General features: G+C 67.9%; 39 protein-coding genes (1 of these 39 running past the window's edge). 16 read left to right on the top strand and 23 right to left on the bottom strand.

The genetic code is table 11. From position 1 onward, the window contains the following. Both pal and GXY15_09415 read right to left on the bottom strand, forming a co-directional pair. Window positions 1–233, bottom strand: partial view of a peptidoglycan-associated lipoprotein Pal gene (gene pal, locus GXY15_09420; GenBank protein ID NLV41428.1) — the 5' end (the start) only. 250 nt of this gene lie to the left of the window's left edge; only the first 233 of its 483 coding nucleotides appear in the window; its start codon is at window positions 231–233; its stop codon lies off the left edge, out of view. 337 nt (window positions 234–570) lie between these two features. Beyond that, window positions 571–1,617, bottom strand: coding sequence for a GHMP kinase (locus tag GXY15_09415; protein NLV41427.1), 1,047 nt, complete (start codon window positions 1,615–1,617; stop codon window positions 571–573). A 139-nt stretch (window positions 1,618–1,756) separates the two neighbouring features. Between GXY15_09415 and GXY15_09410 the strand changes: the two genes are divergently transcribed. Then, window positions 1,757–4,423, top strand: a complete 2,667-nt coding sequence (locus tag GXY15_09410; protein NLV41426.1) for a hypothetical protein — start codon at window positions 1,757–1,759, stop codon at window positions 4,421–4,423. Window positions 4,424–4,433: 10 nt separating this feature from the next. On the opposite strand, the gene GXY15_09405 is transcribed toward GXY15_09410, so the two are convergent. From GXY15_09405 to GXY15_09380, 6 genes are all read right to left on the bottom strand, one after another. Beyond that, a complete protein-coding gene (locus GXY15_09405; protein ID NLV41425.1) occupies window positions 4,434–4,910 on the bottom strand; it encodes a 2-C-methyl-D-erythritol 2,4-cyclodiphosphate synthase in 477 nt (158 codons plus the stop codon). Next, the gene (gene ispD / locus GXY15_09400) at window positions 4,910–5,596 is read right to left on the bottom strand and encodes a 2-C-methyl-D-erythritol 4-phosphate cytidylyltransferase (protein NLV41424.1); all 687 of its coding nucleotides are present in this window, start codon (window positions 5,594–5,596) and stop codon (window positions 4,910–4,912) included. The genes GXY15_09405 and ispD overlap by 1 nt, the downstream gene beginning before the upstream one ends. Further along, window positions 5,593–6,642, bottom strand: a complete 1,050-nt coding sequence (locus GXY15_09395) for a hypothetical protein (protein ID NLV41423.1) — start codon at window positions 6,640–6,642, stop codon at window positions 5,593–5,595. Before GXY15_09395 ends, ispD begins: the two co-directional genes overlap by 4 nt. Before the next feature lie 93 nt (window positions 6,643–6,735). Next, complete coding sequence (locus GXY15_09390) at window positions 6,736–7,554, bottom strand: purine-nucleoside phosphorylase (GenBank protein NLV41422.1); 819 nt, start codon at window positions 7,552–7,554, stop codon at window positions 6,736–6,738. A gap of 83 nt (window positions 7,555–7,637) precedes the next feature. Further along, window positions 7,638–7,952 carry a DUF167 domain-containing protein gene (locus GXY15_09385; protein NLV41421.1) on the bottom strand — a complete coding sequence of 105 codons (315 nt, stop codon included), beginning with the start codon at window positions 7,950–7,952 and terminating at the stop codon, window positions 7,638–7,640. Window positions 7,953–7,955: 3 nt separating this feature from the next. Continuing rightward, the gene (locus GXY15_09380; protein NLV41420.1) at window positions 7,956–9,986 is read right to left on the bottom strand and encodes a hypothetical protein; all 2,031 of its coding nucleotides are present in this window, start codon (window positions 9,984–9,986) and stop codon (window positions 7,956–7,958) included. 403 nt (window positions 9,987–10,389) lie between these two features. Here GXY15_09380 and GXY15_09375 point away from each other — a divergent pair, with 403 nt between their 5' ends. Together GXY15_09375 and GXY15_09370 are read left to right on the top strand one after the other, a co-directional pair. Further along, window positions 10,390–11,403 carry a TetR family transcriptional regulator gene (locus GXY15_09375; GenBank protein ID NLV41419.1) on the top strand — a complete coding sequence of 338 codons (1,014 nt, stop codon included), beginning with the start codon at window positions 10,390–10,392 and terminating at the stop codon, window positions 11,401–11,403. 29 nt (window positions 11,404–11,432) lie between these two features. Beyond that, window positions 11,433–13,199 carry a radical SAM protein gene (locus tag GXY15_09370; GenBank protein ID NLV41418.1) on the top strand — a complete coding sequence of 589 codons (1,767 nt, stop codon included), beginning with the start codon at window positions 11,433–11,435 and terminating at the stop codon, window positions 13,197–13,199. 572 nt (window positions 13,200–13,771) lie between these two features. On the opposite strand, the gene GXY15_09365 is transcribed toward GXY15_09370, so the two are convergent. Continuing rightward, entirely contained in the window at window positions 13,772–14,968 is a 1,197-nt protein-coding gene (locus tag GXY15_09365) for an FprA family A-type flavoprotein (GenBank protein ID NLV41417.1), read from the bottom strand. A 29-nt stretch (window positions 14,969–14,997) separates the two neighbouring features. Next, window positions 14,998–15,876 carry a sugar phosphate isomerase/epimerase gene (locus GXY15_09360; protein NLV41416.1) on the bottom strand — a complete coding sequence of 293 codons (879 nt, stop codon included), beginning with the start codon at window positions 15,874–15,876 and terminating at the stop codon, window positions 14,998–15,000. A 215-nt stretch (window positions 15,877–16,091) separates the two neighbouring features. Between GXY15_09360 and GXY15_09355 the strand changes: the two genes are divergently transcribed. After that, window positions 16,092–17,450: a hypothetical protein gene (locus GXY15_09355; protein NLV41415.1), complete on the top strand. Its 1,359-nt coding sequence runs from the start codon at window positions 16,092–16,094 to the stop codon at window positions 17,448–17,450. Window positions 17,451–17,475: 25 nt separating this feature from the next. Here the strand turns inward: GXY15_09355 and GXY15_09350 are convergent, their stop codons facing one another. The 3 genes from GXY15_09350 to GXY15_09340 form a co-directional block, all read right to left on the bottom strand. Then, the gene (locus tag GXY15_09350) at window positions 17,476–18,003 is read right to left on the bottom strand and encodes a hypothetical protein (GenBank protein ID NLV41414.1); all 528 of its coding nucleotides are present in this window, start codon (window positions 18,001–18,003) and stop codon (window positions 17,476–17,478) included. Between the two features lie 77 nt (window positions 18,004–18,080). Next, complete coding sequence (locus GXY15_09345) at window positions 18,081–19,103, bottom strand: uroporphyrinogen decarboxylase (protein NLV41413.1); 1,023 nt, start codon at window positions 19,101–19,103, stop codon at window positions 18,081–18,083. A gap of 18 nt (window positions 19,104–19,121) precedes the next feature. Then, window positions 19,122–19,349 (bottom strand): DUF4405 domain-containing protein, encoded by a 228-nt coding sequence (locus GXY15_09340; protein ID NLV41412.1) that lies wholly within the window; start codon window positions 19,347–19,349, stop codon window positions 19,122–19,124. 43 nt (window positions 19,350–19,392) lie between these two features. On the opposite strand from GXY15_09340, the gene GXY15_09335 reads away from it, so the two are divergent. The 5 genes from GXY15_09335 to GXY15_09315 all read left to right on the top strand — a co-directional run bounded on the left by GXY15_09335 (window position 19,393) and on the right by GXY15_09315 (window position 29,368). Beyond that, window positions 19,393–20,022: a nicotinamide-nucleotide amidohydrolase family protein gene (locus GXY15_09335; protein ID NLV41411.1), complete on the top strand. Its 630-nt coding sequence runs from the start codon at window positions 19,393–19,395 to the stop codon at window positions 20,020–20,022. Next, window positions 20,022–23,540, top strand: a complete 3,519-nt coding sequence (gene dnaE, locus GXY15_09330) for a DNA polymerase III subunit alpha (protein ID NLV41410.1) — start codon at window positions 20,022–20,024, stop codon at window positions 23,538–23,540. Before GXY15_09335 ends, dnaE begins: the two co-directional genes overlap by 1 nt. 48 nt (window positions 23,541–23,588) lie before the next feature. Beyond that, complete coding sequence (locus GXY15_09325) at window positions 23,589–24,398, top strand: M48 family metallopeptidase (GenBank protein NLV41409.1); 810 nt, start codon at window positions 23,589–23,591, stop codon at window positions 24,396–24,398. 14 nt (window positions 24,399–24,412) lie between these two features. Next, on the top strand, window positions 24,413–26,371 hold the full coding sequence (locus GXY15_09320; GenBank protein ID NLV41408.1) for a hypothetical protein: 1,959 nt from the start codon (window positions 24,413–24,415) through the stop codon (window positions 26,369–26,371). 183 nt (window positions 26,372–26,554) lie between these two features. Next, a complete protein-coding gene (locus GXY15_09315; GenBank protein ID NLV41407.1) occupies window positions 26,555–29,368 on the top strand; it encodes a class I SAM-dependent DNA methyltransferase in 2,814 nt (937 codons plus the stop codon). A 347-nt stretch (window positions 29,369–29,715) separates the two neighbouring features. Here the strand turns inward: GXY15_09315 and GXY15_09310 are convergent, their stop codons facing one another. Next, the gene (locus tag GXY15_09310; GenBank protein ID NLV41406.1) at window positions 29,716–30,258 is read right to left on the bottom strand and encodes a metal-dependent transcriptional regulator; all 543 of its coding nucleotides are present in this window, start codon (window positions 30,256–30,258) and stop codon (window positions 29,716–29,718) included. A gap of 300 nt (window positions 30,259–30,558) precedes the next feature. Here GXY15_09310 and GXY15_09305 point away from each other — a divergent pair, with 300 nt between their 5' ends. After that, window positions 30,559–32,040 (top strand): hypothetical protein, encoded by a 1,482-nt coding sequence (locus tag GXY15_09305; GenBank protein ID NLV41405.1) that lies wholly within the window; start codon window positions 30,559–30,561, stop codon window positions 32,038–32,040. Window positions 32,041–32,102: 62 nt separating this feature from the next. Here GXY15_09305 and GXY15_09300 read toward each other — a convergent pair whose 3' ends face one another. Continuing rightward, the gene (locus GXY15_09300) at window positions 32,103–33,641 is read right to left on the bottom strand and encodes a long-chain fatty acid--CoA ligase (protein NLV41404.1); all 1,539 of its coding nucleotides are present in this window, start codon (window positions 33,639–33,641) and stop codon (window positions 32,103–32,105) included. Between the two features lie 116 nt (window positions 33,642–33,757). After that, window positions 33,758–34,525 (bottom strand): hypothetical protein, encoded by a 768-nt coding sequence (locus tag GXY15_09295; protein ID NLV41403.1) that lies wholly within the window; start codon window positions 34,523–34,525, stop codon window positions 33,758–33,760. Between the two features lie 155 nt (window positions 34,526–34,680). Between GXY15_09295 and GXY15_09290 the strand changes: the two genes are divergently transcribed. From GXY15_09290 to GXY15_09275, 4 genes are all read left to right on the top strand, one after another. Then, on the top strand, window positions 34,681–35,997 hold the full coding sequence (locus GXY15_09290; GenBank protein NLV41402.1) for a serine protease: 1,317 nt from the start codon (window positions 34,681–34,683) through the stop codon (window positions 35,995–35,997). Continuing rightward, entirely contained in the window at window positions 35,994–37,592 is a 1,599-nt protein-coding gene (locus GXY15_09285; protein ID NLV41401.1) for a protein kinase, read from the top strand. The genes GXY15_09290 and GXY15_09285 overlap by 4 nt, the downstream gene beginning before the upstream one ends. A gap of 93 nt (window positions 37,593–37,685) precedes the next feature. Beyond that, window positions 37,686–39,611: a tetratricopeptide repeat protein gene (locus GXY15_09280; GenBank protein NLV41400.1), complete on the top strand. Its 1,926-nt coding sequence runs from the start codon at window positions 37,686–37,688 to the stop codon at window positions 39,609–39,611. 64 nt (window positions 39,612–39,675) lie between these two features. Continuing rightward, window positions 39,676–40,395 (top strand): hypothetical protein, encoded by a 720-nt coding sequence (locus tag GXY15_09275; protein ID NLV41399.1) that lies wholly within the window; start codon window positions 39,676–39,678, stop codon window positions 40,393–40,395. A 15-nt stretch (window positions 40,396–40,410) separates the two neighbouring features. Here GXY15_09275 and GXY15_09270 read toward each other — a convergent pair whose 3' ends face one another. Continuing rightward, window positions 40,411–43,743, bottom strand: coding sequence for a hypothetical protein (locus tag GXY15_09270; protein NLV41398.1), 3,333 nt, complete (start codon window positions 43,741–43,743; stop codon window positions 40,411–40,413). Between the two features lie 478 nt (window positions 43,744–44,221). Here GXY15_09270 and GXY15_09265 point away from each other — a divergent pair, with 478 nt between their 5' ends. Both GXY15_09265 and GXY15_09260 read left to right on the top strand, forming a co-directional pair. Further along, the gene (locus GXY15_09265; protein ID NLV41397.1) at window positions 44,222–47,026 is read left to right on the top strand and encodes a hypothetical protein; all 2,805 of its coding nucleotides are present in this window, start codon (window positions 44,222–44,224) and stop codon (window positions 47,024–47,026) included. A gap of 44 nt (window positions 47,027–47,070) precedes the next feature. Beyond that, entirely contained in the window at window positions 47,071–50,343 is a 3,273-nt protein-coding gene (locus GXY15_09260; GenBank protein ID NLV41396.1) for a hypothetical protein, read from the top strand. Between the two features lie 270 nt (window positions 50,344–50,613). On the opposite strand, the gene GXY15_09255 is transcribed toward GXY15_09260, so the two are convergent. From GXY15_09255 to iolD, 6 genes are all read right to left on the bottom strand, one after another. Further along, on the bottom strand, window positions 50,614–51,228 hold the full coding sequence (locus GXY15_09255; protein NLV41395.1) for a hypothetical protein: 615 nt from the start codon (window positions 51,226–51,228) through the stop codon (window positions 50,614–50,616). A 46-nt stretch (window positions 51,229–51,274) separates the two neighbouring features. Then, entirely contained in the window at window positions 51,275–52,297 is a 1,023-nt protein-coding gene (iolG, locus tag GXY15_09250; GenBank protein NLV41394.1) for an inositol 2-dehydrogenase, read from the bottom strand. Between the two features lie 320 nt (window positions 52,298–52,617). Continuing rightward, window positions 52,618–52,836: an addiction module protein gene (locus tag GXY15_09245; GenBank protein NLV41393.1), complete on the bottom strand. Its 219-nt coding sequence runs from the start codon at window positions 52,834–52,836 to the stop codon at window positions 52,618–52,620. A gap of 67 nt (window positions 52,837–52,903) precedes the next feature. Then, window positions 52,904–53,833 (bottom strand): TIM barrel protein, encoded by a 930-nt coding sequence (locus tag GXY15_09240; protein ID NLV41392.1) that lies wholly within the window; start codon window positions 53,831–53,833, stop codon window positions 52,904–52,906. A gap of 64 nt (window positions 53,834–53,897) precedes the next feature. After that, the gene (locus tag GXY15_09235) at window positions 53,898–55,370 is read right to left on the bottom strand and encodes a CoA-acylating methylmalonate-semialdehyde dehydrogenase (protein ID NLV41391.1); all 1,473 of its coding nucleotides are present in this window, start codon (window positions 55,368–55,370) and stop codon (window positions 53,898–53,900) included. Window positions 55,371–55,394: 24 nt separating this feature from the next. Continuing rightward, window positions 55,395–57,263, bottom strand: coding sequence for a 3D-(3,5/4)-trihydroxycyclohexane-1,2-dione acylhydrolase (decyclizing) (iolD, locus tag GXY15_09230; protein NLV41390.1), 1,869 nt, complete (start codon window positions 57,261–57,263; stop codon window positions 55,395–55,397). Between the last annotated feature and the right edge of the window lie 408 nt (window positions 57,264–57,671).

Genomic DNA, 57,671 nt, shown 5'->3' with positions numbered 1-57,671 from the left:
TCGGCGTTCCCGCGCAGGGTGTCCATGGAGTCAGCGCGCAGCGAAGAGCTGTTGTAGTCGAACTGCACCGTCTGCAGGCCGTACTTGCTGCCCGGCTCGAACAGCAGGTCTTCCTGGTTCACGCCGGGCAGGCCGTCGCCGCTCGTCGTCTCATTCGTGGTGCTCGGGGTCACGTCCGTCGTCAGCGGCGGCTTGTTCTTCTTGCAGCCGGCCACGCCCAGCACCATCACCATGCACAGCACCACGGTCAGAATTGTCCACACACGCTTCTTGTCCATCGTCAAACCTCCGCTTGTCCAGCTTTGCTCATTGGGTCCACAAGCACCCCGCGGCGCGCCCCACACAGGCGGACACGGGCTGCGATCATCACCGGCTCCTGACAAAGCCCCCGAAACGCACCGCAGGCGGGCCTGTCAAACGACTCTATCCTGTTACGCTCAAAAAGGTTCCACCCGGGAAATACACGTCTCGCGCCGGGACTTCTCATTTGTCTCCACCGTTCCCCTAACACCCGCCAAAAGTATACTCTTCCCGGAGGGAGAAAACAACTGTGATGTCCCCTGAAACCGTTCAGGCACTCTCCCATTGGCGCAGACCAAAACGGGACAGATAGATGGGGATGTAGGCGAAATCCGGGTTCAGTGCGGGGAGCGCCTTTCGGAAAGCCCGCTTCTTTTCGCTCTCGGGGCCGAAGAGCAGGGTGACGGAACCGCCCTCCCCACCCGCGCCGTTCACCTTCCACCCGATGGCGCCGTGCTCGCGGGCAAGGGCGAAAACGGCCTCCGCCTCCGCCGAAACCAGCGCGGGGTGCAGCGCGCGCTGCGCCTCGGTGTTCAGGAGCATGGCTTTTCCGAAAGCGGCGAAATCCCCCTCGTACAGGGCGTTCTTGGCGTCGTGGGCCGCCTGCCGCAGGGGCGCCAGCGCCGAGGTGTCGGCGTTTTCCCGCTCAAACCCGGCGATGACCCGCCCGTGCACCTCGCTGGACGCGTGGGACCGGCCCAGAAACACCAGCGCCAGCCGCCGTTCCAGCTCCCACCAGGCGCTGTTGGACACCTGCACCTGCGACACGCTCGCGTGGGGGTAGGCGTGCATCTCGATGAAGCAGGCCCCCCCGTAGGCCGAGCACAACTGGTCCTGGATGCCGCACTGGAGCCCGAGTTTTTCCGTCTCCACCCGGTGCGCCATGGCCGCCACCTCGTGGGGGGTCATGCGCCCCGGCGTCAGCAGGTCCAGCGCCCCCAGCAGCGCGACGCTCACCGCCGCCGAGGTGCCCGTGGAGCATCCGGCGGGCGCGTTGGAGTACAGGTTCACCTCGAAGGACAGGTCGGGGGGAAGGTCCATGATGTCGAGGCAAGCCTCAAGCAGGGGGTGCTTGTCGTACTCCGGCGGCGCGCTCCGCACCTCGTAGCGGTCCCCAAAGTTTTCCGCGTGAATGACCACCCGCGGCGCGGACGCGCCGGCCGCGCGCGACACGTAGAGCTGCACCTCCGCGTAGGGGTACACGCCCAGATTAAAGACCGCCCCGTGCCCCGCGAACCATGTGTCCGTCCATCCGCCCAGGTCGCAGATGCGCACCGGGGCCGTCGCGTTGATCACCCGCCTGCGGGAGCCGTCCATCCGTTGTCCTCCGCCAAAGTTCTGCCTGCCGTCCGGGGGGGCGTCCGTTTTGGAACGGCAGCCCGCGCGGGGTATGATAGCAGGAAAAGGGGGCCCACCGGGTCCCCTTTTTCTCTTTCCCCGCCACGAAAGGAAACAGATGAAGGCGTATTACTGCGTGGGCACCCACTGGGACCGGGAATGGTACGAACCCTTCCAGGAGTTCAGGCGCTGGCTGGTGGAGCTGGTGGACGAGCTGATGGACCTGATGGAGAAGGACCCGGAGTACCGGTGCTTCCATCTGGACGGGCAGGCTGTCGTGCTGGAGGACTATCTGGAAATCCGGCCGGAGCGGCGGGAGGAGCTGCTGCGCCTCCTCCGCGAACGGCGCCTCCTCGCCGGGCCGTGGTACAACCTGCCCGATGAGTGGCTCGTCTCGGGCGAGTCCTTCATCCGCAACCTGGCGCGCGGCCTGCGCGTCTGCCGCGAACTGGGCGTGGAGCCCCTCGACTTCGCCTACACCCCGGACCAGTTCGGCCATGTCGCCGCCCTGCCCATGATCATGCGCGGGTTCGGGCTCAGCGCGGGCATCTGCTGGCGCGGCACGCAGGACGAGACCTTCCCGGCCCACTTCGCCTGGGTCGGCCCCGACGGCGGCAAGATGGCCTACCACAAGCTCTGCGACAAGGGCAGCTACAGCCCCTTCGAGTTCGCCGTGCGCCGCCCCGTGAAGGAGGCGGGGAACCGCGACGAGGACGTGGACACCCACTTCGTCCCCTACTTCGGGGAGGAGGCGGCCCGCTCGGCGGTCCCGCTGGTGCTCATGCTCGACGCCATAGACCACCAGCGGCCCGACCCCAACATGCCCTGGCTGCTGGCGCGGCTCCGGGAGAAGCACCCGGAGATCACCTTCGAATGGGGAACGCTGGAGGACTACGGACGCGCCCTGGCCGCGCACCTCGACGAGCTGCCGGAACGGCGCGGGGAGCTGCGCGAACCGGCGCGCGACAGCAAACGGGTGGGGCAGTACCTCATCGTCCACACCCTCAGCTCGCGCTACGACCTCAAGCGGAAGAACGACCTGGGCCAGGCCCTGCTGGAAAAGTGGGCCGAGCCCCTGCTGCTGATGGAGACCCTGGACGGCGGAAGGCCCGTGCCGGGGTTCCTCGACAAGGCCTGGCAGTACCTCCTGCGCAACCACCCGCACGACTCCATCTGCGGGTGCAGCATTGACCAGGTCCACCGCGACATGCACTACCGCTTCGACCAGGCCGCCCTGCTGGCCGGCGGCATCCTCCGGCGCGCCTGCGCCCGTCTCGGCGGGGCCTCCGCCGCGCCGGAGGATTGGACCCGGCTGGCCGCGCACAACCCCCTGCCCTTCGCGCGCCGGGGCGTCTTCGACCTGGCCCTGTATTTCCCGGCGGACTACGCGGAGAAGACGGGCAACGCCTACCACGACGGCCTGGCCTGGGGCGAGCGCTACAACAAGTTTGACCTCGTGGCCCCGGACGGGACCCGCATCCCCTACCAGCATGTGCGCGTGGAGCGGAACATCGAGTGCCGGAGGCTGGACTCCCTCGGACGCGAGCAGACCGTCATGGGGGACCTCTACCACATCGCCGCGGAGCTGGACCTGCCGCCCTGCGGCCACGCCGCGTTCCGCATCGAAACCACCCCGGAGGCCACGCGGACCTTCGGGTCGCTCCTCACCGGACCCCTGCGCGCCGAAAACGCGCACCTCGCCTTTGAGCTGTTCCCCGACGGCACCGGCGCGCTCACGCGAAAGGCCGACGGCGAGATATTCCCCAACCTCTTCCTCTACGAGGACTGCGGCGAGCGCGGCGACGGCTGGACGCGCGGACCGCTCATCAATGACATCGTGTACCGCGGGCCGGGCGCCCGGGTGATGACCGCCGTGGACGAGGACGGCCCCCTCCGGACGGTCTTCCGGGTGGAGCGCACCCTCCTGCTGCCGGACGAGATGGACCAGCACACCGGCGCGCGCGCCGACCGGAGAACCCCGCTCCCCGTCACCGACTTCATCTCCGTGGAGAAGGACTGCCCGGTCCTCAAGGTGCGGACGGTCGTGGACAACACAATCCGCGACCACCGGCTGCGGGTGCTTTTCCCGACCCTCATGGAGACGGACACCTCCTTCGCCGACACCCCCTTCGCCGTGGTGGAGCGGGACATTGCCGTTCCCCCGGAGACGGCCCGCTGGCAGGAGCGGGTGAACCCGGAGACGGCCTTCACCTCGTTCTTCGGCGTGAAGAACGCCGACGGCGGCCTGGCCGTCGTGTCGGGGGGCGGACTCCATGAGTATGCGGCGCTGGAAACCCCGGAGGCCTGCCTCGCCCTGACCCTTTTCCGAAGCTTCCGCAAGACGGTCGGGCGCCCGGCGGAGCCCGACGGGCAGTTGCAGGGCCGCCTGGAGTTCTCCTACGCCCTCTACCCCTTCGAGGGCGCCTTCGACCCGCGCGCGGCCCTGCGGCAGGCGGACCTGCTCGCCACAGGCGTCTTCACCCACGCGGCGGCCCCGGCAGCCCCCGAACGGCGGTCGCTCCTGGAGCAGACCGGCGGCACCGCCGTGATCACCGCGCTGAAGCCCGCCGACAACGGCGGCGGCGGCGTGGTCCGCTTCTGGAACCCGACCAATGAGAATGTGGTGGACGGGTTCCGGACCGCCGCCCCGCTGGCGGCGGCGTTCCTGTGCACTCTGAACGAGGAGCCCGGCGCGGAGCTGCCGGTGCGGGAGGGGGCCGTTTCGGTCGCCGTGCCCGCGGGCGGGCTGGCCACCGTGCGCTTCACCTGGAAGACGGCCGGCTGAAAAGGCGGGGCTACTGCTGCTGGACCAGCACAACCGCCTGGGCGCTGACGGCCTCGCCGCGGCCCTCGGGGCCGACGCCCTCGTTGGTCTTGGGTTTGACGGAGACACGGTGCCGCTCGATCTTCAGGCATTCCGCCATCCGCTGGCGCATGGCGTCCAGATGGGGCGCCAGTTTCGGCTGCTCCAGCACGACCACCATGTCGGCGTTGACCACCGTGAAGCCGGAGCTGCCCAGCAGGCGCACGGTGCGCTCCAGCAGCGCCATGCTGTCTATCCCCCTCAGGGTGGGGTCCGTGTCGGGAAAGCGCTGGCCGATGTTGCCCAGCCCGGCCGCCCCGAGCAGCGCGTCAATAAGGGCGTGCACAACGACATCGCCGTCGGAATGGGCCACCGCCCCCTTGGTGAAGGGCACACGCACCCCGCCCAAAACCAGATGGGGAGCCCCCTCTTCCAGCCGGTGCAGGTCATAGCCGATGCCCACGCGGATCATGCCTTTTCCTCCCGCCGAAGCCGCAGCGCCAGCCGCAGGTCAAACGGCGTTGTCACTTTGAGGTTTTCCTGGGCGCCCCGCACCAGTTTGACAGGGTGCCCCGCCCGCCGGGCAAGGGTCGCGTCGTCGGTCGTCCGCCAGCCCTCGCGGCGGGCGCGCCGGTGCGCCTCCAGGATGAGGTCCAGCCGGAACGCCTGCGGGGTCTGGCAGGCCCACAGCAGGGATCGGTCCGGCGTGTCCGCCAGAAAGGCCTCCGCGTCCGCCTGCAGGATGGTGTCGGTGACGGGCAGCGCCGCCGTGGCGGCGCCGTGCTCGCGCGCGGCGTCCATGACCGCCTGCACCATCTCCGGAGAAACCAGCGGCCGGGCCGCGTCGTGGATCACCACGAGGTCCGTGAAGTCGGGCAGGGCCTCCAGCCCGGCCAGCACGGAGTCCTGCCGCTCCGCCCCGCCCTCCACGAAGGCGCAGGGAAAGGGGGAAAGGGCCGACACCGCCCGGTCGAAACCGGCGGCCTGGCCGGGGGGCACCGTCACCACGGCGGGCGGCGTGAGGTCCGCCGCCGCGAAACGAGAAAGGGTCACCGCCAGCATGGGCGCGCCCCCCAGGTCCACCAGGGCCTTCGGCCCGTCCCATCCCAGCCGCAGGCCCAGGCCCGCGGCCGGAACCAGGAGCGCCGACTTCATTGGATGACGCCGGTGTAGCGCGCGAAGATCATGCGGCCCGCGGCGGTCTGGAGCACGCTGGTCACCACCGCCGCCACATTCCTGCCCATGTAGTGCCGGCCGCCGTCCACGACGATCATGGTGCCGTCGTCAAGGTAGCCCACGCCCTGGTTCGGCTCCTTGCCCTCCTTGATCAGCTTCACCTCGATCTGCTCGTCGGGAAGCACGGCGGGCTTGAGCGCGTTGGCCAGATCGTTGATGTTGAGCACCGACACGCCCTCGATCTGGGCCACCTTGTTCAGGTTGAAGTCGTTGGTCAGCACCCTGGCGCCGAGCTGCTTGGCCAGCTTCACCAGCTTGCCGTCCACCTCGCGCACGTCCACCGGATCCTCCTCAATGATCACCACGGCCACCATGGACTTGGGGTCCTGGAGGTCCTTGAGGATGTCGAGGCCCCGGCGGCCCTTGGCCCGGCGCAGCACCTCGGCGGAGTCGGCGATGTTCTGGAGCTCCTTGAGCACGAAACGCGGCACCAGCAGCGTCCCCTCGATGAACCCGCTGCCGCAGATGTCGGAAATGCGGCCGTCAATGAGCACGCTCGTGTCCACCAGTTTCAGGGCTCCGGCCCCGCCGACGGGGAGCGTCCGCTTCTGCACGGCCTTGACCAGCGAGCTCCAGTTCGACGCGCGGCTCAGGGCAAGATAAATGCCGACATAGCCGAACATGAGCACAACGGACACGGCCACGAACACTTTGAGCGTTGTGTCCGCCTTGGGAAACCAGTAGAGCATGTACTGCGAGACCGTGAATCCAAGCAGGATGGCGATGACGACGGCCACCACGGCGGGGGCGAGGCGCTCATAAATCTCCTGGGTGATGAAGCGGACGGCAAGCAGGACGGCGACGGCCACCGCGGCGCCGATGCCGATGCCCACCCCTTTCCAGAGGAGGACGTTGACAGCCTCGTTCCCCTTGAGGATCGCGGCCTCCACAAAATAGTCCGCCCACAGGTATCCCATGATCCCGCTCGCGACAACGAAAACCAAACGCAGCGCGTACACTACCATTCCAAATCCTCCAAAAAGACATGCACCCCTGAAAATGACGCGGGAACACCCCGCCTCTCCTCCGCAAAACACACTCTTCCACCGGACGGACGGCTACATCCGCTCCAGACACTTCACGACCAGCGCGGAGAGCTTCGGCTCCACCGCGTTCGCCACGGCGATAATCTTCTCAATGTCCGCGGGCTTGAGCGCGTCGGGCAGGCACTCGTCCGTGATGGCCGAGAAACCCAGCACCCGCAGCCCCGACTGGACCGCCACGATCACCTCGGGCACCGTGCTCATGCCCACGGCGTCCCCGCCGATCATGCGCATGAACCGGTATTCGGCGCGGGTCTCCAGGCACGGGCCCGTCACCGCAAGATACACGCCGCGGCGCAGTTTGATTCCATTCTCCAGCGCCACCGTCTCCGCCAGGGCGATCAAATCGTTCGCGTAGGGCTCGCACATGTCCGGAAACCGGGGCCCCAGCGCCTCGTCGTTGGCGCCGATCAGGGGGTTGTCCCCCATCAGGTTGATGTGGTCCGTGATGACCATGAGGTCCCCCGCCTGGAACTGCGGGTTCATGCCCCCGGCCGCGTTGGACACCACCAGCGTCCCCACGCCCAGCGCCCGCGCCACGCGCACGGGGAAGGCCACCTGCTGGAGGGAATACCCCTCGTACCGGTGGAAACGCCCGGACAGGGCAACCACGGCCTTGCCCGCCAAATGCCCCAGGATCAGCTCCCCGGCATGCCCGTCCACCGTCGGCTCGGGAAAATGGGGGAGGTCCGCGTAACTGATGGATGTCTCAACGGTGATCTTTTCCGCCAGGGAGCCCAGGCCCGTGCCCAAAATGATGCCCACCTGCGGGACCAGCCCGGAACGGCTGCGGATGGCCGCAACCGCCTCTTCCACATTATTCTTTAAACCCATGCTTTGAAAACCTTCCCGTACTTCCGGCCATTATACCCGTCCGGCCCGGCACCGGGCCACTTGGCACTCCCCTTCGCTGACTGTCAGTCCTTTGGCCGTTCCATCCCCAGCAGCCGCCCGGCCTCGGCCGGGGAAAGCCCCGCAAGCCGCAGCACCTTCTCCCGGCACTGGGCGCCGCTTTCCAGCGTGACCCGGCGCCGGGGGATGCCCAGCAGCCCGGCCACATACTTCACCAGGGCCTCGTTCGCCGCCCCCTCCACCGGCGGCGCGGTCAGCGCCACGCGCACCCGCCCCTCGTCCCCGGTCAGCAGGGCGTTGCGGGAGGCCTTCGGCTGCACCCGCACCCGGAACAACGTGTCCGCACCGGACAAGGTAAACACTGCGGCGTCTTCGCTCATGGGCTACCGCTGCTTCTTCGCGCGCTCCGTCCAGTCGGCGGGACCGTACAACCCCGCCTTGGACGGGTCCAGGGGCGTGAACCCCAGGGCGTGGACCGGGGAATCCGCCGCCAGTGTGAAATCGCGGTTCGCGGCGTCGGCAAACTTCGGGTCCGCCGCCACCGACCCCGCGTCGTGTCCCGCCGCCTGCCACTCTTCAAGACTCATCCCGGCGAAGTCGGGTTGCTTCCCCGAGGCGTCCCAGTAGCAGTTGTTGGACATGCGGAAGTTGCCGTTCTTCCAGGTGCTGCCCAGAAGCTGCCCGTTGTCGTAGTAGACAATGTTGTTCTCGAAGAAGAAGGAGATGTGCTCCTCCTCGCGGGACCGGATGAGCTGCTCGCGGTGCGAGAAGGCGAAGATGTTGTTCCGGACCCGGTTCTCCTTGCCGTAGTGCTGGTGGAACCCGCCGGTCTCGGTGTTCACCACCACGTTGTTCTCCAGCACGATGTCCGTGCTGCCCTCGTCGGTGTAGAGGCCCCAGCCCCCCGAAATCTTCGGGTTCGACAGCACGTCGTGGATGTAATTGCCCCGGATGGCGGTGCCGGGCGACAGGCCCAGGGTGTACACCCCGCCCGTGTCGCTGAGCTGGCCCTTGGCGATGTGGTGGATGTGGTTGTTCTCGATGAGGTTGTGGTTCGCGGAACTCGGCGCGTAGCCCCAGCTCCAGCCCACGGACACCCCCGTGTAGCGCACGTCGCAGATTTCGTTGTGCGTGATCCGGTTGTGCGAACTGCGGCCAATCCACACGCCCACCGCCCCCCGGTACACCCGCCCCAGATCATGAACGAAGCAGTTGTCCACCGTGTTGCCGTCCGCCGCCTGCTCCGGGGTTTCGGGACTGGCCCCCTCGCCGATGCGCACCCCGCCCGCGCCCATGTCGGTGATCTCGCTCTGCTCCAGCAGGTTCCCGGCGGACCCCTTCCCAAACCACACGCCGTAGGTGCCGCCGTGGGCCAGCGCGCACTGCTGAATCTTCCAGTTGTGCGCCCCGCGCAGGTCAATCATCGCCGGAACGCTGAACGCCGCCTGGGAATCGCTGTGGCCCTCCGGGCCCACGCCCCAGCCCGTGTGCTCGAACCGGAGGCCGCGCAGGGTGACATCCGCCACGGGCCCCGCACCGTCCGCCAGCACCAGCAATTGCTTCGCCACAGGCACCCAGGCGTCCACCGTGTCCAGAGCCTCCCCCGGACGCGGCAGGTAGTGGATTTTGCCGGCCTTGGACGAAATCACGCACTCGCCGGGCTGGTCGAGCCCCTCCATCAGGTTCTCCACGAAGTACCACTGCTGCGGCAGCCAGCGGGTGAAGGGCCAGGCCGCCGCCTTCTTGAAATGCACCTCCCGTTTCTCCGTGTCCAGCCGCTCCACCCGGTGCTGGGAGGTCTCCCAGGAGTGGAACACGACGAACACCGCCTCGTCCAGCCCCGGCCACGCCTGCAAGTCCCCCTCGCCGTACTGGAAGGCCGTGGCGCTCTTGTCCTCCTTGCCGTCCGCTGTCTTCGCCATCACCGGACCCGCCGTGTAGAAGAAGTCCGTGTCTGCGGGAAAGTCGCCCGCCTCGTTCGCCGCGTTCGGCGTCCGCGCCGGCGTGGCCCGGCGGCCGTTCACCCACAGCGCCGACAGGTCGGCCCCCGCGGGAAGCCCCGCCGGAAAGTCCGCCACCCAGTGCCCCCCCTCCTCCCGCCAGCCCGTCACCCGCACGCCGCCGTGGATCACCGGCGTCCCGCCGGGCTTCGCGATGATCTCCACCGGCACCCCCCCCTTCCCCAACGCCTCCGCCTTCAACGGTGCCGTCAGCAGATAGTCCCCGCCGGACAGCACCACGGAAACCAAGTCGGTCCCCGCCGTCTGACGGAGCTGCCCCGCCTGCGCCAAGGCCTCCTGAAGCGCCGGGCCCTCCGGCGACACGGCGATGACGGCCACTTCTCCGGCGAAAGCCGGAAAAACCGCGGCAACCGCAAGCCCAAACACAACACCGAAGCAGGAAAAGGCGCGCATGACATGATCCCTTCTTGGTTGTCCCAAGTCCCAGTGTACAAGAACCGCCCACGCCGCACAACCCGCGCCCCCACACAATCGCCCGCAAGGACAGCTCGGGAACCGGAGCCGTGCCGGGAACGAGATTGCGTCCGTCACTCCGTTCCTTCGCAATGACGTTGCCCTTTCCCGTCACTGCGAGGAGGACGCCCCGGCCGGCACCGCCGTCACTGCGAGGAGGCCGCCCCGGCCGACGTGGCAGTCTCTTGTCAGAATGCCTCCGAACCGCCTCGTCTGCCGTCAAAAAAGGCCCGCTCCTGGCCCCCAGCAAAAAAAACACTTGCATCTTTCGGGCCCTATCTCTATAATGACTGACCAGTCAGTCATTATAGGCGAGGGAAGGCACCCAAGGAATCCGAAGCGCATGGACCGCTCGAAAGACATCGTCTACATCAAGTCCGGCGGACGCAGCATTGCCCTCTATGCCGAGTTGGGCGGCTACTTTTCCCCCGATGGACAGCTCAATGACGGGCGTTTCCGCGTTTTCCTCCGCCAGTCCCTGCGGGACCGCATGCAGGCCCCCGATGCGGGGGACGCCGCCGGCAAGTGGCTTTCGGAGTATCTGGCGGACATTCTGTCCTACCTGCGCGACAAGGGGCTGGACGCGGCGGCCCTGCAGCTCTTTGAGGCCGCCCTGGACGAGTCGGCTGCCCTGGGAATCACGCGGGTGCCGCTGGATCCGGCCCTGCTCCGCGGGCTGATGGCCGCTGCCACCGCGCCGGAGGTCCGCGAGGCGGCCACGCGCCGGGACGACGCGGACGACAAGAAAGCCCGTATTCTGGAGTGCGCCCTGGAGGTCTTCACGTCGCGCGGCTTCCACAACGCGACCATTGACGAGGTGGCCGCCGCCGCCGGCGTGGCCAAGGGCACGGTCTACCGCCATTTCAAGAGCAAGGAGGACCTGCTGGACCAGCTTCTGCTCATGACGAGCCAGAAGGTCGTGGAGCGGTTCTCGGACGCCTTTTCCGGGTCCGACAACGTGCGCGGGGCGGTGGAGCACTTCATCCGGGAGTGGGTGGGCTTCATTGAGGAGAACCACGCCTTGTACCGGCTTATTCAGGCCGAGGGCATCATCGCCCACTCCGGGCGGCGCACCCTCTTCTACGAGTACCTCATCACCAACTTCCCCATGGCCAAGGAGCGCATCGCGTCCATGAACGCCGCCGGGGAACTCAAAGTCCTGAGCTTCTACACCGCGATGTACGGCGTGCTGGGCTTCATTGACGGCGTGGTCCACAAGTGGTTCCGCTCGAACATGGAGTACCCCCTGCGCGACGAGATTCCCGTGATTCTGGAAACCCTGCTGAACGGCCTGCTCCGCGATGAGCACCGGCACGACGGCGCCTACTGCGCCCCGGACGGCGGACCGGCGGCATAACGCGCGCCCCGCGCGAAAGGACCTGTCCCATGCAAGCCCCCAAACTGCTTCTGTGCTCCGTGTTCGGACCCTACGGCGTCAAGGATGAGTACGCCGAGGGCGTCGGCTGCCAGATGGAGCTGCTGAACAACCAGATCACCCGCGAGCAGGGCGTCCATTCGCCCCGCCAGTCCTATTGGAGTTTCGGCCTGTACCTCATGGCCGAAAACCTCGGCGTGGACACCACCATCCTCGATTTCCCCTCCTGGCGGCGGTTCAAGGAGGAGCTGAAAAAGGGCTACACGCACATCGGCATCAGCTTCATCATGCCGAACGTGTTCAAGGCCCGCCGGATGGCCCGCTACATCCGTGAGCGCCACCCGGAGATGAAGATCATTCTTGGCGGGTACGGCACGGTCCTGCCCAATCTCCAGGAGATGGTCCCCCACGACGCCGTCTGCCGCGGCGAGGGCGTCCGCTGGCTGCGCGAGTATTTCGGCGAGAACCCCGAGGCCCCCGTGCGGCACCCCGCGCTCATCGGCCCCGCCTATGACTACATCTACGGCTACTCGCGGAAACCCACCGGCGGCATCCTCATGACCGGCCTGGGCTGCGAGAACGCCTGCCCCTTCTGCATCACCTCGCACCAGTTCGGAAAGCGGTATGTGCACCTGCTGAAAACCGGCCGGGAGGTCTTCGAGGCCTGCGAGCGCACGGAGCGGGAGGCCCGGGCCTGCGGCTTCTCCATCATGGACGAGAACTTCCTCAAGCAGCCGCAGCGCGCGCAGGAGCTGCTCGCGGAGATGGAGGCCCGCAACCGGCCCTACGTCTTCGACATCTTCTCCTCCGCCGAGACCATCCAGAAGGTCGGCGTGGACTTCCTGGTCCGCCTGGGCATCCGCATGGTCTGGATCGGCGTGGAGTCCAAATTCAACACGCACCCCAAGACGAAGGACATAGACCTGCGCGCCCTGATCGCCGAACTGCGGTCAAAGGGCATCGTGGTGCAGGCCTCCATGATCCTCTTCCAGGACCACCACGACGAGCGCACCATCCGCGAGGACATTGACTGGGTCGTCGGCCTCGACTCCGACCTGGTCCAGTTCATGAACTACATCGCCATCCCCTCCACCACCCTCCACGACACGCTGACCGCCCAGGGGCGGATCAAGGACCTGTCCCCGCGCTTCCAGCACGGGGCCGGCGAGCTGAACTTCGACCACCCCCATTTCAAGAACCCGGCGGACCACATCCGCATCCTCCGCGACGCCTTCCGCGCCAAGTACCGCGCGGGCGGGCCCGGGGTGGTCAACATGTCCCTGACCGCCGTCCGGGGCTACCTGCGGCTGAGCGCGGAGCACAAGGCCCGCCAGCAGCGCGGCGAGGTGTGGAACCCCGAAACCCTCCGCTACGCCCCCGCCGCGGACGGCCAGGCCGCGCCGGACACCTTCATGCGCGCCCGCCTGCGCATGATGAAACAGATGGTCCGGATCTACCGTCCCTCCCTGCTCGCGGGATGGGTCTACGCCCCCAACCGCGCCGCGCGGAAAAAGGCCCGCGAGGCCATGGCCCTCTACACCCAGGCCTTCGGGAAGCCCCGGATGGCCGACCGCATCGCGGCCCTCGTCCTCGTCGTGACCGGCGGCGTCGAACTCGCCCGCATCGCCCTGTCCAAACTCCTCGGACGCGAGGGCATCGTCCGCCAGCCCCCCTGCCGCCGCACGGAATACCACAACAGCCTGATCGCCGCCGACCCCGCCCAGGCGGAGGCGCGCCCCTTCAAGAAACCAAAGATCGCCGGCACGACGGAAGGGTGAAAGGTGCGCGTTCACCCATAAAGACGGGTGGGACCTGAGGCGTTCCGACAAGAGATTGCCGTATTGGCCGGGGTGGTGCCGGGAACGAGATGGCGTCGCTTCGCTGCTAATGAAGTAAGTCGGCGAGAACGCCCGCAAAGTAGACGCGCCATCTTGGCGCGTTCTTGGGGTTTTCGTTGGCCCAAAGAACGCGCCAAGATGGCGCGTCTACTTTCCGGCCCTCCCGCAGCCCTCACTTCATAGGCAGAATTCCCGCCCGCGGCGGTCTGGGGCTCGCCATGACGCGCCTTTCCGCGTCGTGGCAATGACGCGCGTTTTCACGCTGTGGCAATGACGGGCGTTTCCACGTCATTGCGAAGGAGCGGAGCGACTGCGGCAATCTCGTTCTCGGCACGGCTCCGGTTCCCACAGTGTCTTACCCGGCGACTAGGGAACCATCGAATCAGAACGCCACGCGGGATGAACCCCGGGATGGAAGGATCATTTTCCGGAAAGGTTAACATCGATAAACAGGATGCACAGGATTTCTTTTCTCATCCTGCAAATCCTGTCCATCCATGTTCATTCCGGCCTTACTTGCCCGCGTTGGCCCTTTCGGCGGCTTTTTGGGCCAGCAGGGCGCCCGTTTCACGGCAGCGGCGGAGGTCGTCTTCCGTGGGGCGGTATTGGGCGCGCAGGGGTTCGGCGATGATCTCCCAGCGCATGGCCTCGAGGACGGTCTGGACGCCCTCGGCGCCGCCTTTGGCCCATCCGTAGGCGCCGAAGGCGACGGCGGCTTTGGGGGCCGGTTTCAGCCCCTGGAGGTGCGTGAGCACCGCGCCCATCTGCGGCATGATGCCGCCGTTCACGGTGGGGGAGCCGACGGCCACGGCGGCGGCGTCCATGACCTCCCGGGCGATCCGGGTCAGCGAGGCTTTGCGGACGGGCAGCAGGACGGTCTCCGCCCCGGCGTCCGCCGCGCCCGCGCCCAGTTCCTCCGCCATGCGCTCGGTGGCGCCCCACATGGTGTCGCACAGGACGACCACCTTGTTGCGGACGGTGCCGGAGGTCCACGCCTTGTACCCCGCGAGGATAATGTCCAGATGCCCGCGCCAGATGACGCCGTGGGACGGTGCGATCATGCGGACGGGCAGCTTCTCCGCCGCCGCCATGGCCTTCGCCGTGGGCGTGCCGAAGGGCAGCAGGATGTTCGCGTAGTAGGCGGCGGCCTCGTCCATCACGGCGTCCAGGTCCGAAGCGTCGTCAAAGCGCTCGGGCGTGCCGTAGTGCTGGCCGAAGGCGTCCATGGAGAACAGGACGCCGTCCGACGGCAGGAACGTGAACATGGATTCCGGCCAGTGCGCGAGCGGGGTCTGGACGAACTCTAGCGTGCGGTCGCCGAGGGCCAGCGTGTCGCCCGGCCCGATGATCCGGACCTTCCACGCGGCCATGTCGAAAAAGAGGGCCAGCGTCTGGCGGCATTTCTCGGTGCAGACCAGGGTGGCGTTGGGCAGGGCGGCCATCACCTCCGGCAGCGACCCGGCGTGGTCCGGCTCGGCGTGGTTGCACACCACCCAGTCCACTTTGTCCAGCGGGACGATTTCGGCGACATTGGCCAGCAGCGTGCCCGCAAAACCCTTTTTCACCGTGTCAATCAGGGCCGTCCCGCGGTCCCGCACGAGGTACGCGTTGTAGGTCGTCCCCCGGTCCGTCTCATACCCGTGGAAATCGCGCAACCCCGCGTCCACCACCCCCACCCAGAGCACGCCGTCACACAGCGAAACAGGCATCACCGATCACTCCTTTGATTCCAAACCGTTCACTCAAACCGGACGCCGATATCGGCGCCGACGCCAAAAATGTGCTTCGCCCCCGCCAGGTATTCCTCGTGGTTGGCCAGATGCTCCAGCATGAGGGGCGGCTGCTGGGGCAGGGTTGCCAGCCGCCGGAGCAGGGTGGCGTAGTCCAGCGTGCCGGTGCCCGGGACCACTTCGCGGAAATGCACGTTCATTTCAATGTCCCAGGTCAGGTCCTTGGCATGGCAGCTCACGATCCACGCCCCCAGCTTGTCAAAACACTCATTGAGCAGCGCCGTGTTCCCGTAATAGCGCGCCGGGCTGTTGATGGCGTTGCAGGGGTCCAGATGGACGCCGAAGCCCGGGCGGTCCACGGCCTTCATCAGGGCAAGATAGCTGTGCGCGCTGTCGGGCAGCGCCCAGCCTATCATTTCGTAGGCAAACTTCGTCCGGGACGGCTTCACGGCGTCAAGGATTTTCCGGGCGTTTTCCACCGCCGCGTCGAAGAACGCCGGGGACAGGTTTTCCGGATGGGGGCCGAACCAGCTCTCCTTGTTGAAGGATCCGGCGATGTCCACGCAGCACCGCGCGCCGACGGCCTCCGCCAGCGCCAGCCCCTCCGTGACCCGCTCCAGGTTCTTCTTCCGCGCCTCCGGGTCCGCGTCCATCAGGTTGCACCACCGGCCCACCTCGGCCAGCACGACATCCTCCGCCGCAAAGGCCTTCTCCACCGCACGGATGCGGTCCGTGTCCTTCAGGGGAACGTCGGGGCAGTAGGCCGCCCGGTAGCCCAAGGCGCGGTGGGCCTTCGCCCAGGCCGCCGGATCGTCCCCCTCCAGGGGCACCGGCGCGCCCAGCCGCACCCATCCCCCCTCTGCGTCCGCCGCCCGCCCGGCCAGCATCCCAGCAGCCAGCACCCCGCCCGCCGCCCCGGCCAAAAATCCGCGCCTGCTCAGTCCATTCGCCGTTCCCTTGTTCATGGAATGCCCTTTCCGTTGCACGTTCGCCGACAGTATAGCGAATTTGCGGGAAACCGGGGGAAAAGGTGCGTGGTCAAACGATGCGGGGTATCATATTTTGCAGATGAACGGGGTTCGCCCCGGTAAAAGGAGTTTTTATGCGGCGTTTTCTCAAGCGGCTGTTTCTCGGGTTTGCCGGGCTCTTGCTGATTCTGGCGGCCGGCGGCTGGCTCTGGCTCCATCCGGGCCGGGGGCCGAAGGAGGCCGTGGACCCGGCGGCCAAGGGCTGGTCCGAGGAGGTGGACGGCACCCTGGTCGTGCATCTCAAGGGCACGCCCTACGAGATGGGCTACCAGCGGGGGCATTTCGCCAAGGAGAAAGTGCTGCTGACGGTGGCCCGGTTTGACGGAATGCTCGACCGGGCGAAACAGGAGGTCGGCCTGCCGAAATTCGCGGCCAACCTCATCCTCGACATCACCTACCAGCTCTGCTCGCCCTACATCCCCGACCGGTACAAGCGGGAGATGGAGGGGCTGGCGGACGCGTCCGGGTGCGACCTCCAGATGATCCGCCGCGGGAGCGTCATCTCTGTCATCACGGAGCGCGGGTGCAGCGCCTTTGCCGTCTTCGGCGGCGCCACGGTGGGCGGCGCGCTGTACCACGGCCGGAATTTCGACTGGATTCTGGACGCGGGGCTGGAGGACACGGCGATTCTGGCGATTTACGAGCCCGAGGGGCTGATTCCCTTCGCCTCCGCGGGCTACGCGGGGATCATCGGCGTGCTCAGCGGCATGAACCGCGAGCAGATCACGATCAGCCAGATCGGCGCCGTAACGTCGGACGGTTCCCTGCGCGGACTCCCTCTGGAACTGGTCATGCGCCGCATGCTGGAGGAGTGCCCGAACCTCGACGAGGTCACCCGCCTGGTCAAAAGCGTGAAGCACACCGTGGGCTACAACTATGTGGTGTCCGACGGCAAGGCGCCCGACGCCCGCGCCTACGAGACCACGGCGAACCAGGTGGCCATTTTCGGCCCCGACGACCCCAAGGAGACGGTGGAGTACGCCATCCGCATCCCCGACGCCGTGTTCCGGGCCGACGAGGCGATGGACCCGACGGTGCGGTCACTCCAGCGCTGCGCGAAGGCGCCCGACCTGCCCTACGGCTCCAACTCCTACGACCACCGCTACAAGGGCATCGCCACGCGGGTGAAGGAGCAGTACGGAAAGATTGACGCCCCCGCCGCCCTGGAAATCCTGAAAGCGACCGCCATGGTCAACACCAACCTGCACGCGGTGCTGACGGACGGCACGAACCTGAAGATGTGGGTCGCCCACGCGAAGGACGGGCAGGACGCCTCGCAGCAGCACTTTGTGGAATACGACCTGAAGCAGCTCTTCCTGCGGCCCGAAGACCGCCCTCCCGTGCCCGCCGTTGTGGAACCCCCGCAGGAAGCCGCGGCGGAGGCCCCCCCCGAGGCCGCCCCGGCGGAGAAACAGACCCCGCCCTCTTCGTGATCAGGGGAATGGAAAAGACCCGGACTCAGCCGAAGGTCGCCTTGAAAAACTCCTTGTCGTCCAGCAGGTCCAGCTCCACGCGGGCGTAGTGCTCCATCTCCTCCCGCGTGATGAGGCCCCTGCCCTTGAACCGGCCCCCGCCGCCCTCGGGCGCGGGGCGGCGTTTCTCCGCGCGGGGTGCCTCGGGGCGCGGCCGCTCCGAACGCGGCGCATGGGCGCCGGGTTCCGGGGAGGGCGGTCCGTCGGACATGAAGTGCGGCGCGTTTCCCGGCGGAGAGGAGAGCTCCGGCGATTTCCCGGCGGCCTTTTCCGGGAAATCCTGCTTGATTCTGCCCCACAGGCGGCGGGCGATGACGTCCATCAGGTGGCGGCGCGCCTCCTCCGATCCCGGCGTCATGCGGGCCTTCTCCAGGGGGAGCACCTCCCCGCCGAAGAGGACCACCATCTCCGCGCACTTCGGGCACTCGCCGACCACGATGGCGCCGACGGGCGGCGCCACCAGATGGCCTTCGGCTCCGCAGTGCGGGCATTTGACTTTCAGGAACGAGAGCATGGGGAAACTTTCCTAATTCACCACCATAAAAACTTTACCATGCGTTTTCGGAAACCGTCAACCGGCGCGCAATAAGGCTAAAAAGCCGACTTGGCGCCCCCGCGCGCGTATTCCGCCATGGTGTCCAGATTCACGTGGGGCGTGTCGCGGACCACTTCGCAGCCCGCCCCCACAATATACGGATCGCCGCAGTCGCCATGACACGCCCCCAGCGCCGCCCGCACCGCGTCCGAGGTGCCGTTGCGCAGGACGCCCGCAGGCTCGATGTTCCCCAGCAGGGTCTGCTTCGGCCCCATGGCGGCGCGCGCCGCCGCCATGGACACCATGTAGTCCAAATCCACAATCTCGCAGCCCAGCCGGCCCATGCCCTCCAGAAGGGGGTTGGTGTTCCCGCAGATGTGCAGGCGCACCCGGCCGCCCATCGCCTGAATCCCCTCCACCAGCCGCTTCTCCAGGGGCCACACATGCTCCTCATACACCGCAGGCCCCACCAGCGACGCCGCCGCGTCGCCCAGGCCGATGAGGTCCGCCCCCGCCGCGATCTGCTCCCGCGCGAAGCCCAGCGCCGTCTCCACGCAGAACGTCATGAGGTCCGTGGCAAACCCCGGATCCTCAAAAAAGTCCATCATGATCGCGTTGATGCCGCGCAGGTCCGCGCCCAGCGCGCAGGGGCCCTCCACCCAGCCCTCCACCAGCAGGTCCCGGCCCACCCGCTCCCGCAGCAGCGCCAGGCCCTGGATACGGTCCGTCATGCGCCCCCCGCCCAGCGGGTCCGGCACCTTCAGCCCCTTCAGCGCCGCCGTGTCCGCCAGCAGGGCGTTTCCCTCATCCAGCGCCGGGGGTTGGTCGTCAAAAAAGACCACCCGCGCCCCGCAGTCCGCCGCCTCGCGGGCCGGGTCGGAGATGGTAGAGACAAAATCCGCCCCAAACCGCTCCGCCACCCGGAGCTGGCCCTCCGCCAGCACCCGGTGGTCCGTGGCGTACTGCCCGTAGGGCTTTCCGGTCAGATCCGCCGCGAACATCATGGTGATGGGCATGAACGGCAGCCGGTCCGCACGTCCGTTTTCAATGCACGCCAGAATGCGTTCCCGTCCCGTCATGGGGGCTTTTTCCTTTGTTTAGGCGGCGGTCTTGCGGGCTCCGGGCAGCATCTGTGCGCGGATCCACGACCAGTTCAGGACGACATGCGCCGCCGCCAGGGCAACCAGCACCCACCCGCCGCCCTCATGCAGCGCCTCAAAGGCGTCATGGGACAGGGAGTGCTTGAAGATTCCCGAGCCGGCCTGGGTCAGAAACGACAGGGCCAGCAGTACGTTCACAACCTTTAACCATTTAGCCTTCAACATCTTGCGGTTTCCTTCTTTCGGGCGTTCCCGTCCGGTTCCGGCCATGATACCCGCGGGAAACGCCTGTTTTCCAACGGTGCCCGGGATGGAAAAGCCCCCCCCGGTTTGCTACACTGGCCATCGGGCTGAAACACCGCGCGCGGCCGGCGGCGTGCGCCGCCGGTGGAAGCGTTCATGGAGGAACAAGGGTATGGCTGATTCATCCTCGATTGAGCAGCAGACCGTCACCTGGTTCCTGGAGTCCGGCAGCACGCTGGCGACGGCGGAATCCTGCACGGGCGGGCTGATCGCCCACCTGCTCACCAACGTCTCCGGGGCCTCCGGCTTCTTTGTCGGGGGGGTGGTGGCGTACAGCAACCGGGTGAAGGAGACGATCCTGGGCGTGCCGCCGGACGTGCTGGCGGCGAACGGGGCGGTGAGCGCCGAGACGGCCACCGCCATGGCGGAGGGGGTGCGCCGTCGCCTCGGGGCGGACTACGGCCTCGCGGTGACGGGCATCGCGGGGCCCGGCGGCGGCACGACGGAGAAGCCCGTGGGGCTGGTCTACATCGCGGCGGCCAGCCCGGACGGCAGAACGGCGTGCCGGGAGTTCCGGTTCTCGGGAACGCGCGGCGCCGTCAAGAAGCGGACCGCGGAAGCCGCGCTCGACATGGTGCTGGAGTTGTTCACCTGATGGCCGAACCGTACATCCCCCTGCACGTCCACACGCACTACAGCAAGCTGGACGGCCTGAGCAAGCCCAAGGAAATCATTGCGCGCTGCAAGGACTACGGCATTCCGGCGTGCGCGGTGACCGACCACGGCGTGCTCTTTGGCGTCTTCGACTTCTACCAGACCGCGCGGGCGGCGGGGATCAAGCCCATCATCGGCTGCGAGCTGTATGTCTCCCCCACCACCCTGGGGGACAAGAGCGCCAAGAGCGCGCGCGCGGCGGCGGAGCACCTGGTGGCCCTGTGCAGGGACGAGGAGGGCTGGCACAACCTGTGCCGCCTCAGCAGCATCGCGCACCTGGACGGCATGCACTACAAACCCCGGGTGGACGATGAGACCCTCGACCGCCACCGGGCGGGCCTGATCTTCTCCTCCGCCTGCCTCAGCGGCCGCATCGCCCGGCACATCCTGGGAGGGGACCTGGACGCCGCGGACCGCGCGGCGGCGAAGTACGCCGAGATGTTCGGCCCGGAAAACTTCCTCATCGAGCTGATGAACCACGGCATGGAGGAGCAGGAACGGGTCAACGCGGAGCTGGTGAAGATCGCGGCGCGGCGCGGCCTGCTGACGGTGGCCACGAACGACAGCCACTACACGGACCGGGCGGACAGCGAGGCCCACGACGTGCTCCTGTGCCTGGAGACGCACAAGTCGCTGGACGACGCCGACCGGATGCGCCTGCCGAACGACGAGTTCTTCTTCCGCCCGCCGGAGGAGATGCGCAGCCGCTTCGCGCGCTGGCCCGAGGCGCTGGAAAACACTTTGGCCGTGGCGGAGCGCTGCAACCTGGTGATTCCCGAAGGGCTCCGCCTCATCCCGGACTACACCGTGCCGGAGGGCTGGGAGAAGGCGGCCTACCTGCGCCACCTGGTGGCGGAGGGGCTCACGGCGCGCTACGGCAGCCCGCCGCCGGAAACCCACCGGAGGCGCGCGGACTTCGAGTGCGGCGTCATCGAGCAGATGAACTTCGTGGACTACTTCCTCGTGGTCTGGGACCTGATCCGGCACGCCCGGAAAGTGGGGATCGCCGTGGGGCCGGGCCGCGGCTCGGGCGCGGGCAGCATCGTCGCCTACGCCCTGCGCATCACGAACCTCGACCCCATGCGCTACAACCTCCTCTTTGAGCGCTTCCTCAACCCCGAGCGCGTCAGCATGCCGGACTTCGACATTGACTTCTGCTTCGAAAGGCGCCCGGAGATGATCGCCTACGCGAAGGAGAAATACGGGTCGGACAACGTCAGCCAGATCGCCACCTTCGGCCGCATGCTGATGAAGGACGTCGTGCGCAGCGTGGGCCGCGTGCTGGGCATGCCGCTCAACGACGTGAACCGCCTCGCCGGCATGCTCCCCGCCGACCCGAAGGCCACCCTGAAAACGGCCTACGAGGGCGACGCCGAAATCCGGCGGCTCGTGGACGAGGACCGCCAGGTGGCCCGCCTGTGGCGCCTGGCCGGGCGCCTCGAGGGGACGATCAAGTCCATCGGCACCCACGCCGCCGGCGTGGTCATCTGCGACCACGCGCTCACGGACCACGTGGCCCTCTACAAGGACAACAGCACCGAAACCGTGTCCACGCAGATGGACATGTCCTGCGTGGAGAAGATCGGCCTGCTGAAGATGGACTTCCTGGGCCTGCGCACCCTCACCATGATCCATGACGCCGTGGAGATGATCCGGCGGAACCGGGGCGTGGAGGTGGATTTGGACAACCTCCCCCTGGACGACGACACCACCTACGCCCTCCTGCGCTCCGGGCAGACCATGGGCATCTTCCAGCTGGAAAGCCCGGGCATGCGCGACCTGGCCAAAAACATCGGCCTCCAGTCCCTGGAGGAGATGAGCGCCCTGGTCGCCCTCTACCGCCCCGGCCCCATGGCCCTCATCCCGAACTACATCGCGAACAAGTTCGACCCGTCCAAAATCCAGTATGAGCACCCCCTGCTGGAGCCGGTCCTCAAGGAGACCTACGGCATCCCGGTGTACCAGGAGCAGGTCATGCAGATGACCCAGGCCTGCGCCGGATTCACCCTGGGCGCCGCGGACATCGTGCGCCGCGCCATGAGCAAAAAGAAGCAGGAGGAGCTGGACAGACAAAAGGAGGGCTTCGTCAGGGGCTGCGTGGCGAACGGAATCGCCAAGCCCCTCGCGGAGACCCTCTGGAACAAGATCGAGACTTTCTCCGGCTACGGGTTCAACAAGTCCCACAGCGCGGCCTACGCCCTCGTGGCCTACCAGACCGCCTACCTCAAGGCCAATTACCCCCTGGAGTTCATGAGCGCACTGCTCACCGGCGAAACCGGCAACCTGGAGAAGACGGCGGTCTACATCGAGGAATGCCGCCGCATGGGCATCGAGGTACTGCCCCCGGACATCAACGGGAGCAGGCAGGGCTTCACCGTGGACAGCGGGCTCATCCGCTTCGGCCTCGGCTCCGTGCGCAACGTCGGCGAGGCGCCCTGCAAGGAAATTGTCCGGGAACGCGACACGAACGGCCCCTACCGCGACATCTACGACTTCTGCAAGCGCCTGACCCCCCAGGTGGCCAACATGCGCGTGCTGGAGAGCCTGAACAAGGCGGGCGCGTTTCTGGGCACCGGCTGGAACCGCCGCCAGGTGGAGGCGGCCATGGAAAGGGCGGTCTCGGAGAGCCAGCTCTTCCAGCGGGACCAGCTGGCGGGGCAGACTTCCCTCTTCGAGATGGGCGGCATGGCGGAGGAGCTGGCCGGCATGTACGAGAAGCCGGCGCTCCCGGAATGGCCGGACCACCAGCTCTGGGAGGCGGAGAAGGAGGTGCTGGGCCTCTACATCACCTCGCACCCCCTCTGGCTCCACCGGGACATCATTGAACATTACGGAACGCCGCCGGCAGTGCTGGCCCGGGAACCCCGCGAGGGCGAGGAGCGCGTGCTGGCGGGCGTCATCACCAACATCCGGCGCATCTCGACGAAGAAGGGCGACCCCATGGCCTTCGTCACCCTGGAGACCCTGCGGGGCTCCTGCGAGCTGACGGCCTTCTCGGAGATCTATCGGCAGAAGGCCCACCTCATGGAGGTGGACATGGTGGTCATCGCCCGCGCCAGGGCCAACTTCCGGAACGAGCGCCTCTCGTACCTCGTCGAGGACATCATGCTCATTGACGACGCGGAGCGGAACCTGACCCGGGCCCTGCATGTGCGGCTGGAAATCCCCCACCAGAACCCCGAGGCCCTCCGAAGGGTCGCCGAGGCGCTGGCCGCGCATCCCGGCCCCTGCGATGTCTACCTGCACTGCCGCATGGCGAACGACGACGAGGTGGTGGTCCATGCGCCGGAGTCCTGCCGCGTGTCGAACGCCCGCGCGCTGCGCCCCCTGCTGGAGACGCTCCTCGGCGAGGACACCGCGTTCTTCTCCGGGGGGATGGGGCTGCCGTCGCACCGGCGGCCCGACCCCGCGCCGGACCTCCCCCGATGGAAGCAGCGGCAGGGCGCCGCCAGAAACTGAACACCCCCCGCGCGGCGGACGCCGCCGGAAAACAGGAGACTGAAGACCATGCGCACTTTGTGGAAGAGAAGCCTGATGGCCGCCGCCGCCGGCGCGGTGCTGGTGCTGGCGACGGCCTGCGAGACCGTCCCCTTTGTGGGCCGCAACCAGCTGCTGCTCGTCGGCGACGGAGAAATGAACACTCTCGGCGTGCAGCAGTTCCAGGAGGTCAAGCAGACGGAGCCGCTGTGCGCGGACGCCGGAACCAACCAGCGGGTGACGGACATCGGCGCGCGCATCGCACGCGCCGCGGACCAGCACCTCGCGGCGCAGGGCCGGACGTCGGGTTTCCAGTGGGAGTTCATCGTCATCCAGGAGGATGACACGGTGAACGCATGGTGCATGCCCGGCGGCAAGGTGGCCGTCTACACCGGCATCCTCCCCGTGGCGCAGGACGACAACGGCCTCGCCGTGATCATGGCCCACGAGATCGCCCACGCCATCGCGCGCCACGGCGCGGAGCGCATGAGCCAGGCCCTCGCCCTCGAGATGGGCGGCGCGGCGCTCTCGGCCGCCCTCGCGTCAAAGCCCGCGCAGACCCGCGACCTCTTCCTCCAGTCCGCCGGGCTGGTGACCAATGTGGGCGTCGTGCTGCCCTTCAGCCGCAACATGGAGTACGAGGCCGACCGCATCGGCCTCATCCTCATGGCCATGGCGGGCTACGACCCCCATGCCGCCGTCCCCCTCTGGGAGCGCATGAACGCCTCGGGCGGCGAGCGCCCGCCGGAGTTCCTCTCCACGCACCCGGCCCCGGCGAACCGCATCGCCGCCATCCAGCAGATGATCCCCGAGGCCATGCAGTATTACCGCCAGCCCTGAGCGGAGGACTCCCCATGCCCGCGCGTTTTCTGGCCCTCGCCCTGTTGCTGTGCCCCCTGGTGCCCGCCGCCGCGCAGACGCCCCCGCCCGTGGCCTACACCCTGGAGGAGACGGTGTGCCTGCCCGCGCCGGGCAATGTCTTCCTGACCGGGGTCTCTGTCCGCATCCCCGTGCCCGCCGCCGTGGCGGGCGCCGCTGACGCCGTCCTGCTGGATGACGCGGGCCGCGAGGTGGCGACGGGAACAGTCACGGAGGGCGTGCTGACGCCGGAACCGGCCCCTGGGGTCGGCTGGTATCAGGTGGTCTTCCGCGCCGCCGACGGGCAGCCCCTCGGCTGGACCACCGCCGCCGTGCTGGATATCCTGCCGGTGCCGTTGCCGGAAGACTCCCCCGTGGCGCTGGATGTCGCCCTGTCGTGGGTGGCCCCGGACTCGCCGGAGGCCTGGCGGGCCATGACGCACATCGCCGCCCTCGCGGGGGTGCGCTGGGTGCGCGACCGCCTGCGCTGGCGCGAGGTGGAGCCGGAGGAGGGCCGCCCCGCGGAGTCCACGCGCTACGACGCGACCGCCGACCTCCAGAGCGGGGCGGGGCTGAAACTGCTCCAGGTGTTCCACGACATGCCCCCGCGCGTCCGCGACGCGGACGGCGTTCCGGACCTCCGGAGACTGCACGCCTTCTGCCGGTTGGCGTCGGCCCGTTTCGGCGCGCGGGTTCCCGCGTGGGAGCCCTGGAATGAGGCCAATGCCAAATCCTTCGGCGGGTGGCCGGGGTCGGACATCTGCGCGTGGCAGAAGGCCGCCTGCCTGGGGTTCAAGGCAGGCCGGCCCGAAACCCTGGTCTTCTGGCAGCCCATTGCCGGAGTCAACACCCCCGGCCTCGTCCGCAGTGTGCTGGAAAATGAGACCTGGCCCTACTTCGACGTCTACGCCATGCACTCCTACGACTGGTGCCATGACTACGACCGCCTGTGGGCCGGGGCCCGCGACGCCGCGTCCGGACGCCCGGTCTGGGTCACCGAAAGCGACCGGGGCATCGCCTCGCCGCCCGGCATGCCCCACCTCGACCTGCCCCCCGCCGACGCCGCGCTCAAGGCGCAGTTCGTCGCCCAGGAGTACGCCCAGGCCCTCGCCGCAGGCGCGGAGAAGTGCTTTCACTTCATCCTCGGCCAGTACAAGGAGGAGCACGGCGGCAACCGCATCCAGTTCGGCCTCCTCCGCGAGGACATGACGCCCCGGCCGGGCTATGTGGCTCTGGCCAATCTTGGCCGGCGCCTCGCGGGCACCCGCTGCCTCGGCGCGTGGACCCCGCCCGGCCAGCCCGACACCCGCGTGGTGGCGTTCCGGTCACCGGAGGGCGCCGACGCCCGCGATGTCGTGGTGGTCTGGGCCGAGCGCCCCGTGGACTGGGCCGAACGCGGCAAGTGCGAGGCCCCCTGGCCCCTGCCCGCCGATTTCGCCCCCGGTGCGGTCTGCCATGACTGCCTCGGCCGCGCCGTGCAACGGCCCGACAGGGCCGTGTCCGCCCCTGTCTTCTTAACCTGCCCGCGCGGTGCGGCGGACGCCCTTCCGCTCACCCCGCCGCCCGCGGTACCCCGACGCGAAGGGGAGCCCCTGCCCGTCGTGCTGCAGCTCAGTTTCCCCGGCGCGGAAGTGGTCCGCAACACCATTGGCTGGACCGACGAGCACGACTACGCCCTCCCCGCCGGAAAGCCCGCCCCCGTCCGCATGTACGCCTACAATTTCGGCGACTCCGGCTTCGAGGGCGAACTCCGCGCCGAGTCCCTCCCCGAAGGCTGGACCCTCACGCCGGACACCCTCCCCCTGCGCGTGGCCCCCGGCGGGCGCGTCCCCCTCGATGCCACCCTAACCCTCCCCGAAGCCCCGATCGAAGAGCCCGAAGGCGGCCACTGGGTAAAACTCCGCGCCGGAATCCCCCAAGGCCCCACGGTCGCAGCCCGTATCCTGGTCAAGTAGCGGCGCCTTTGCGTCAATCTTGACCCCATCAATGCGAACAGGGATAATGGGCTCGTGAAGCGCCTGTCTTCCGTAGCGCCGCCGTCCCGGCGGCCTTTCCACGCCGGGACACACACCGGAGGGCATCCGCACACAGCAAATCGTTGTTGGGTATGAACCGGCAGGGTCGGGAGGAGACAGCGCATGCAGAGCCTTTCCTGGAACGAGATACGGTCGCGTGCCATCACGTTCTCAAGGGACTGGAAGGGCGCCGGGGATGAGCGCGCCGAGGCGCAGACCTTCTGGAACGAGTTCTTCACCGTCTTCGGAAAGAAGCGCAGGCTGGTGGCTTCGTTCGAGGAACGGGTCAAGAGCCTCAAGAACACCCATCACCGCATTGACCTTTTCTGGCCGGGCACTTTGCTGGCGGAGCACAAGAGCGCCGGACAGCCCCTGGACAAAGCGGAGTCCCAGGCCTTCGCCTATATCGGGGAACTGGCCTCCTCGGGCCGGGAAAGCGAAATCCCCCGCTATGTCATCGTCTCCGACTTCGCCCGCATGGTTCTCTATGATCTGGAGGGGGAAGAGGGGGATGGGGGATTCGAGTTTCGCCTTCAGAATCTCCACAAGCACATCAAGCATTTTGCCTTCTTCCTCGGACAGAAGACGCACACCTTCGGCGAGGAGGACCCCGCGAATCTTGAGGCCGCCGCCATCATGGCGCGGCTTCACGACACCATCGAGGCGGGCAACTACACGGGGCCGGAACTGGAGCGGCTGCTGGTGCGGCTGCTCTTCTGCCTCTTTGCCGACGACACCGGCATCTTTGACACCAACCAGTTTGACCTGTTCCTCCAGAACCGGACCCGCGAGGACGGCTCCGACCTGGGCGCGCAGCTCAACCACCTCTTCGAGGTGCTCGACACGCCGCTGGAGAAGAGAGGTTCCCACCTGGACGAGGACCTGGCCGAATTCCCCTACATCAACGGGGACCTCTTCGCCAATCCCCTCCACACCGCCAGTTTCAACCGCGACATGCGCAACAGCCTGATCGCCGCCTGCCGGTTTGACTGGTCGCGCATCTCCCCCGCCGTCTTCGGCTCCCTGTTTCAGGGCATCATGGACGGCCGGGAGCGCCGTCAGATCGGCGCCCACTACACCTCCGAGCGCGACATTCTCAAGCTCATACGCCCCCTCTTTCTGGATGAACTCCACGCGGAGTTTGAGCAGATCAGAAAGGACAACCGCCCGGGGCACCGCAACAAACGGCTGGAGGCCTTCCGCGACAAGCTCGCCGGGCTCCGCTTCCTCGACCCCGCCTGCGGGTGCGGCAACTTCCTCGTCATCGCCTACCGGGAACTGCGCCGTCTCGAACACCGCGCCCTCGATGCCCTGTACGATTTCAGCAACCGCGCGCAGGAAATAAACCTGGGCGAGGGTGGGCATTGGGCAAAAACCGATGTCAACCAGTTCTACGGCATTGAGATCGGGGAATGGCCCGCCCGCATCGCCGAAACCGCCCTCTGGCTCACCGACCACCAGATGAACGTGGAACTCAGCCTCAGTACCGGCGTCATGTTCCAGCGCATTCCCCTCAAGGCCACCCCCCACATTCGCTGCGCCAACGCCCTCCGCATGGACTGGAACGACCTTCTCCCTGCGGAGGAATGCTCGTTTGTTCTCGGGAATCCGCCTTTTGTCGGGCATCACTACCAGACCGAGGAACAAAAAGAGGACCAGCAAACGGTCTTGGCCAATGTTGGCGCCCGGGGAGTCCTTGATTATGTCTGCAACTGGTATGTAAAGGCCGCCGAATACATCAAGGAACGCCCCACTCCCTGCGCGTTTGTCTCGACGAATTCCATCACGCAGGGAGAGCAGGTCGGCATTTTGTGGTCGGAGCTCTTCAACCGCTACCAGCTCAAAATCCTGTTTGCCCACCGCACCTTTGCCTGGCAGAGCGAGGCCAGAGGACGTGCCCACGTCCATGTGGTCATTATCGGTTTTGGGGTTCTCGAGCGCGGCCCGAAACGGCTTTTTGACTATCAGGACATTGGCGGAGAGGCACAGGAGGAGGTTGTCTCGAATATCAGCCCGTACCTGATCGAGGGGGCCGATCTGGCCGTCACCAACCGGACCGCCCCCCTGTGCCGCGTTCCCCGCATGTTGTGGGGCAACAAACCAACCGACGGGGGGCACCTGATCCTTTCCCCGGAGGAGCGGGACGAACTGCTCCGAAAGGAGCCCGGGGCGGCCAAGTTTGTTCGCCGCTACATGAGTGGCGGGGACTTCATCAACGAACGGGAGCGTTACTGCCTTTGGCTCAAGGATGCAGCCCCGCAGGAACTGGCCACACTCCCCTTGGTGACGGAGCGCATAAAGCGCGTGCGCGCGTTCCGGTTGGCCAGCAAGGCAGCCTCCACCCGCCGGTATGCTGACTTTCCGACCCTTTTCCGGCAGATTGCCCAACCGGATTCGCCGTATCTGGCCATCCCGGAAGTATCCTCGGAACGCCGCCTTTATGTCCCCATGGCCTACCTGTCCAACGATGTCATCTGCAGCAACAAAATCCAATTTGTGCCGGATGCAACCGTCTTCCACTTTGGCATCCTCACCAGCCTGATGCACATGGCTTGGATGAGGCAGGTGTGCGGACGGTTGAAGTCGGACTATAGCTACTCCAATTCCCTTGTTTACAACAACTTCCCTTGGCCCGAGATCGCCACGACAACACTGCTAACACAGATCGCCGACTGCGCCCATAAGGTGTTGGATGTCCGTGCTGGGTTCATAGACAAAGGCGCGACACTGGCGGACCTCTATGATCCTCTTACCATGCCTGCGCCACTGCTCAAAGCGCATCAGGCTCTGGACCGGGCGGTGGACCGGTGCTACCGGGCCGCGCCATTCAACAGCGAGCGGGAACGGGTCGAGTATCTGTTTCAGTTGTATGAGCAGTTGACCGCCCCGCTCGCGCTTGCTGAGACGAAGAAGAAGCGCCGCCCCCGGGAGAAATAGGGCGCGGTCTGGAAACCCCCTGCCCCTTTTCGGACAACGCCCGTATCCTGGTCAAGTAGCGGCGGAAGCCCTTTTTGAGGGGACACGGGCTGGAACTCCAACCGCCGAGGAGCAGCTGTCCACACCACGTTCCGAAGCGCCGAAGGCGCGGCACAAGCGCGGAAGGTCTTTGTGCCGCCCCTTCGGGGCTCCCGGGACTGGGGTGGGGGGCGCTTTCTTCCCGGGGCTCACGCCCCGGGCTGTTGAATGCCGCGCTTCCAGCGCTTTGGTCTGCCCTTGTTCCCCTCCGTCTCTCCGAATGGGACGGCTCCCCTCTTGAAAATGCCGCATACGACCCCGGGACTGCCCTACAGGTTCTCCAGGTCCACGCCGGCGGCGCCGGCCTTGAACTCTTTCATGTGCTTGCGCAGGGGGGCCGCGCCGTCGCCCTCGACGTACTGCGTGAGCCATTGGAGGCGGCGGCTGGTCTCCAGGCTGACGAGGTGCTCCATCTTGCAGGCGTCGGCGGTGGCGCGGTCTTTGGCCACGCCCAGGACAACCTCCAGGAAGCGGGAAAGAATGGCGAAGTTCTCGGAGACCAGCTCGGTGATCTGGCGGCCCTCCTCCGTGAGCAGCAGGAAGCGGTTCGGGTCCTCGGCCACCCAGCCCCGTTTCTTGAGCTGCGCGAGGGCCATGGACGCAGCGCCCCGGGACACCTCCAGCATCTCGGCGACGTCGGTGGTGCGCGCGTAGCCCAGGCTGGACCGCAGCGTGTCTATGGCCATCAGGTAATGGGCGCGCGAGTGCGAGAGGGTGTCGTGCCCCGTGTCGCGGCGGCGTCCGGCCTTTGCGCCCTTGGCGCCCGCCTTTGCGGGGGGCCGTTTGTCCTGCTGCCGCGGGGAGCCTGTCATGGCGGTGTTCTCCATGCCTGCGCGCGCCGGGGCGGGGCCGCGCACCGGTGCCCGCATGAAAACAACCCGTCGCCGCGCCTAACGGATGGACATTATACTGAATTCCCCGACAGGGGGCGCAACTTCGGCAGGGCGCGGCAAACGGCGGGGCAGGTTGCCTTTTCCCGCCCCTTTCTGGCAGAGTCTCCGCTCCGCCGGGGAAACCCGGGGGTGTCCGGACGGGTCCAACACAGCGGCGGAAAGATCCCCACAAGGGGAACCGCCCCGAGAACAACCATTCACACGAGAGGAACGAGGATCATGATGAAGCGCGACAAACGGGTATTGAAGGGCGTGACCGGCCTGCTCTTGGCCGCACTGGCGGTGTGCGCGGGGGCCGTGACAGCCCAGGCCCAGAACCCGCTGGGATATTTCCCGGAGGGCGCCACGGCCGCGCTCTACCTGCCCTCGATTGACTTCCTGGAGCAGAAGGCCGCCCCGGTGGCGGAGGCCGCGGGCTTCGATGCCGTGGGCGAACTGACCGGCATGCTGGGCGACCTGCCCGCGAAACTCGGCGTGGCCCCCGGAGCGCCGTTGTCGGAGGTTTTCAAGGCCGCCGGGCTGGACACCTCGAAGCCGGCCGCCCTTTTCCTGAAGAAGCCTGGGGCGGGTATGGACGAGTACGGCGCGCTGATCCCCGTGGCCAGCGCCGAGGCGGCCGCGGACAAGATGAAGAGCATCTTCGACAGCGACCCCGCCGAGTACGCCGAGGGCGACGCGAAGGGCTTCTTCAACGACACCCAGAAGCTCGGGTTTGCCATCCTGGCGGACAAGGTGCTCCTGGGCTCCACCACGGACATGATTAAAGGCATGGCCGCCCGCGCCGCGGCCCCCTACCAGTCCCCCTACGAGACGGGCGCCGAGATCGCGCTGGTCACCTCCGTCACGCGGCTGCAGGACGCGGGCGTGTTCCCCGCCACCGCGCCGAACGGCCAGCCGCTGGCCTCGGTCTATGACTACCTCAAGGGCATCATGGGCGAGGTGGTCCTGGCGGCGGGCGAGGCGCAGGGCGAGTCCTACGTCCGCCTGGCGATGGCCGCGCCGTCCGGCGCGGTGACGCCCCCGGCGGAGGCCCTGAAGATGCACACGCTCTTCCCGGAGAACTCGCCGGTGGTCCTCAACCTGCGCAACGACGCCGCCTTCATGCAGGCGGTCCGCCCGCTGATCATGGCGAGCCCGCAGGCGGCCCAGGTGGGCATGTACATCAGCCTGATTTCCGGCATGATCGGCAAGGAGGTGGGCCTGGCGCTCACGGGCGTCAACAACGGCATGCCGGACGGGATGCTGGCCATGGACGTCGCCAAGCCGGAAAGCATCAAGATGCTGATGGGCATGGCGGGCGCGAAGGACGGCCCCAAGGAGCAGATCAACGGCGCGGACATCTACGCGTTTGAGAACATCCGAGAGGGGCTGAGCGTCTTCCTGGCGACGAAGGAGACCTCCGTCATCGCCACGACCAACATGGACGCGCTCAAAGCCTCGCTGGAGAAGCTGGACGCGGGGGCCTCCGCGACGCCGGTCGCCCAGAAGACCCTGGACCGGGGCAACAACGGCTTTATCGCCATTAATGGCGGCAAGGTTTCCCCCGAGGCCGCGGCCGCGCTGCCCCTGCCCGCCACGGTGGACCTGTCCGAGGTCAACGCCGAGGTGACTTTGGGCGGCAAGGGCCCCTGGAACGAGCTGCGCGTGAGCGTGCCCGGCGACATGAAGGGCATCGCCGAGTGGGTGTCCGGCGCCGTCTGATGACTGGTTAACGAGGCGGGGCGCCGGAAGACTCTTCCGGCGCCCCGCGTGTTTTTGACGACTCAGTCCTGCTCCGCCCCGCGCTGTTTGAGCTCGCGCTTGAGAATCTTGCCCGTGGGGCCCTTGGGCAGGTCCTCCAGCACCTCCACCTCCCTCGGCCACTTGTACCGGGCGATGCGCTTCTCCAGAAACGCCCGGATTTCCCCGGGCGAAAGCGTCTCCCCTTCTTTGGCGGAAACATAGACCTTGACCTCCTCGCCGCGGATGCGGTCGGGAATGCCCACCACGGAGGCCTCGCGCACGGCCGGGTGCTGGTAGAGGACCTCCTCGATCTCGCGCGGGTAAATGTTCATGCCCCCGCGGATGATCAGGTCCTTCTTGCGGTCGAGGATGTAGAAGAAGCCGTCGGCGTCCTGCCGGCCGATGTCCCCCGTGTGGAACCACCCGTCCACGATGGCTGCGGCGGTCGCCTTGGGGCTGTTCAGGTAGCCTTTCATGACGTTGTGCCCGCGGATGACGATCTCCCCGGTCTCCCCCGCTTTGGCGAGGCCGCCCTCGTCAAGCATGATGCCCATCTCCACGCCCCAGACGGGCCGCCCGATGGACCCCACCCGCACGGCCTCGTCCGCCGAGGTGAACGACGCGACGGGACTGGTCTCGGAGAGGCCGTAGCCCTCCTGCAGCGTGATGCCGTAGCGCTCCCGGAACTGGCGGTGGACGTCCTCCGGCAGCGCAGCGCCGCCGGAAATGGCGATGCGCACGCTGGACAGGTCGTAGTCCGCCCATTGCGGCAGGTTCAGCAGGAAGAAGTACATGGTCGGGACCATGGCCAGCACGGTGACCCGGTCGCGGGCGATGACCTCCAGCGCCCTGCCCGTCTCGAAGCGGGGCAGCATGGTCACCGCCGCCCCGGACAGGATGGCCGCGTTCATGACGCAGGTCTGGCCGAAGGAATGGAACAGGGGCAGCACCGCCAGAAACACGTCCTCGGGCATGCAGCGGACAATCTCCCGCGACGCGAGGTAGGCGTTGAAGAACATGTTGAAGTGGGTCAGCTCCGCCCCCTTGGGCGAGCCGGTGGTCCCGGAGGTGTACAGGATCACCGCCGTGTCGTCCGGCATGGTCTGCTCGATGTCACAGCGGCCGTCCGCGGCGCCCAGCAGGGTCATGAAGTTGTCGCCGACCTCCGGCTTGGCAAGATCGTCGGGCGTGGACACGATCACCAGCCGCCCGCAGCCCGGCGCCCGCGCGAAGGCCCTCCGCGCCGGTTCCTCGAACATCTTGAAGGCGAACAGCACCTTCGCGCCGGAATCGTTGAGATAGTGGAGGATTTCCTCCTCCTGAAAAAGCACATTGACCGGAACGACCACCGCCCCCCGGCGCAGGATGCCGTAGTAAATGACCGGGAAATGCGGGGTGTTCGGGATCATCATGGCCACGCGGTCCCCCCGGCCCACGCCGAAATCCCCCAGGATGCACGCGGTCTTCCGGGCGAGCGCCGCCAGCTCCGCATAGGAAAGGCGGATCTGGTCCAGCAGGACCGCCGTCCTGTCCCCGTGGCGCTTCGCGGCGACGTCCAGGAAATGCGCGAGGTTCAGCATGGGCGGCCATTCCTTCTGTTGGGCCGCGGCGGAGGCGTTGCGGCCGTTGGGGTGCTGGCATACTGCGTGTCCCCTGCGCCGGACACGGACCCGGTTGCGCCGCGCCGGAGGGGTGTTCAGTTCTCCGGGGAAGTCCCGCCTTTGCGTCCGAAATTCTTCTGCACAGGCGGCGCGCCGGCGGCGGGCGGGTCGGATTTCTCCTGCCCCCTCACCTGCACCTGCACCTTTGTGTCGTCGCTTCCGGGGGGGGCGGGATAGGTGCGGTCCAGCGCGCTTTCCGCGTCGGGGCCCCCTTTTCCCGTCGTGCGGAGCATCAGCTCGCCCTCCTTGGACACCAGGCGCACAATGCCCATGGGCCGCGCCTGGTCGCTGGTCCACACCTCCGTGCGGTCCCCCTCCCGCTCAAACACCACATGCTCCGTCTTCAACGGACCCTGCGCCGTGGTGAGCTCCTCCTCCCCCGCCACGCTGCGGGTGCCGGAGGCCATGGCGCCGCCCCCGCCCCACCGGGCGTCCTCCGGCTTCACCTCCTCGGCGGGCTCCGCGCCGTCGCGCAGAAACACCCGGTGGATGTTGGCCGGGTCGGACGCCGGCCCCGTGAGGAGCATCTTGCAGATCATGGGATAGCCCACCTGCGGGATGATTTCCGTCTCCAGCCAGTAGCCGGTCTTCCCCTTGACCTTCTCCTCCCCCACCAGGGCCTGCCGCAGGAAAAACTGGCGCCCCGTCGCCTTGTCCGTCACGTCATACCACGCGAACACCCCGGGCTCCGGGTTGACCAGAGCCCCCGACATGATGTCGCCAAGCACGCCCTGCCCGGCGGCGGGAAGGCAAACCCCCGCGGCGACCGCCAGCACAACCACCAGCACTGTCCAATTCTTCATTGCCTGCGCTTCTCCGGGGCCGGACCCTTTTCCAGCCGCCATACTCTAGCACAGGGCATGCCCCAATGCCACCTGTCCGCCGGACGGGGATTCAACCTTCCGGCGTTTCGTGTAGTATGATTGGCGCTGTGGGAAAGCGCCCAGGAGTGCCGGATTTGGAAAGACTTTGGACCGCAGCGCACAGAGCGGCGCGCCTTGCCGGCGCGCTGTGTGTCCTGTTTGCCGCCGTTTCGCCGTCTGCGGCCGCGGAGCCGGGCGGCCCGGCCGAGCGGATCGCCGCGGCAAACCTCCCCCTCGCGGTTGTGATTTTCGGCACGCGCCGGGACTCGGGCGCGCCGGTGCAGAGCAGCGGCTGCGTGGTGGACGCGCGCGGGATTGTGCTGACCACGGCGCACCAGATCGGCGGCGTGGACGACCTCCGGGGAAAGACGGCGGACGGCCGCGCCTTTGCCCTCACCCCGGAGGTGGTGGACGAGGCGCTGGACTTCTCCCTCCTGCGGGCCGATGCCCGCTTTGACGGCGCCGTGTCCGTCGGGAGCAGCGCGTCGCTCCGGGTCGGCGCGCCCCTGGTCTCCCTCTCGACCCCCCTGAACCTGGAGTTCTCCCTGGTCTCGGGGCTGGTGTCCAGCCTGGACCGCACCTACCGCTCCGTGCCCGTCTTCCAGGCGGAGATGAACACCAGTCCGGGTTCCAGCGGCGCGCCGGTCTTTGACGCGCGCGGCGACCTGGTCGGCATCGTTCTCGGGCGGCTGAACGACCAGCCCTGGATGACCGTGGTGCTTCCCGTGGACCGCATGCACGCGGGGCTGGACCGCCTGGGCGTGGCGCGGCCCCGGCCCCCGGCGGCGGCGCAGGAGGACGCGGAGCTGGCGCCGGAGCCCGGCATCACAGAGATGGAGCTGTGGGCGCTGGAGGCCTACAACGCGGGCGTGCGCGCCGCCGCGTGCGCCGACAAGGCGCGGATGTATGAGAGGGCCGTGCAACTGCTGCCGGCCTTTTTTGAGGCGTGGTTTAATCTCGGCCTGGCGCGCGCGGGCTGCGGCGACCGGGAGGGGGCCGCGGCGGCCTATGAAAGCGCGCGAAAGTTGCGGCCGGAGGCCCTCGCCCCGCTGCGCAATCTGGGACTGCTCCGTCTGGAGGCCGGCGACCCCGGCGGCGCGCTGGAATGCTTCGGCGAGGCCGCGCGCCTGGCGCCGGAGGATGCCCGCGTCCAGAACGACCTCGGGGTGGCCCTCCAGCGGGCGGAGCGCCACGCGGAGGCCGCCGACGCCTTCCGGGAGTCCCTGCGGATCGCCCCCGGACACCCCCCGGCGATGTATAATCTCGCCGTGTCGCTGCTCGCCGACGGGCAGGAGGAGGCGGCGCGCCGCGCCTTTGCGGCGTATCTGGAACGGTTTCCGGACGCGCCGGAGGCGGACAGTATCAGGGCGCTTTCCGGGGCCGGCCCCGGAAACCAGGAACAGCACCAGTGACCGAAGACAGCAGGGAAATACCGGAGAATCTGGGCCGCTACCCCATTGTCCGCGTGCTGGGCAAGGGGGCGATGGGCGTTGTCTACGAGGGGCGCGACCCGAACATCGGGCGGCGCGTGGCCATCAAGACGGCGCGCGCGGAGCTTCTGGGCAGCCGGGAGGACCAGGGCGAGCTGATGGAGCGCTTTCTCCGCGAGGCCCGCGCCGCCGGCATTCTGAACCACCCGAACATCATCACGATCTATGATGTGGGCGAGGAGGACGGCACGGCCTTCATCGCCATGGAATTCGTCGAGGGGCAGAGCCTGGAGGAGCACATTGCCTCCCGCCGCCGCTTTCCCCTGGCCGAGTCGGTGGAGCTTGTCGCCCAGATCGCCGAGGGCCTCGCCTGCGCGCATGACCAGGGCATCGTCCACCGGGACATCAAGCCCGCGAACATCATGCTGCCCCGGAACGGCCCGCCCAAGGTGGCCGATTTCGGCATCGCCCGCACCAAGGACTCCTCCCTCACCCAGGAGGGGGTGCTGATAGGAACGCCGTCCTACATGTCACCCGAACAGTTCATGGGCCATGGCGTGGACGGACGGTCGGACCTCTTTTCGCTGGGCATCATTCTTTACGAGCTGCTCACGGGGGAGCGCCCCTTCCCGGGGGAGGCCTTCGGCACCATCATGCACCACGTGCTGAAGAGCGCCCCCGTCGCCCCGAACGAGCTGAATTTCTCCGTTGGCGCCGCGCTGGGCAGGGTGGCCCTCAAGGTCCTCGCCAAGGCGCCGAATGACCGGTATTCCTCCGGAAGGGCTCTCGCCGCCGCGCTGCGCGAGTCGCTCAAGCCCCAGCCGGACGAGGCCGTGCTTCTAGAGGAGGGCCGCGCGCTGGAGAGCACCCTGGTCGGACAGCCCCCGGCAGGGGTGACGGACCCCGGTGCCACGGGGACGGCGACGCCCCCGCCCGCCGCAGGCGGCGGCATGGAGGCCACAGTGGCCGGACCGCCCCCGCCGGGGCAGGCGGCCACAGTGCAGACCCTCGCCGGTCCGCCGCCCGAGGGGGCGTCAGAACCCGGCGTTCGCCCCTCCCCCGCCCCGGGCAAGAACAAGTTCCTCCTGTTTGCGGGAATCGTGGCCGCCCTTCTGCTGGCGGCAGGGGGGACGCTGCTTTTCTCCGACAAGTCCGCTCCATCCGCCCCCCCTTCCGTCACCGACAGCGCGTCCGCGTCCCCCGCCCCGGCACGGGAGGTCAAGGTGACGGTCTATGTGTACACCACGCAGGACCGCGAGCTGGCAATTGAATTTGAGAATCTGGCAACAGACCTGACCCGCCAAGCCTTCATCCAGGCGGGGATGGCGGAGGGAAAGATCGAGTTTCTGCAAGGCCGCGAGGTCGTGGTAAGCGCTTCTGGCGGGGACGACGAAACCATCCAGTACGCCACGGAGCCGCTCGCGGACAACGGCTATGTCCAGCTCCGGATTCCCGAGTCCGCCGAAAGCGTCCGTTTCCAAATACGGGAAAGCAGCGAGAGCGAGCCCTTGGCGGACAAAACCCAGTCCTTCCCGGAATGGAAGAACGCGCAGCTTTTTCTCCTCTTCGGGGAATGACGGGCCGCGCGCCCCTTCGCGCCGCCGCGCCAGGTGCTATAATTGAGAAAACGGGGCGCGGCGCGCCCTCTGGAAGCAGCGAGGAGGTCCCAAGTGAAAACAGTCATGTTTTTCCGCGTTCTCGCGGCGGCCCTGGCCGTCCTCGCCGTGGCGGGCGGCATATCCGCCGGTGCGGCCGAGTTTGTCAAGGGAAGTCCGGCGCCTGAAATCGCCGGGCTGGACCTTTCCGGGCAGGCGGTGCGGCTCTCCTCGGTGGTGAAGGAGAACCCCTACCTCGTCATCCTCTATTTCTTCTCCAAGAACACGGGCGAGGACATCGCCGCGAAGCTCCAGTACCTCCAGGCCACGCACGGGGCGGACAAGTTCCGCATCATCGCCCTCGGCCTCGCCGAGGAAAAGCAGGAACTGGCGGACTTCGCGGCCCGCATGGGGATCACCTACCACGTGATGGACCCCGCCTCGCTGGAGGACCGTTCCGTGCTGGAGGCCGCGAAGACCCTGCCCATGACCGTTTTCGTGCGGGCGGACGAGGACCGGATGGTGGAGCAGGTGCTCTCCGGGGGCGGCAGTTCGACCGCGAAACTGATGGCCTCCCTCGCGGAGAACCTGTTCCGGAAGCGCAAGGCCGAGGCCCTGCCGATTGTGGAGGAGGCCGTGGCGGCGTCCGGCGACAGGGAAACCCGCGAGTTGAAGGGCTATGTCCTGCTGTCGCAGGGGAAACTCGACGCCGCCGAGAGCGAGTTTGGGGAAATCGCCAGTGCGACGGGCCTCGCCCGGGTCTCCCTGGAGCGCGGCGACACGAAGGCCGCCGTTGAGAACGCCGACAAGGCGGCGGGCGACCCCTATGCGGCGGCCCTGAAATCCGCCGCGCTGGCCCGGGACGGCAAGGTAGACGAGGCCGTTGCGGCCCTGCCCGCCGACGCGGGCACGGTGCCGGCGTGGCAGCAGTCCGAAGTGGCCAACCTCAAGGGGCGGGTGGCCGAGACGGCCGGAAAGCCTGAGGAGGCCGCGGGACAGTACCGGGAGGCGGTCGCGTTGGACCCGTACAACGTTGTGGCCCTGAGCAACGAGGGCGCCGCCCTGCGCGCCACCGGCAACCTCGAAGAGGCGAAACAGGCCCTTGAGAAGGCGGTTGAGACGTCGGGGGGTGATCCGACAGCCGCCCTGCTGCTCAAGCAGGTGGCTGCGGAACTGGCCGCCGCCAACGACACGAAACGGGGCGAACTGATCCAGTCGCAGATTGCGGATTTGGGCGCGCGTTACCGCCAGATGAAGGAGAGCGGCGCCCTGGACGCGCGCGATGCCTGGTCCACGGCCCCGCTCGTGCTGGCCTTCCTCCCCACCGGCGAGGGGGGTGCGATGGTCTTTGACCGTTCCGGAATGGACCGCCTGGTGATTCACGAGCTGGAGGCGGGGGTTCAGGCTTCCGGCAAGGCCACGGTGGTGGAGCGGGCGATGCTCGACCAGCTCCTTCAGGAACTGGACCTTGGCAGCTCCGACCTGACCTCCGGCGATGTTCAGCGGCGGCTGGGCCGCGTGCTGTCCGCCGGCGCGCTGGGGTTTGTCTCGTTTGTCCGGACGGGGGCCCAGGTGACCGCCTACCTGCGGATGGTGGACACGGAAACCACCGAGATCGCCCTGCAGGCGTCGGAAATCCTCCAAGAAAACGACCCCGGCCCGGCCATTGCCGCGCTGACGGCGAAAATTGTCGGCGATTTTGCCGAAAAACGGGAACTGAAAGGGCTGATTGCGGATGCATCTAGTGATGCCGCCGTGATTGTGAATCTCGGTTCCCGCCACGGCGTGGCTGTTGGGGACGGGTTCAGCGTGCTCAAAGAGGGCGCGCCTGTGGAAGTCGGCGGCCGCGTGATCGCGCGGCGGCAGGTGCCGGTGGGGAAACTGACGGTGACGGAAGTGAATGACGAGTACGCGGTGTGCAAGGTAACGGCGCGGCAGGAAGGCGCCGTGTTTGAGAAGGAAATGAAAATCAAGGGACTTCCCCCCGAAGCGGGCACCTGATTCGGGGGCGTCTCTATCGTTTTTGCGCCGATCCCCGCGCGAGAGCCAACGGAAGGAGTGATGAATGAAGGGGTTTTTAGCCTCATGTTTTGCGTTTTTGATTGTTTTTGTCTGCGCAGGCGCCAGAGCCCAGGAGCAGGAGAAGGCTCCCTCCCCGTGGACCCACCGCGTGGTTGTGGTGAACGGCGGGGAGACTTCCCTCACCACTCCCCACGAGATTGCCGACACGGACCGGACGCAAATCGGCTACCACAACGCGACGGCGGCGGCGCCCGCCCTGTGGTTTGCCTTTGAGGGAAGCTATCAGAAACCCCTGACGGTCCGCATGGGAGTGCCCAAGCTGGAGCCCTACCGCCTGCTGCGCCCCTGCGCGGCCCTGGTCGCGCCGGGCCTGCCCCAGCCCGAGCCCCCCCTCCCCTTCCCCATTCCCCCGGGCTATGGGGCCATTGTCTACAATTCGGCGGACCAGGCGGTGGCCGACGGGAAAGACGGGTTCACCGGCACCCAGAGCTGGATGTTTACCGCGGACGCACTCGCCCCGGTTTCCGCCGGCCGCGCCTTTCTGGTGGGCTTCCTGCCCGAGGGCGGTTCCGGGAAATTCTGGATGACCCTGGGGGACGAGACCCGTTTCCGCTTCGCCGACCTGTTCACCGTGGTGCCCCGGACCGTGGAAATCCGGCGCTTTCACGAGATGTCGGACGGGTTTGGGGCGACCGTCTGGCAGGTGCTTCTGGCCTTGGGCTTTGCCGTCCTGGTCACCGTGGTGGCCGTGTCGCCCAAGTAGGGCACGTCTTCGGCCTCATTTCATGTCCAAATGGGGGATAACCACCTCCCCCTTCGCCTGGGCGAGGGTGTCGTGATAGGCGCCATAGAAGACGCTGTTGGCGTCGAGCCAGAGGCTGAACCGGCGCATTTCCTCCGGCGTGAGTTCGACGCCGTGGTGCCCGGCCTGCAGCATGGGGTAGAGCTTCGAGGCGCGCGCGCCGACCTCGCCGGGGATGGAGTACGAGGTTTTGTTGCGCTCCAGCCCCGTGCCGTTTCCGCCGTGCTTGGCCCAGGCGTGGGAAACGAGGGAAAGGAAGGCCTGGGACCAGCCGTGCTCGCCGAAGGTGTCCCCGGACAGGTCGGGGGCGTTCTTTTCCGTGCGGTGGCATTCGGCGCATTTGGCGTCAATCACCGGTTGGACCAGCCGGGAGAATTGGAGGGGGAAGGAGCCCTCCGGCTCCGGCTTTAGCCGGGCGGGGGGCTTTCGCAGGGCGAGCGGCTGGGTCTGCGGCGTGACGGGGGCGCCCTGCCGGTGCTCATGGCAGCCGACACAGGAGAGGCGCTCGCCGGGATGCACATAGGTGGCGGAGCGCATGGTCTGCACGGCCACCCCGTTCTCGTCCAGCGCCTGGAAGTAGAAGGACACCCCGGCGGGGGCCTCGAAATGGACGCTGCCGTCCTCCTCCACGGGCACCGTGCCGAGAGACCCGCGCGCGATGGACTCGTCGCCCTTTCCAATGTTCGGCGCGCCGGGCGCGGGGGTGGACTTGGCGAAGAGCTGGATCACGCGCAGTTCTTTAATCCTCGTGCCCCCGGAAAAGGGACGCCGGGAGTCGTAGACGTTCATCACGGAGACGGTGCCGGTTTTCGGCTGGTCCTCCGGGCGCTCGGCGTACTTGGTCTGCACGGGAATCACCGGCGGCGTGGGGCGCGGTTTCAGGGGGATGGGGTTGGAGCAGGCGATGTCCGGGTCGCGGTGGACCAGTTCCCGGTTGCCGAACCCGTCCACAAGATAGATGCCGTAATGCCTCTCGCCGGGGTCGTACACGGCGAGATAGAAATCCTCATTCAGCGGCCACGGGGTGCCGTAGACCTGGCCCTTGCCGCCGCCGCCGCGGGGCTTCCGGGGAACGCCGGGTGCCTCCTCGGCTTCGGGGAACATCGCCTCGGGGGTGATGCGCCGGAGCTGGCCGGCGGAATGGTCGTCCTCGATGCGCGGGTCAATGGTGATGAGGGAGCCGAAGTGCTGGCCGTGGTGCGTGGCCGCCGTGGCGATGTACTTGTGCGACCCGGGGATGGCTCGGATGGACATCTCCATCCACGGCCGGGACTCGCGCACGCGGGGGTAGTTGCCGTGGGGGCTGCGGGGGTTGCGGCCGTCGGGATAGGCCAGCCAGAGGTGGTGGGCGATGTCGCTGTCGCGGTCCACGTAGTCCCAGCGCGTGTAGGCGACCATGCCGTTGTGGTCCACGCTGGGCAGCCACTCGTGGGTCTCGTGGTAGCTGAAGGGGCGGACGAAGCCGCCGTCCGCGTTCATCTGGTAGAGCGTGTAGGTCGGGCACACGCGCCCGCAGCGCAGGAAGCCGCCCCGCCGCTCGGAGACGAACACCACCCGCCCGTCGGGCATCCAGCAGGGATGGATGTCGTTCCACGGGCCGTCGGTGAGCTGCTCCAGCCCCGTGCCGTCCATGTTCACCTTGAAGACATGATAGGCGCGGCCGGGGTCCCACGGGTTCTCCCAGTAGTTGCCGGGCTCCTCCCTGCGGAAGTTGTGGCGGGGATCGCCGCGGCACTCGACGTAGGAGAACAGCACCTGTTTCCCGTCGTAGGACAGCTCCGGGGAGAGGAACGCGCCGCCGCCGGGGTCGCCCTCCTGCGTCAGAAGGCCCTCGCCGTCGTAGGAAAGCACTGCGGGCGACACGCCACCGCGCAGGGCCTCCCCCTTCAGGCGGCCCCGCCCCACCACGGCCTCCGCCAGCACGTCGCGCACGCGCGGCGCGCCGCCAAAGGCGTCCTCCAGCACGAAGAGGCCGCCTCCGGGACGGGCGGTGATACCGTAATACTGGTCGCACATGTGCTCGTAGATGGACCGGTGCCGTTTGAGGAAGAGAATGTCCTGAAAGTCCAGCAGGGGGTTGGCGAAGGCGATCTCGCGGCGGAGGGCCGTGATTTGGCCGAAGACCCCACGCAGTTCTGCGGGGTCGGGCGTTTCCTCGCGCTGGAGGCGCTCCACATCGGGGCGCAAGCGTTCCAGCGCCGCCGCCGCGTGCGCCAGGTCCGGCGCGTCCGGCATGGTTTGCAGGTGGGCAAGCAGGGCACGCGTGCGCCGCCACACGATGTCCACGGGCGTGCGGTCCGTCTCCAGGATCAGCGCCTCGGGCCGGTGCGCCTCGCGGGCGAGGCGGGCGTTGTCCCCCCTGTTCCGGTCCACGATCTGGCCCCGGAGCTGGTCATACTCCAGCAGGGCGAGGGGCGTCCCCTCCCCCGCCGCCGCGAGTTTCCCCAGGCGGTATCCGGCCACCTTGCCCGACTCCAACTGCGGCACGTAGAGCCACCCGCGCGCAGGGTCCACGCCGATGTCGGCGGGCGTGGACAGCTCCGCCACGGGCCGCGCCCGGCGGCGGTTCGCCGACACAACGAAGACCTTGCCCCCCGCATAGTCCGACACGAGAAAGGTGCCGTCCGGCAGGACGTGCAGGCCGTCGAGGTTCTTGAACCGGTTGGACAGGTGGAAGGGTTTCGGCGGGCCGGAACCGTCCTGCGGCACGGTGTACAGGTCGTGCAGGGTCCAGGAAACGGCGAATAGCACCCCGTCATGGACATAGAGACCGTTCACCCCCTCAATCTCCGCGACCACGTCCAAAGCATTTCCGGCTTTGGTGTCCATCCGAAAAATCTTCCCCGTGACCACATCGGAGACATAGACCTTGCCGTCGCAGGCCGCCACGTCGTTGAGGCGCTCCGCCCCGGGCACCTCCACCACCGGGCCCGGTTTCCCGTCCGCGAGGGCGAAGGAAAGCAGTCGCTTGTTGTCCGCCACATGCAGCCACCCGGCCATCACGGCCATCCCCTTCGGCTGGTTCAGGACATGCTCCGGTGTGCTGTCCACCCACTTCAACCTGTCCAGTTTTCCCCCCGGGGCCATCCTTGAGATGAACCCCTTCCCCGTGTCCTGCCAGTAGGTTTCCGGCGCGGAGTTTATGTTGGAGACGTAGGCCGTTCCCGTTTCCGGATCCACCGCCACCCCCTCCGGCGCGACGAAGTCGTCCAGCACAAAGGCCCGCTCCAGCGGGGCCGCCCCCGCCGTCATCGCCCAGGCCAGAAGAAAGGCCCCCGCCCACAGTTTGCGCGTCAGGTCATGTCGCATGAGAACACCCGCGTTTCGGCCCGGAAAGGCCCCGTTTTTCCCAAAACCGCCCGCGCGCCCATTATGTGGGGGGGGCGCGGGAATGTCAAGAGGCGGGCGGCGAAGCACTGCGGGAACAGGGGTGACGGATTCACCGCCCCCTGATCACCGGATAAGATGAGCATGGGCCGAAGCCGCGGCGGGCAAGCGATTGCTTCACTTCGTTCGCAATGACGCGGAAGCGCACGTCATTGCGAACGAAGTGAAGCAATCGCTTGTCAGAACGCCCCCATTCTGTCGCATCTCGTGGGTGAACGGGTGTGTTCGCCGTCCCAGATTCATTCAGCGCGTACTCGCAAGGCACCTTTTCCCCCAAGTGAATCAACGGCCATTCCTTATCCAGCGATTCGGGCCGCCTTGCATGCTTTTTCCGCGGGGAGTATCTTGGTACCGTTCCGGCTCGCGGAAGTGCCGGGCCGGCCTTCGAGGGAGATGCGCCATGAGTCGTTTGACGGGACTGCTGTTTGCGGCGGTGCTGGTTTCGCCGCTGCTGTTGGGCGAGGAGCCTGCGGACCCCTGGGGGCCCTGCCCCGCCACGCCCGCCGTGGTCCATCCGGCGGCGGTGTCGCCGCTCCAGGAGATTATGTTGCTGCGGGGCGCGTGGGACTTTGCGACGGACCCCCGGCTCATGGGGCGCCACCGCATGGGCAAGGGCCCGGCCTGGAACGAGCCGGACTGGACGGGCGCGCGCCCCATCGGGGTTCCCGGCTGCTGGGAGGCGCAGGGGGTGGGCGAGCCGGGCATGAGCGTGGACTGGGGGCTGCCCTTTGACTGCATCCCCCGTCCGCTGAACCATGTGTACATGGGCACGGCGCGCTACCGCCGTGCGGTGGAGATTCCGGCCGGCTGGGCCGGGAAGCGCGTGTGGCTCAAGGTGGGCGGCGTGCGGACGGAGGCGTGGTTCTGGGTGAACCAGCAGCGGGTGGCCCACCTGAACACGTACTGCGGCAGCTACAAATACGACATCACCGATTTCGTGACCCCCGGCCAGACGGCGGAGATTGTGGCCACCGTGCGGAACGACACGCCCAGCCGCAAGGGCGTCATGGCGGCTTTCCACCGGTTCGGCGGCTTTTACCGGGACATTGAGCTGGAGGGCACGCCGACAACCTGGCTGGACGATGTCTGGGTGCGCGGGGACTTCGACAGGCGCGCGGCGCTGGTGAACGTGAGCGTGCGCGGCGCGGGCGGCGCGCCGGCGGCCCCGGCGGTGGAGGTGGTCGTCCGCACCGCCGACGGACAGGAGGCGGGGAAACACCGCCAGCCACTGTCCCCCGACGCGGACGGCAACGCCGACACAGTGTGCGAGGTCCCGCTGGCCGTGTTCCGCCCGTGGACCCCGGAGACGCCCAGCCTGTACACGGCGGAGGTGACGCTGCTCGACGGGGACACACCGGTCCACGGATGGCATGAGCGGTTCGGCGTGCGCAAACTGGAGGCGCGCGACGGCCGGTTCTTCCTGAACGGCGCGCCCTTCCTCGTGCGGGGCTTCGGCGACGACTACATCTATCCGCTGACGCTGGTGTCCCCGGCGAACCGGAAGTGTCATCTCGAGCACCTGCAAACCGCGCGCCGGGCGGGGTTCAACTTCGTGCGCCTCCACACGCACTGCGAGAACCCGGAGTACTTCGAGGCGGCCGACGAGGCGGGCATCCTCATCCAGCCGGAACTCCCCTACTACCACGACATCACGCCGGAGGGCTTTCCTTTTGACCCCTTCCGCGACCTCCGGGAACTGTGGCGGCATTACCGGCGGCATGTGTCCTTCGCGGCGTATTCAACGGGCAACGAGGGGCACCTCGGCAGCCCGCTGGACCGCGAGCTCTACGAGTGGGTCAAGGCGACGGACCCGGACCGGATCATGCAGCACCAGGACGGCGGCTGCAACACCCTGGAAAACGCGGACTTCTTCACGCCCAACGGCTACGGGCTGCCGACCTCCATCGTGCCATGGGAGCCGGGCGCGTTCGACGAGGTGACGGTGCCCTTTGTCGCCCACGAGTACCTGAACCTGGGCATCAAGATGGACCCGCGCCTCGCGCCGAAGTTCACCGGGGCGATCCCCGCGCCGCGGAGCCTGGAGGACTACAAGGCGTCCCTGGCGGCGGCGGGACTCGACCGCGCCTGGGGCGACGCCTGCCTCGACGCGGCCCACGCGCTCCAGGGGTATTACCAGAAGCGGGGCATTGAGCAGGCGCGGCTCGACCCGGCGTGCGACGGGTACTCTTACTGGACCATTGTGGATGTCATGGTGGCCCAGGCGGGCACCTACACGGGCCAGGGCTTCCTGAACGCGTTCTGGGAGGAGAAGCCCGGCGGGCTGACACTGGACCAGTTCCGGCGCTTCAACGGGCCGACGGCGCTGCTGGCGCGGGTGGAGGTGAGCGACGCCATCGCCGTGACGGGCGACACGCGGCGGGTCGCCCTCTGGATATCCCCGTTCGGCGGGGAGCCGTTGCAGGGGGCGCGGGTTTCATGGACCCTGAAGGCGGAGGACCGTGTCCTCGCGGAGGGCGTCCTCGGCCCCTTCGACGCGGCGGCGGGCGAGGTGAAACAGGTCGGGGAATGCGTGTTCACGGTGCCGGAGCTTGCGGCACCCGCGCACGCGGCGCTGGAGGCGCGGCTGGACGGCACGGACGTGGCCAACGCCTGGGACTTCTGGCTCTTCCCGAAGCGCCCGGAACGGCAGGGCGCCGGCCTCGCCGCCACGGAGGACCTCTTTGACACCCTCGCACAGCGGTATCCCGGCATTGCGAAGGCGGGCAGCCCGGAGGCGGCGGACGCCCGGCTGGTGCTGGGGTCCTGGGACCATCCCGCCCTTGTCGAAGCAAACCGCAAGGGCGCGCGCGGCATCATGATCGGCCCCGCCGACGGCGAGCCGAATGTGACCCTCGGCTGGTGGTCCCTGGGCGACCAGATCGGCACGGCCTTCGCCCGCCATCCCGTCTTCGGCGCGTTTCCGCACAACGGAAAACTGTCCGCCCTGTGGTTCCGGCTGATCAAGCGGGGGCTCCCGCTGCCGCTCGACCCGCAGTACGGCACCTTCCGTCATTTCGCCGTCGGCGAGGGCCAGTCGCAGTACTTCGCATACCTCACCCAGAAGACGGGGCCGGACGGGGAGCGCCTGCTGATTTCGCAGGGGGTGGACCTGCTGGCGGACACGCCGGAGGCGGCCTGCCTGCTGGACGCCATGGTTGACTATGTCCTGAGCGACGCGTTTCTCGACGAGACGCCGGTGAACTAACCCGGGAGACCGCGGCCGCCGCGACCGCCCCGAAGGAGAAGAACATGCGCACTGCCGCCTTCGTCCCGATTCTGGCGCTGGTCACCGCCTTTTGCGCCCCCCTGTTCGCCCAGACCGCCGAGCCCTGGGAAGCGGCCTACACCGGCGACGACGCCACGGGGGAGCATGTCATCGCCCTGTGGAACTTTGACGACGGCGGCACGGAGACCGTGGCCGACGCGTCGGGGAAGGGCCATGACGGCACGCTGGCGGGCGCGGTCCGTTCCACGGAGGGCCGCTTCGGCGGGGCGATGGCGTCGTTGCCCGGGTGGCCCGTGGAGGACACGCGGCACGCGGCGGTCGTGCGTGACGCGCCGGAGCTGTCGCCCCCCGGGGCGTTCACGCTGGAGATGTGGGTGTGTCCGGACGAACTCCCCGAGGGCTACGGGGAGTCGTTCCTGATGGACAAAAAATACGTGGCCCACGCGGACTACCAGTGGATCCTGGACGCGCCGGACAAGCAGGGCGGCCAGCGCATGCGGGCCGTGCTGGGGTTCGGGGAATCGTCTGAGACGTGGTATTCGTCGGAACCGGCGGTCCTCAAGAAAGGCGTCTGGTCGCACCTGGCCCTGGCCTACGACGGCGCGGGAACCGTGACCTTCTCCCAGGACGGACGCTCTCTGGGCAGCGCGACCAAGCCGCGGGGGCCCGTGTTTCCGGGGGCGCATGACCTCTCGCTGGGCGACCGGGTGGGCAGCTATTACCACGGCTTCCCCGGTCGCCTGGATGAAATCCGCATCACCGCCGGGGCGCGCGAGTTCCGCCCTGTGACCGTGGCGGCGGAGCACGTCCGGACGGTCTACCGGCGGATGGAGCCCTCCCCCCTGCTGCGGTTCCGCCTGACCAACCACCGCCGCACACCGGTCACGGGCCTGACGGCGACCGTCACCGTTCCCGGCGCGCCCGCGCAGTCCTTCCCCGTGGCCGAGATCGCGCCGGGGGCCGCCCACACCGTCGAGTGCGCCCTGGACACCGGCCTGCGCCCGGATGTGTACGCCGTGTCCGTCGGCTTCGCGTTCACCGACGACGACCAGACCCACAGCGGCGCCGAAACCTTCCCCGTGGAGCTGGTGGGCCGCAGGCCGCCGCGCATGCCGGTGGTCATGTGGGGCATCGGGGGCACGGAGGGGGTGCTGGAGAACTTGGACACCCTGCGGGACCTTGGGTTCACGCACTGCCTCGGCCTCCGCTGCGACTTTGGCCGGATATGGGACGCCGGCGCGCCCGCGCCCGCGGTGGACGAGGCGGCCCTGGCCGAGAGCCGCAGGATGCTCGACCGCGCGCTGGCCAACGACCTGGGCATCGTGGTCAGCGTCAGCCCGGGTTCGTGGCTGGAGGAGAAGGCCGACCTCCTGCGGACCGCGCCTCCGGGGCAGGCCTACGACCGCCCCAACCTCTGCTGCAACGCGCCGGGGGTGCGCGACTTCGCGCGGAACGTGGGCGCGTCCCTCGCGCAGACCTACGGGGACTTCCCGGCCTTCGAGGCCGCGCTCATCCACACGGAGGTGCGCGACGGCACACAGATCTGCTTCCACGAGCACGACCGCGCGCTGTGCCGCGCGGCGACGGGGGCCGACTACCCGGAGAACATCGGCGGGAAGAACGGTGTCTCGTGGACGAACCTCCCCGGGTTCCCGGAGAACCGCGTGGTGCCGGACGACGACCCGCTGCTCCGGTTCTACCAGTGGTTCTGGCGCGAGGGCGACGGGTGGAACGGCCTCCACTCCGCCGTGAACGAGGGGCTGAAGTCCACGGACCGGAAAGACCTGTGGTCCTTCTTCGACCCGGCGGTGCGCGTGCCCGCGCTGTGGGGCAGCGGCGGCAGCGTGGACTTCCTCTCGCACTGGACCTACAGCTACCCGGACCCGCTCCGCATGGGCCTCGCCACGGACGAGCTTTTCGCCATGGCCAGGGGCGGCCCGGAGGGCCAGGACGTGATGAAGATGACGCAGATCATCTGGTACCGGTCGCAGACCGCCCCGCAGGAGGACGTGCCGGAGACCGCCGCGCCCCGGTCGCCCTGGGAGGACTACGACCCGGGCGCGAACTACATCACCATCGCGCCCGCCCACCTGCGCGAGGCGTTCTGGACCAAGATCGCGCGGCCCGTGCGCGGCATCATGTACCACGGCTGGCAGTCGCTGGTGCCCACGGAGGGGCCGTCCGCCTACCGGTACACGCACCCCGAAACTCAGAACGCCCTTCGGGAGCTCACGCGCACGGTCGTGGAGCCGCTGGGACCGACGCTGCTCCAGGTGCCCGCCGTGCGGTCCGATGTCGCGTTCCTGGAGAGCTTTTCGTCCGCCATGTTCGCGGGCCGGGGCACCTACGGCTGGGGCGGCTCGTGGGGCGGCGACGCCTACCATGTCCTGCTGTACGCCCACCTCCAGCCGGAGATCGTGTACGAGGAGACGATCCTGAAGCACGGGCTGGACGGGTACAAGGTGCTGGTCCTCGCGGACTGTGATGTCCTGTCCGCGTCGGTGGTGGAGAAGGTCAACGCCTTCCAGGCCGCCGGGGGGCTGCTCGTGGGCGACGACCGCCTGTGCCCCGCCGTGAAGCCGGACATCCTGCTGGAGCCGTACACCCGCACCAAAAAGGCCGACGAGGACAAGCAGGCCCTCGTGGCCCGCGCCGGGACGCTGTCCGCCGCCCTGGAGGGGCGCTACCGCGCGCCCGTGGCCGCTTACCCCGCCGACGTCCTCCCCTATCTGCGCCGGTACGGAAGCTCCGACTACGTCTTTGTTGTCAACGACTGCCGCGAGTTTGGGAACTACGTCGGCCGCCACGGCCTCGTCATGGAACAGGGGATGTTCGTGGCATCAAGGGTCACCCTGCGCAGGAACGGCGGCCGGGTCTATGACCTCGTGGAGCACCGCGAAGTCGCCGCGACCTCCGAAAGCGGCACCCTCAGCATCCCCGTCGAACTGGAACCGGGCGGCGGCAGGCTCTTCCTCATCACCGGCACTCCGGTGGAGACCGTTGCGGTGCAGGCGCCGAGGACGGCGGTCTGCGGACAGGAGATGGAGGCCCGGGTGGTCGTCACGGACAGGGAGGGGAACCCGGTGGACGCGGTGATCCCGCTGGAGCTGCGCATCCTCGACCCCGACGGACGCCGCGCCGAGTTCAGCGGTTTCCACGCCGCGCCGGGCGGCGTCCTCGACCTCCGGGTGGCCTTCGCCGCAAACGACGTGCCCGGGGTTTGGACCATCGAGGCCAGAGAGCTCGCCGCAGGCACCGTCACACGCCATTTTGTCAGGTTGCAGCCGGGGGCGTAGGCGAAAAAAAAGACAAGGCCGCCGGGACGGCGGCGCTACGGAAGCCGCCCGCCGGCCAATGCTGTAGCGCAGGCGTCCCGCCTGCCCCGTCTTCCGTAGCGCAGGCGTCACGCCTGCCCCGTCTTCCGTAGCGCAGGCGTCACGCCTGCCTCGTCTTTTCGCTTGTATCTCCATCCCCGCTGCGCCCGCGCGTGAAATGTCCCCGGAGGGAAAGTCGGTCCTTTTCGGCACACGCGCCCACCGTCGGTCGTGAATCCCGCCTGCCGCGCGCTACGGGGCCCAGCAGAGTACCAGACGCACAGCGAAAAGGGCACCAATGGGGACTACCGCCAGCAGGGGCACCGCAGCCACCGCACCGGCGAGAAGGTGAACGGGTCGCGGAACCGCAGGCCGAGAGGCCCAAAGCCAGAGGCGGCTGAATAGGAGGCTGAGCAGAACTGGAATTACCCCGAACAGGATCACCCCCGGCAGCGTGATGGAGGGCAGGCGTTCGCGCGGGTTGTCCAGGGACACCTCCTCCGAGGAGGCATAGATGAGGCGCACCGCCTGGAGCGTTTCCGTGCCGGGGGTGCATTCCGCCACCACGCGCATCCACACGCGCGGTTTGAGGCTGAGCCAGACGACATCGTGCTCGGGAACCCCGATACCTGCCGACCTCTTGTACACCCCGCGCAGATGGGGACCAAGCAAGTCGCGAAGCTCCGGCAGGGTCTGCGGGGGTTCGCGGCGTAGGGCCTCCGCAATGTCCTCCGCCAGGACGATACGCCGGTAGTCGGTCACGGTATTCATAAGCACCAGCGCCAGACAAAACGCGTAGATTGCGGGAACGATCCAACGGAGAAAAACGCCCGGCCGGTTTTCCTTGGTCATCGCTTCCGCAGTCACAAGGCCCTCCTCCTTTTCCGGGATGTCCGTCCTCCCCAACTTCCCGCTACGCCTTGATCTCGTCCAGGCGCACGGGGCGGTTTTCATCGTGGGAGCGGCGGGCGGCGATGCCGAGGGCCACGGCGGCGCGGCCGTCTTCGCCGGTCACGGGGATGGGCGCGCCGTCGAGCACGGCGTCCACGAAGGCGGCCATCTCGGTCAGGAAACTGTCGAGGTAGCGGTCCATGAAGAAGTTGAGCGGCAGGTCGCGGTGGACGCTGGCGGCGTCGCTGATGACCGCCGTGTTCGGGTGGTTGTTGGCGACGGCCGCGCCGCCCGCGCTGCCGAGCACCTCCACGCGCTGGTCGTAGCCGTAGACCGCGCGGCGGCTGTTGTCAATGACGCCCAGCGCGCCGCCGGCGAACTTCAGCGTGACCAGCGCCGTGTCCAGGTCGCCCGCCTCGCCGATGGCGGGGTCCACGCGGACCGCCCCCGCGGCGAAGACCTCCTCCACCTCCTCCCCGATGAGGAAGCGGGCCATGTCAAAGTCGTGGATCGTCATGTCGAGGAACATGCCGCCCGACACGCGGACATACTCGATGGGCGGCGGGCCCGGGTCGCGGCTGACGATGTGCAGCAGGTGCGGCTCGCCGATCTCGCCGGACGAGATCGCCCGGCGCACCCGCGCGAAGTTCGCGTCGAAGCGCCGGTTGAACCCGATCTGGAGTTTCACCCCTGCGCGCGCCACGGCGTCCAGTGCCCGGTCAATCTCCCCCAGCGTCCGCGCGACGGGCTTCTCGCAGAAGATGTGCTTGCCCGCCGCCGCCGACTCTTCGATCATGGGCGCGTGCAGGTCCGTCGGCGAGCAGATCACCACGGCGTCCAGCGCGGGGTCCGCCAGCAGCGCCCGGTGGTCCGCCTCCACGCGCCCCACGCCCAGCTTCGCGCCCAGCGCCGCGGCCGCCTCGAGGTTCACGTCCGAAACCGCCGCCAGCCGCGCCCGCGGAATCCGGTACGCCAGATGCTCCGCATGCACCTTGCCGATGCGCCCCACGCCGATGAGGCCGATGTTGAGAAGGCTCTTGTCCATTTCATTACTCCGTCATGGTTGGTGGGGCTGGCCGCGCCACTTTTTGAGGTTCTGGGTCGTTCCGACAAGAGATTGCCGCGTCGGCCGGGGCGGCCGACTCGCAATGACGCGGAAACGCCCGTCATTGCGAAGGAGCGCAGCGACTGCGGCAATCTCGTTCGCGGAATGTCCCAAACTCGCGCGATCTCTTATCCGGAAATTGGGGTCAATGCAGCGAAAATAATCCAATCCCAGACCGGTGGACTGGGTTTCGTACCAGCGGTACGCCTCCCCGACATCCCCCTTGGCTTCGGGGGCGAGAACCAGAGAAGCCTTTGCCTTCATGGGGTGCGGAGGATGTCTTCTTTGGCCTCTTCCCAGGACTGTCCGGCGTCCGGGTGCTGTAGAAACGCCCGCTTGCGTTCCTCCAGCGCGTCCTTCTGCCACTGGGGGATGGGCATTTCGGCGCGGCTTCGGGCGATGCTGTCCCACAGGTCCTCCACGAGCTGCATGCGCTCGGCGAGGGGAAGCTTTTCGAGTTCTTCCAGCAGGGTGTCCATGTTTCCCGTGTCCCGTTTTCGGTTCGGTGTCTCCGTCAGTAGGATGATACCACGCCGCCGGGGCGCCTTACAGTCCCAATGTCTTAAGATATTCGCGGTTTCTACGGGCGCTTTCTTTGGGGGCGCCCATGCCCGGCAGGACGTCCTGCTCGACGGTGATGAATCCGGTGTAGCCGCGGCGGCGGAGTTCCTCGGTGGTGGCGGGGAAGTCCACGCAGCCCTTTCCCAGCTCGCAGAAGACGCCGTTGCCCACGGACTGGAAGTAGTCCCAGCCTTCGGCGGCGGCGCGGGCCGCCACTTCCGGTTCGCAGTCCTTGTAGTGCATGTGGGTGATGCGGCCGGCGAAGCGGTCCAGCCCGGCGCGGGTGGCGGCGCCGTCGCGGTCGCCCGCGCCGAAGGCGTAATGCCCCGTGTCGAAGACCAGTCCGAGGAGTTCGGGGCTGGTCCCGCGCAGGAGCGCGGCGATCTCGCCGGGCGTCTCGACATAGCCCGCGCAGTGGTGGTGGAAGCCGACCGGCAGCCTGGTGGCGTCGCGGACGGCGCGGGACACGGCCTCCACGCCCCGGCAGAACACGGCCCACCCGGCGTCGTCGAGGCCCAGGGCGGGCGTCACGCGGCCGGCGTTCGCCGTGCGCGCCGGGACGCTCCCGTTGTCGTCGGCGAGGATGACCATCGGCGCGTGGTCCGGCGCGGCGGCCCCGGCCAGCAGGCGCGCCACGCGCATGGCGGCCTCCGCGCCCGCGGCGTGGGCGCTTTCGTCGGCGAAGCGCACGGGCACAAACGCGCCGACCATCACGACGCCGCGCGCCTCCAGCACGGCGCGCAGCGCGGCGGGCTCGGTGGGCATGAAGCCCCAGTCGCCCAGCTCCGTGCCGCAGTAGCCCGTCTCCACCAGCTCGTCGAGCATGCGCTCGCAGGTAAGCGGCTGGCCGCCGAGGCCCTCAAACTCCAGACTGCCCCAGGAACAGGGGGCGTTGCCGACGCGAATCTCCGCCATACCGCAGAACCTCTTTCTCTTGTTTCGGACGTCCAATCCGTCGGATCGGTCGGATGCTCTTCCTCTAGAACTTCCTGCTCCATTCCTTGGGCCAGCGCTCAACGACAACCTTGGTCTCCGTGAAGAACTCGACGGCGTGCTCGGCCTGGCCGTGAAGGTCGCCGAAGAAGCTGTCGGCCCAGCCGCTGAAGGGGAAGAAGGCCATGGGCGCGGCGACGCCGATGTTGACGCCGATGTTCCCCGCGCGGGCCTCGTTGCGGAAACGGCGCGCGGCGGCGCCGCTGGCCGTGAAGATGCTGGCCATGTTGCCGTAGGCCCGGTCGTTCACCATCGCGATGCCCTCTTCGAGGGTTTCGGCGTGCATGAGGCTGAAGACGGGGCCGAAAATCTCGGTGCGGGCAATTTCGCCCTTCGGGGGCACGTCGTCCAGCAGCGTCGGGAAGACAAAACTGCCCTTCTCATGCCCCGGCACCGTGCGGCCGCGTCCGTCCACCAGCACCTTTGCGCCCTCGGCCTCGGCCGCGCCGATGAGGCCCTCGATGCGGGCCTTGCTCCCGGCGCTGATGACCGCGCCCATCTCGACGCCCTCGTCGAGGCCGTAGCCCACCTTGCGCGCGCGCGCCGCCTCGGCGAAGCGCCCGCGGAAGGCGTCCCGCGCTGAACCAATCGTGATGCCGACGGACAGCGCGAGGCAGCGCTGGCCCGCGCAGCCGAAGGCGGAGTCGGCGAGGATGCGCGTCGTGGTCTCCAAATCGGCGTCGGGCATGATGAGGACGGGGTTCTTCGCGCCGCCCTGGCACTGTGCGCGCTTGCCGTTGGCCGCGGCCCGCGAATAGATGGCCCGCGCGGCGGGCGTGGAGCCCACCATGCTGACGGCGCGGACGGCCGGGTGGTCCAGCAGGGCCTCCACGGTCTCGCGGCCGCCGTTCACGAGCTGGAGCACGCCGGGCGGCAGCCCGAGCTGGTCCACCAGCCCGAAGACCAGCTGCTGGGTGACGGGGCATTTCTCGCTCGGCTTCACGATGAAGCTGTTGCCCGTCGCCAGGGCGTAGGGCAGGAACCAGAACGGGATCATGGCGGGGAAGTTGAAGGGGGCGATCATGGCGCCCACGCCGACGGGCTGGCGGAACATGTGCTCGTCAATGCCCCGGGCGATGTCCTCGTTGTTCCGCCCCTGCATGAGCAGCGGGATGCCGCAGGCGACCTCCACATTTTCGATGGCGCGGCGCAGCTCGCCCACGCTCTCGGCGCGGGTCTTGCCGCACTCCTCGGTGCACGAGCGCGCGAGGGCGTCCAGGTTCTCCTCCATCAGGTGCTTGAGCTTGAAGAGGAACTGGATGCGGTCGGGGGCGGGCACGCGCCGCCACTCGCGGAACGCCTTGTCCGCGCCCTCCGCCGCCGCGGCCACCTCTGCGGCGGACGACAGCGGCACCTCGGCGATCAGTTCGCCGGTGCCGGGGTTCACGACGGGCAGGCACTCCGCCGCCTTCGAGGGGACCCACTCTCCGTCAATGTAGTTCAACAGACGCTTTGCCATGACCACTCCCGCCTAAGGCTTTGGTTACAGGTAATACCGCTCCTTCGCGCGCATCTCCTCCCACGCCCTGCGGGCGGCGCGCACGCTTTCCATCTCGCTGACCTCGGCCACGGCCACGTCCCACCAGCTGTCGTATCCGGGAACGTTCACGTAGCGGTCGTTCTGCACGTAAATGACCGTGGTCCGCTCGACGGCCTCCGCCGCCTTGATGGCCGCGGCGAAGTCGTCGTAGGTTTTGCACTCGATGACATGCGCGCCCAGGCTGCGGGCGTTCGCCGCGAGGTCCACGGGCAGCACGTCCACGTTCTCGCCTGCGGCGTCGCCGGGGAGCATGCCGTCCTTCGGATACGCGTAGCGCGTGCCGAAGCCGTCCTGGCCCAGCGACCGGCTGAGGGAGCCGATGCTCTTGTAGCCGAAGTTGTCGAAGAGAATGATCGTGAGCTTGAAGCCCTCCTGGATGGAGGTCACGATCTCGGCGTTCAGCATGAGGTAGCCGCCGTCGCCCTGCATGATGTAGACATCGCGGTCCGGGGCGGCCATCTTGACGCCGAGCCCGCCGGCGATCTCGTAGCCCATGCAGCTGTAGCCGTACTCGAGGTGGTAGTTCTTCGGGTGGCGGGACCGCCACAGCTTGTGCAGGTCGCCGGGCAGGGAGCCGGACGCGCAGACCATGATGCTCTCGGGCCTGCTCAGTTCGTTCACCGCGCCCACCAGCTCGCCCTGGCTCGTCAGGGGCGTGTTGCGGATGGCGTAGATGCGGTCCACCTCGGCCTCCCACGCGTCGTGGAGGGCGCGGGCCTCGGCCTGGTACTCCGCCGCGGTGCGGTGGCCCGCCAGCAGGGCGCCCAGCTCCTCCAGCGCGGCGCGGGCGTCGCCCACCACCGGCAGGGCGCAGTGCTTGTGCGCGTCGAACTCCGCCGCGTTGATGTTGACGAAACGCACGTCCGGGTTCTGGAAGGCCGTCTTGCTGGCCGTGGTGAAGTCGCTGTAGCGGGTGCCGACGCCGATGACCAGGTCCGCGTCGCGGGCCATGGGGTTCGCCGCGCTGGTGCCGGTCACGCCCACGGCGCCCAGGTTCAGCGGGTGGTCGTAGCGCAGGCTGCCCTTGCCCGCCATGGTCTCGCCGACGGGGATGCCGGCCGCCTCGACGAAGGCGCGCAGGGCGTCGCAGGCATCGCTGTAGATCACGCCGCCGCCCGCCACGATGAGGGGGCGCTTCGCCGCGCGGATCCACTCCGCCGCGCGCGCCAGCGCGGCCCGGTCCGCCCGCGTCCGCGGGATGTGCCACACGCGCTTCTTGAAGAAGTCCTCGGGGTAGTCACAGGCCTCGGTCTGCACGTCCTGCGGCAGGGCCAGCGTCACCGCGCCGGTGTCGGCGGGGCTCGTCAGCACGCGCATGGCCTCGGGCAGCGCGCAGAGGATCTGGTCCGCCCGGTTGATGCGGTCCCAGTAGCGGCTGACGGGCTTGAAGCAGTCGTTGACCGAGATGTCCTGGGTCTGCCCCGACTCCAGCTGCTGGAGCACCGGGGCCACGTTGCGCCGCGCGAAGATGTCGCCCGGCATGAGCAGCACGGGCAGGCGGTTGACCGTGGCGCCGGCCGCGCCGGTGACCATGTTGGTCGCGCCGGGTCCGATGGAGGACACGCACGCGAAGGTCTGCATGCGGTTCTTCATCTTGGCGTAGCCCGCCGCCGCGTGGACCATCGCCTGCTCGTTGCGGATCTGGTAATAGCGGAAGTCGGGGTTCTGCTGGAGCGCCTGCCCGATCCCCGCCACGCACCCGTGGCCGAAGATGCCGAAGCACCCCGCGAACAGCGGCTGCTCGACGCCGTCGCGCTCCGTGTACTGGTTCTTGAGAAACCGGATCACCGCCTGAGCCATCGTCATTCGCATGGCACGACCTCCAATGGGTTGAAAACACGCCCTCGCAAACAGACACCGGACACAACGCCCGCCATGATAGCAGATCGGAAACGGAAACCGGCAACGCGCGGGGGGCGTGAGACGGGGGGGCAAGATGCCGCGCGAATCAGGCGTTGGCGGGCAAGAGATGGCTTCGCTTCGCTCGCCATGACATGCTGGCGGCGGGCCGTGGCGGGCAAGAGATGGCTTCGCTTCGCTGCTAATGAAGTGGACGTATTCTTTCGCGCCCCAAGCTGCCGGTTGCTCTCTGTCACACGTGGAAATGGCCGAAAGCGAAAGTCTTGGGCATCCCGGAGGGATGCAAGACATTAGCCGGTGGTTGAGCGTCAGCGATACCACCGGACAGCAGGCCCCCCTCCCATTTTTTCAAGAACCCCG

The organism is Candidatus Hydrogenedentota bacterium, from assembly GCA_012730045.1.
Classification (GTDB): domain Bacteria; phylum Hydrogenedentota; class Hydrogenedentia; order Hydrogenedentales; family CAITNO01; genus JAAYBR01.
This window is presented reverse-complemented; position numbering and strand designations above follow the sequence as displayed.

Excerpts from the sequence above, each read along its gene's own strand:
- GXY15_09270 (NLV41398.1), bottom strand. The coding sequence starts at position 43,743 with ATGCGACATGACCTGACGCGCAAACTGTGGGCGGGGGCCTTTCTTCTG.
- GXY15_09295 (NLV41403.1), bottom strand. The coding sequence starts at position 34,525 with ATGAAGAATTGGACAGTGCTGGTGGTTGTGCTGGCGGTCGCCGCGGGG.
- GXY15_09245 (NLV41393.1), bottom strand. The coding sequence starts at position 52,836 with ATGGACACCCTGCTGGAAGAACTCGAAAAGCTTCCCCTCGCCGAGCGC.
- GXY15_09260 (NLV41396.1), top strand. The coding sequence starts at position 47,071 with ATGCGCACTGCCGCCTTCGTCCCGATTCTGGCGCTGGTCACCGCCTTT.
- GXY15_09410 (NLV41426.1), top strand. The coding sequence starts at position 1,757 with ATGAAGGCGTATTACTGCGTGGGCACCCACTGGGACCGGGAATGGTAC.
- GXY15_09315 (NLV41407.1), top strand. The coding sequence starts at position 26,555 with ATGCAGAGCCTTTCCTGGAACGAGATACGGTCGCGTGCCATCACGTTC.
- GXY15_09355 (NLV41415.1), top strand. The coding sequence starts at position 16,092 with ATGCGGCGTTTTCTCAAGCGGCTGTTTCTCGGGTTTGCCGGGCTCTTG.
- GXY15_09235 (NLV41391.1), bottom strand. The coding sequence starts at position 55,370 with ATGGCAAAGCGTCTGTTGAACTACATTGACGGAGAGTGGGTCCCCTCG.
- GXY15_09325 (NLV41409.1), top strand. The coding sequence starts at position 23,589 with ATGCGCACTTTGTGGAAGAGAAGCCTGATGGCCGCCGCCGCCGGCGCG.
- GXY15_09345 (NLV41413.1), bottom strand. The coding sequence starts at position 19,103 with ATGACGGGACGGGAACGCATTCTGGCGTGCATTGAAAACGGACGTGCG.
- GXY15_09390 (NLV41422.1), bottom strand. The coding sequence starts at position 7,554 with ATGGGTTTAAAGAATAATGTGGAAGAGGCGGTTGCGGCCATCCGCAGC.
- GXY15_09335 (NLV41411.1), top strand. The coding sequence starts at position 19,393 with ATGATACCCGCGGGAAACGCCTGTTTTCCAACGGTGCCCGGGATGGAA.
- GXY15_09310 (NLV41406.1), bottom strand. The coding sequence starts at position 30,258 with ATGACAGGCTCCCCGCGGCAGCAGGACAAACGGCCCCCCGCAAAGGCG.
- GXY15_09370 (NLV41418.1), top strand. The coding sequence starts at position 11,433 with ATGCAAGCCCCCAAACTGCTTCTGTGCTCCGTGTTCGGACCCTACGGC.
- ispD (NLV41424.1), bottom strand. The coding sequence starts at position 5,596 with ATGAAGTCGGCGCTCCTGGTTCCGGCCGCGGGCCTGGGCCTGCGGCTG.
- GXY15_09300 (NLV41404.1), bottom strand. The coding sequence starts at position 33,641 with ATGCTGAACCTCGCGCATTTCCTGGACGTCGCCGCGAAGCGCCACGGG.
- GXY15_09365 (NLV41417.1), bottom strand. The coding sequence starts at position 14,968 with ATGCCTGTTTCGCTGTGTGACGGCGTGCTCTGGGTGGGGGTGGTGGAC.
- iolD (NLV41390.1), bottom strand. The coding sequence starts at position 57,263 with ATGCGAATGACGATGGCTCAGGCGGTGATCCGGTTTCTCAAGAACCAG.
- GXY15_09395 (NLV41423.1), bottom strand. The coding sequence starts at position 6,642 with ATGGTAGTGTACGCGCTGCGTTTGGTTTTCGTTGTCGCGAGCGGGATC.
- GXY15_09415 (NLV41427.1), bottom strand. The coding sequence starts at position 1,617 with ATGGACGGCTCCCGCAGGCGGGTGATCAACGCGACGGCCCCGGTGCGC.
- GXY15_09350 (NLV41414.1), bottom strand. The coding sequence starts at position 18,003 with ATGCTCTCGTTCCTGAAAGTCAAATGCCCGCACTGCGGAGCCGAAGGC.
- GXY15_09375 (NLV41419.1), top strand. The coding sequence starts at position 10,390 with ATGGACCGCTCGAAAGACATCGTCTACATCAAGTCCGGCGGACGCAGC.
- GXY15_09265 (NLV41397.1), top strand. The coding sequence starts at position 44,222 with ATGAGTCGTTTGACGGGACTGCTGTTTGCGGCGGTGCTGGTTTCGCCG.
- GXY15_09340 (NLV41412.1), bottom strand. The coding sequence starts at position 19,349 with ATGTTGAAGGCTAAATGGTTAAAGGTTGTGAACGTACTGCTGGCCCTG.
- GXY15_09385 (NLV41421.1), bottom strand. The coding sequence starts at position 7,952 with ATGAGCGAAGACGCCGCAGTGTTTACCTTGTCCGGTGCGGACACGTTG.
- GXY15_09240 (NLV41392.1), bottom strand. The coding sequence starts at position 53,833 with ATGGCGGAGATTCGCGTCGGCAACGCCCCCTGTTCCTGGGGCAGTCTG.
- GXY15_09320 (NLV41408.1), top strand. The coding sequence starts at position 24,413 with ATGCCCGCGCGTTTTCTGGCCCTCGCCCTGTTGCTGTGCCCCCTGGTG.
- GXY15_09275 (NLV41399.1), top strand. The coding sequence starts at position 39,676 with ATGAAGGGGTTTTTAGCCTCATGTTTTGCGTTTTTGATTGTTTTTGTC.
- iolG (NLV41394.1), bottom strand. The coding sequence starts at position 52,297 with ATGGACAAGAGCCTTCTCAACATCGGCCTCATCGGCGTGGGGCGCATC.
- GXY15_09360 (NLV41416.1), bottom strand. The coding sequence starts at position 15,876 with ATGCTGGCCGGGCGGGCGGCGGACGCAGAGGGGGGATGGGTGCGGCTG.
- GXY15_09380 (NLV41420.1), bottom strand. The coding sequence starts at position 9,986 with ATGCGCGCCTTTTCCTGCTTCGGTGTTGTGTTTGGGCTTGCGGTTGCC.
- dnaE (NLV41410.1), top strand. The coding sequence starts at position 20,022 with ATGGCCGAACCGTACATCCCCCTGCACGTCCACACGCACTACAGCAAG.
- GXY15_09305 (NLV41405.1), top strand. The coding sequence starts at position 30,559 with ATGATGAAGCGCGACAAACGGGTATTGAAGGGCGTGACCGGCCTGCTC.